The 57,671-nt window shown below is 66.8% G+C and carries 39 protein-coding genes and 2 tRNA genes (1 of these 41 running past the window's edge); 19 read left to right on the top strand and 22 right to left on the bottom strand.

The window, feature by feature from the left end:
- From DOM67_RS15055 to DOM67_RS15015, 9 genes are all read left to right on the top strand, one after another.
- A protein-coding gene (locus DOM67_RS15055; protein WP_110677385.1) for a tetratricopeptide repeat protein crosses the window boundary here: on the top strand, positions 1-1,230 show its 3' portion. It extends 534 nt beyond the left edge of the window; 1,230 of the gene's 1,764 nt are visible here — the last part of the coding sequence; the start codon falls outside the window, past its left edge; the stop codon is at positions 1,228-1,230.
- Entirely contained in the window at positions 1,205-1,897 is a 693-nt protein-coding gene (lolB, locus tag DOM67_RS15050) for a lipoprotein insertase outer membrane protein LolB (RefSeq protein ID WP_110677383.1), read from the top strand. The genes DOM67_RS15055 and lolB overlap by 26 nt, the downstream gene beginning before the upstream one ends.
- A complete protein-coding gene (ispE, locus tag DOM67_RS15045) occupies positions 1,894-2,757 on the top strand; it encodes a 4-(cytidine 5'-diphospho)-2-C-methyl-D-erythritol kinase (RefSeq protein WP_110677382.1) in 864 nt (287 codons plus the stop codon). The genes lolB and ispE overlap by 4 nt, the downstream gene beginning before the upstream one ends.
- A 123-nt stretch (positions 2,758-2,880) precedes the next feature.
- A tRNA-Gln gene (locus DOM67_RS15040) sits at positions 2,881-2,955 on the top strand.
- A gap of 273 nt (positions 2,956-3,228) precedes the next feature.
- Positions 3,229-4,170, top strand: coding sequence for a ribose-phosphate pyrophosphokinase (locus DOM67_RS15035; RefSeq protein WP_188115131.1), 942 nt, complete (start codon positions 3,229-3,231; stop codon positions 4,168-4,170).
- A 133-nt stretch (positions 4,171-4,303) separates the two neighbouring features.
- A complete protein-coding gene (locus tag DOM67_RS15030; protein ID WP_110677375.1) occupies positions 4,304-4,951 on the top strand; it encodes a 50S ribosomal protein L25/general stress protein Ctc in 648 nt (215 codons plus the stop codon).
- Between the two features lie 31 nt (positions 4,952-4,982).
- Positions 4,983-5,567 (top strand): aminoacyl-tRNA hydrolase, encoded by a 585-nt coding sequence (gene pth / locus DOM67_RS15025; RefSeq protein ID WP_110677373.1) that lies wholly within the window; start codon positions 4,983-4,985, stop codon positions 5,565-5,567.
- A 112-nt stretch (positions 5,568-5,679) separates the two neighbouring features.
- A complete protein-coding gene (ychF, locus tag DOM67_RS15020; protein ID WP_110677371.1) occupies positions 5,680-6,771 on the top strand; it encodes a redox-regulated ATPase YchF in 1,092 nt (363 codons plus the stop codon).
- A 134-nt stretch (positions 6,772-6,905) separates the two neighbouring features.
- Positions 6,906-6,982: transfer RNA gene (locus DOM67_RS15015), tRNA-Met, on the top strand.
- Between the two features lie 96 nt (positions 6,983-7,078).
- Here DOM67_RS15015 and dgcA read toward each other — a convergent pair.
- Positions 7,079-8,059, bottom strand: coding sequence for an N-acetyl-D-Glu racemase DgcA (dgcA, locus tag DOM67_RS15010; RefSeq protein WP_110677369.1), 981 nt, complete (start codon positions 8,057-8,059; stop codon positions 7,079-7,081).
- Positions 8,060-8,269: 210 nt separating this feature from the next.
- Positions 8,270-9,610, bottom strand: a complete 1,341-nt coding sequence (locus tag DOM67_RS15005; RefSeq protein ID WP_110677367.1) for a M18 family aminopeptidase — start codon at positions 9,608-9,610, stop codon at positions 8,270-8,272.
- A 186-nt stretch (positions 9,611-9,796) separates the two neighbouring features.
- Here DOM67_RS15005 and DOM67_RS15000 point away from each other — a divergent pair, with 186 nt between their 5' ends.
- Both DOM67_RS15000 and DOM67_RS14995 read left to right on the top strand, forming a co-directional pair.
- A complete protein-coding gene (locus tag DOM67_RS15000) occupies positions 9,797-11,884 on the top strand; it encodes a carboxy terminal-processing peptidase (protein ID WP_110677365.1) in 2,088 nt (695 codons plus the stop codon).
- Positions 11,885-12,225: 341 nt separating this feature from the next.
- Positions 12,226-13,440 (top strand): hypothetical protein, encoded by a 1,215-nt coding sequence (locus DOM67_RS14995; protein WP_110677363.1) that lies wholly within the window; start codon positions 12,226-12,228, stop codon positions 13,438-13,440.
- A 178-nt stretch (positions 13,441-13,618) separates the two neighbouring features.
- On the opposite strand, the gene DOM67_RS14990 is transcribed toward DOM67_RS14995, so the two are convergent.
- The 18 genes from DOM67_RS14990 to cysD form a co-directional block, all read right to left on the bottom strand.
- Entirely contained in the window at positions 13,619-14,644 is a 1,026-nt protein-coding gene (locus DOM67_RS14990; RefSeq protein WP_110677361.1) for a glycosyltransferase, read from the bottom strand.
- A 73-nt stretch (positions 14,645-14,717) separates the two neighbouring features.
- Positions 14,718-15,668 (bottom strand): glycosyltransferase family 2 protein, encoded by a 951-nt coding sequence (locus DOM67_RS14985; RefSeq protein WP_110677359.1) that lies wholly within the window; start codon positions 15,666-15,668, stop codon positions 14,718-14,720.
- Between the two features lie 119 nt (positions 15,669-15,787).
- Positions 15,788-18,091 (bottom strand): glycosyltransferase family 2 protein, encoded by a 2,304-nt coding sequence (locus DOM67_RS14980; protein WP_198651838.1) that lies wholly within the window; start codon positions 18,089-18,091, stop codon positions 15,788-15,790.
- The gene (locus DOM67_RS14975) at positions 18,091-19,932 is read right to left on the bottom strand and encodes a glycosyltransferase family 2 protein (RefSeq protein WP_198651837.1); all 1,842 of its coding nucleotides are present in this window, start codon (positions 19,930-19,932) and stop codon (positions 18,091-18,093) included. The genes DOM67_RS14980 and DOM67_RS14975 overlap by 1 nt, the downstream gene beginning before the upstream one ends.
- A 54-nt stretch (positions 19,933-19,986) precedes the next feature.
- Positions 19,987-22,161, bottom strand: a complete 2,175-nt coding sequence (locus tag DOM67_RS14970) for a rhamnan synthesis F family protein (protein ID WP_110677353.1) — start codon at positions 22,159-22,161, stop codon at positions 19,987-19,989.
- A 20-nt stretch (positions 22,162-22,181) separates the two neighbouring features.
- Positions 22,182-23,228: an HAD family hydrolase gene (locus DOM67_RS14965; RefSeq protein WP_110677351.1), complete on the bottom strand. Its 1,047-nt coding sequence runs from the start codon at positions 23,226-23,228 to the stop codon at positions 22,182-22,184.
- A 1,080-nt stretch (positions 23,229-24,308) separates the two neighbouring features.
- On the bottom strand, positions 24,309-25,655 hold the full coding sequence (locus DOM67_RS14960; protein WP_110677349.1) for a UDP-glucose/GDP-mannose dehydrogenase family protein: 1,347 nt from the start codon (positions 25,653-25,655) through the stop codon (positions 24,309-24,311).
- Between the two features lie 266 nt (positions 25,656-25,921).
- Positions 25,922-26,467: a dTDP-4-dehydrorhamnose 3,5-epimerase gene (gene rfbC, locus DOM67_RS14955; RefSeq protein ID WP_110677347.1), complete on the bottom strand. Its 546-nt coding sequence runs from the start codon at positions 26,465-26,467 to the stop codon at positions 25,922-25,924.
- A gap of 141 nt (positions 26,468-26,608) precedes the next feature.
- Entirely contained in the window at positions 26,609-27,502 is an 894-nt protein-coding gene (rfbA, locus tag DOM67_RS14950) for a glucose-1-phosphate thymidylyltransferase RfbA (RefSeq protein ID WP_110677345.1), read from the bottom strand.
- 115 nt (positions 27,503-27,617) lie between these two features.
- A complete protein-coding gene (gene rfbD, locus DOM67_RS14945) occupies positions 27,618-28,502 on the bottom strand; it encodes a dTDP-4-dehydrorhamnose reductase (RefSeq protein WP_110677343.1) in 885 nt (294 codons plus the stop codon).
- Complete coding sequence (rfbB, locus tag DOM67_RS14940; RefSeq protein ID WP_110677341.1) at positions 28,499-29,602, bottom strand: dTDP-glucose 4,6-dehydratase; 1,104 nt, start codon at positions 29,600-29,602, stop codon at positions 28,499-28,501. Before rfbB ends, rfbD begins: the two co-directional genes overlap by 4 nt.
- A 98-nt stretch (positions 29,603-29,700) precedes the next feature.
- Complete coding sequence (locus tag DOM67_RS14935; RefSeq protein WP_110677340.1) at positions 29,701-30,798, bottom strand: chain-length determining protein; 1,098 nt, start codon at positions 30,796-30,798, stop codon at positions 29,701-29,703.
- The gene (locus DOM67_RS14930; protein WP_110677338.1) at positions 30,795-31,769 is read right to left on the bottom strand and encodes an ABC transporter ATP-binding protein; all 975 of its coding nucleotides are present in this window, start codon (positions 31,767-31,769) and stop codon (positions 30,795-30,797) included. Before DOM67_RS14930 ends, DOM67_RS14935 begins: the two co-directional genes overlap by 4 nt.
- Positions 31,770-31,785: 16 nt before the next feature.
- The gene (locus DOM67_RS14925; RefSeq protein ID WP_188115133.1) at positions 31,786-32,601 is read right to left on the bottom strand and encodes an ABC transporter permease; all 816 of its coding nucleotides are present in this window, start codon (positions 32,599-32,601) and stop codon (positions 31,786-31,788) included.
- Positions 32,602-32,628: 27 nt separating this feature from the next.
- On the bottom strand, positions 32,629-34,362 hold the full coding sequence (locus DOM67_RS14920; RefSeq protein WP_110677337.1) for a polysaccharide biosynthesis/export family protein: 1,734 nt from the start codon (positions 34,360-34,362) through the stop codon (positions 32,629-32,631).
- A gap of 128 nt (positions 34,363-34,490) precedes the next feature.
- The gene (locus tag DOM67_RS14915; RefSeq protein ID WP_110677335.1) at positions 34,491-34,928 is read right to left on the bottom strand and encodes a DVU3141 family protein; all 438 of its coding nucleotides are present in this window, start codon (positions 34,926-34,928) and stop codon (positions 34,491-34,493) included.
- A 72-nt stretch (positions 34,929-35,000) separates the two neighbouring features.
- Positions 35,001-36,911, bottom strand: a complete 1,911-nt coding sequence (cysN, locus tag DOM67_RS14910) for a sulfate adenylyltransferase subunit CysN (protein WP_110677334.1) — start codon at positions 36,909-36,911, stop codon at positions 35,001-35,003.
- Positions 36,912-37,014: 103 nt separating this feature from the next.
- Positions 37,015-37,932, bottom strand: coding sequence for a sulfate adenylyltransferase subunit CysD (gene cysD / locus DOM67_RS14905; protein ID WP_198651836.1), 918 nt, complete (start codon positions 37,930-37,932; stop codon positions 37,015-37,017).
- Between the two features lie 86 nt (positions 37,933-38,018).
- Between cysD and DOM67_RS19840 the strand changes: the two genes are divergently transcribed.
- From DOM67_RS19840 to DOM67_RS14865, 8 genes are all read left to right on the top strand, one after another.
- Entirely contained in the window at positions 38,019-38,369 is a 351-nt protein-coding gene (locus DOM67_RS19840) for a hypothetical protein (RefSeq protein WP_157958876.1), read from the top strand.
- 466 nt (positions 38,370-38,835) lie between these two features.
- The gene (locus tag DOM67_RS14900; RefSeq protein WP_348627308.1) at positions 38,836-40,854 is read left to right on the top strand and encodes a capsular polysaccharide biosynthesis protein; all 2,019 of its coding nucleotides are present in this window, start codon (positions 38,836-38,838) and stop codon (positions 40,852-40,854) included.
- Position 40,855: 1 nt separating this feature from the next.
- Positions 40,856-42,103 carry a capsular biosynthesis protein gene (locus DOM67_RS14895; protein WP_110677331.1) on the top strand — a complete coding sequence of 416 codons (1,248 nt, stop codon included), beginning with the start codon at positions 40,856-40,858 and terminating at the stop codon, positions 42,101-42,103.
- Positions 42,100-42,879, top strand: coding sequence for an SDR family NAD(P)-dependent oxidoreductase (locus tag DOM67_RS14890; RefSeq protein ID WP_110677330.1), 780 nt, complete (start codon positions 42,100-42,102; stop codon positions 42,877-42,879). The genes DOM67_RS14895 and DOM67_RS14890 overlap by 4 nt, the downstream gene beginning before the upstream one ends.
- Positions 42,876-44,405 carry an LTA synthase family protein gene (locus DOM67_RS14885; RefSeq protein ID WP_110677328.1) on the top strand — a complete coding sequence of 510 codons (1,530 nt, stop codon included), beginning with the start codon at positions 42,876-42,878 and terminating at the stop codon, positions 44,403-44,405. The genes DOM67_RS14890 and DOM67_RS14885 overlap by 4 nt, the downstream gene beginning before the upstream one ends.
- A gap of 229 nt (positions 44,406-44,634) precedes the next feature.
- Positions 44,635-52,140: a type I polyketide synthase gene (locus tag DOM67_RS20175; protein WP_232825276.1), complete on the top strand. Its 7,506-nt coding sequence runs from the start codon at positions 44,635-44,637 to the stop codon at positions 52,138-52,140.
- Entirely contained in the window at positions 52,137-53,459 is a 1,323-nt protein-coding gene (locus DOM67_RS14870) for an aminotransferase class I/II-fold pyridoxal phosphate-dependent enzyme (protein ID WP_110677326.1), read from the top strand. The genes DOM67_RS20175 and DOM67_RS14870 overlap by 4 nt, the downstream gene beginning before the upstream one ends.
- 283 nt (positions 53,460-53,742) lie before the next feature.
- Positions 53,743-55,251 (top strand): autotransporter outer membrane beta-barrel domain-containing protein, encoded by a 1,509-nt coding sequence (locus DOM67_RS14865; RefSeq protein WP_110677324.1) that lies wholly within the window; start codon positions 53,743-53,745, stop codon positions 55,249-55,251.
- Positions 55,252-55,315: 64 nt separating this feature from the next.
- On the opposite strand, the gene DOM67_RS14860 is transcribed toward DOM67_RS14865, so the two are convergent.
- Complete coding sequence (locus DOM67_RS14860; protein ID WP_110677323.1) at positions 55,316-56,737, bottom strand: PLP-dependent aminotransferase family protein; 1,422 nt, start codon at positions 56,735-56,737, stop codon at positions 55,316-55,318.
- The gene (locus tag DOM67_RS14855) at positions 56,737-57,309 is read right to left on the bottom strand and encodes a hypothetical protein (protein ID WP_110677321.1); all 573 of its coding nucleotides are present in this window, start codon (positions 57,307-57,309) and stop codon (positions 56,737-56,739) included. Before DOM67_RS14855 ends, DOM67_RS14860 begins: the two co-directional genes overlap by 1 nt.
- Positions 57,310-57,671: the final 362 nt, after the last annotated feature.

Genomic DNA, 57,671 nt, shown 5'->3' with positions numbered 1-57,671 from the left:
ACACAGCTCGACGCCCAGCTGGCCACCGCACGGCTGGAAGCCGCCAGCGGCGACGCCGATGTGGCCCAGCAACGTCTGGCCCGGCTGACCCGAACGCACGCCGCCGAACCGCTGCTGTGGCTGACCCGCGCCCAGATCGCCCTCGAAGCCGGCGACAATGCCCAGGCCGCGGATCTGGCCCGGCGCGGTCAGGCCCTGGCCCCGGACGACGCCCGCTTCGTGCTGGCCCTGGCCCAGGCCGAGATCGCCGCCGGCGATCTCGATGCCGCCGAGACTCAGGTGAACCGGCTGCTGGCCGAGCACGACGACGCCCCCAGCCTGCGTCTGGGGCTGGCTCAGCTCTATCTCGAGGCGGGCGCCCTCGACCCGGCGAAACGGCTACTGCTGCCGCTGCTCGACCGCGACGCCACGCCGCCGGCCGCCTATCTGCTGCTCGGCACCATCGCCGAATCCCAGGACGAGCCCGACAACGCCCTGCTCTACTATCGCCAGGTGCCGCCGGGGCCAGGCTTCGCCGAGTCCCGGGCGCTGGCGACACAGATGCTGGTCGCGGCCGGGCGCCTCGACGACGCCGAGGACTTCGTGCGCATCGAGAGCCTGCGCCATTCGCGCCAGCGTGCACTGCTGACCCAGATAGGCCTGCAGGCGCTGGACGCTGCCGGCGACGGCGAGCGCGCCGACGCCCTGCTCGCCGACAGTCTGAAACGCGATCCCGACAACAGTGACCTGCTCTACACTCGGGCGATGCGCGACTTCGCCCAGGGCGATGTGGATGCCATGATCGCTACCCTGCGCGGCATCATTGCCCGCGAGCCGGACAACGCCGCTGCGCTCAATGCCCTCGGCTATACGCTCGCCACCTCGAGCGATCGCTACGACGAGGCCTTCGGCCTGATCCAGCGTGCGCACCAGCTGGAACCGCAGAACCCGGCGATCCTCGACAGCCTCGGCTGGGTCCACTTCAAGCGCGGCGACACCGACAAGGCGCTGGGCTACCTGCGCCGCGCCTACGCCGGCCAGCCCGATCAGGAAGTCGCCGCACACCTGGCCGAGGTGCTCGCCGCCAAGGGGCGCGACGACGAGGCAAGAGCGCTCGTCGCGCGCACCATCGCCGCCAGCGACAGCCACCCGGATATCGACGCGCTGCTCAGCCGCTACCCCCGTTTGACCCCTTCACCCGCTTCGGATTCGACAGGACGTCCCGATGACACCAGCGTTCCCGGCCACTGACCGGCCCAGAGCTTCACGTGCGACCCCGTTCACTCTCTCGGCGTGCGCGCCACGCCACTGGCGGCTGCTGGGCGCTGCCGCCCTGAGCCTGTGGCTGGCGGGCTGTGCCGGCCAGACCACCGCGCCCAGCGCGCCGCGCCAGGCCGACGACTGGCAGCGCCAGCAGGCCCGGCTCGAAGCGCTCGACACCTGGACCCTGGCAGGCAAGGTGGGCCTGCGCACGCCACGTGACAACACCGGCGCCAACCTCGACTGGACCCAGACGCCGCAGCACTATCGCATGCTCATCAGCGGCCCCTTCGGCACCGGACGCAGTGTGCTCGAGGGCCGCGCCGGGGCGGTCAAGCTGACCACCGGCGATGGCTCCTTCCGCGCCAGCTCGCCGGAAGCGCTGATGCAGCAGCAGCTCGGCTGGTCGCTGCCGATCTCGGCGCTCGACTACTGGGTACGTGGCCTGCCGGCACCGGGCGCAGCCCACGACGAGACCCGCGATGACCTCGGCTTCCCGGCGCAGCTGCGTCAGGCCGGCTGGACCATCGCCTACCGCGACTGGACCTACGCCGGTGGGCTATGGCTGCCACGACGCCTGGTCATGACCTATGACGATATTCGCGCCCTGCTGGTAGTCAACGAATGGCAACCCGGGCAGGCGGACACCGCGCCATGACGCCCTGGGTCCTGCCGGCTCCGGCCAAGCTCAATCTGCTGCTGCGCATCACCGGACGGCGCGCCGACGGCTACCACGAGCTGCAGACGCTGTTCCAACTGCTCGACTACGGCGACACCCTCAGCTTCACCCCGCGCGACGACGGCGTCATCACCCTGGGCCCGGCGCTGACCGGGGTCGAGCTGGAGGAGAATCTGATCGTGCGCGCGGCGCGCCTGCTGCAGCGCGAGACCGGCTGCCGTGCCGGCGCCGACATCGTGCTCGACAAGCGCCTGCCGCTGGGCGGTGGGCTGGGTGGCGGCAGCTCCGATGCGGCCACCACCCTGGTTGCGCTGGATCGTCTGTGGCACCTGGATCTGGGGCACGAGCGCCTCGCCGCGCTGGGGCTCAGCCTGGGCGCCGACGTGCCGGTGTTCGTGCGCGGCGACAGCGCCTGGGCCGAGGGCGTGGGAGAACGCCTGGTGCCGGTGGCACTGGCCGAGCGCTGGTTCGTGGTGATCCATCCGGGGGTGGCGGTCTCCACCGCGGCGGTCTTTGGCCATCCCGGTTTGACACGTGACAGCGCCACCATTAGTATGCGCCTCGCACTCGACGGGGCCACCCCCGAGACGGTGTGGCGCAACGACTGCGAAAGCGTCGTCCGCGCGCTCTATCCCGAGGTCGATCGCGCCCTCGCCTGGCTTTCCGGCCATGCTGATGCGCTCCTCACCGGGACCGGCGCCTGCGTCTTCTGCTCCTTCGCGGATGAAGCCTCGGCCGATGCGGTCATCGCCGATGCACCCGAAGGGTGGCAGATCTTCAAGGCCCGCGGCGTGGCTCGCTCACCGCTGCATCACGCCCTGGAGATCGCGACGGCCTGACGATGAAAGTCACGCGCCACGGTGCAGGGTTCTCATGCCCCAAGCGCCCATGAGCGTGGTTTTTTGTCCACGGCTAGCCAACGGTCGGCGCTTTTACGCATAATATGCGCTGCCGACGATTGCTGGGGTATCGCCAAGTGGTAAGGCACCGGTTTCTGGTACCGGCATTCCCAGGTTCGAATCCTGGTACCCCAGCCACTTCCTTGACTTTTTGCAAGCCTGCATACGGAACCCGGGACGCGATGGCCACTCTGCCCACACGACTTCCCTACCGGCGTTGCTGCTGCTTTTCCTGTCGTCTCGTGATTGCCGCCCTGCGCCTCCCGCGTCTGGTATCGGTGCTCGTGGCGTCATGCCGCCGGTTTCTCGGCACGCCCTGTCAGACCCCGTCTTCCCCCTGCGGTCTTGCCCGTCTCTGCTCCAATCGAATGTCCCAACTGACCTTCAAACAGCTCTCAAAGGTGGCCGCGCGTGTCTAAATTGATGGTTTTCACCGGTAACGCCAACGCTGCGCTGGCGGCGAAAGTGGCCGAGTGCCTCGACAACCGGCTCGGCCACGCCACGGTCGGCCAGTTCAGCGACGGTGAGATCGCCGTCGAGATCAATGAGAACGTACGCGGCAAGGACGTCTTCATCCTGCAGTCGACCTGCGCACCGACCAACGACAACCTGATGGAGCTGATTCTGATGGTCGACGCGCTGCGCCGCGCCTCGGCAACCCGAATCACCGCCGTCGTGCCCTACTTCGGCTATGCGCGCCAGGATCGCCGCGTGCGCTCGGCGCGCGTGCCGATCTCGGCCAAGGTGGTCGCCGACATGATGGTCAAGGCCGGCGTCGACCGCGTCATGACCATGGACCTGCACGCCGATCAGATCCAGGGCTTCTTCGACGTGCCGGTGGACAACGTCTACGGCTCGCCGATCCTGCTCGACGACATCGAGCGCCAGAACTACGACGACCTGGTGGTGGTCTCCCCCGACGTCGGCGGCGTGGTGCGCGCACGCGCCATCGCCAAGCAGCTCAACGTCGACCTGGCGATCATCGACAAGCGCCGCCCGCAGGCCAACCAGGCCCAGGTGATGCACATCATCGGTGATATCCAGGACCGCACCTGCGTGGTGGTCGACGACATGGTCGACACCGCCGGCACCCTGTGCAAGGCCGCCGAGGCGCTCAAGGGCCACGGTGCCCGTCGGGTGGTCGCCTATGCCACGCACCCGATCCTCTCCGGTCCCGCGGTCGACAATATTAGTGGCTCGGTGCTTGACGAACTCGTGGTTGCCGATACCATACCGCTCTCCGAACCTGCACGTCGCAGTGGCAAGATCCGTCAGCTGACGGTCGCCGGCCTGATCGCCGAAGCCATTCGCCGTGTCAGCAACGAGGAATCCGTCAGCGCGATGTTCCACTGAACCGGGTCATCCCGGGCGGGAACGCGCGCCGACACACAGGCGACTGCCGTGATGGCAGTCGCGCCAATGGAGACGGCACGGCCTGGTCGCGGGCGGTGCCGTACTCCTTTTCTATCGATAGAGGTGACAACTCATGTCCCATTACACCCTGACAGCCAATGTTCGTACGGAGCTGGGGAAAGGTGCGAGCCGCCGCCTGCGCCGCAAGAACGAACAGGTCGCCGCGATCATCTACGGTGGCGAAGCCGCCCCGCAGCCGATCACCATCGACAAGCCGGCCTTCTACAAGGCGATCGAAGACGAAGCCTTCTTCTCCTCGATCATCGATATCCAGATCGACGGCAAGAGCGAGCAGGTCGTCATCCGTGATCTCCAGCGCCACCCGTACAAGGCCCTGGTGACCCACGCTGACTTCATGCGCGTCGATGCGACCCACGAGCTGACCCTGAACGTCCCGCTGCACTTCCTCAACGAAGAGAACTGCAAGGGCGTCAAGGACGAAGGCGGCGTGATCCACGTGCTCAACAACGACGTCCAGATCAGCTGCCTGCCGTCCAAGCTGCCGGAATACCTCGAAGTCGACATCGCCAACCTGGGCCTCGGCGAGACCATCCACCTTTCCGACCTCAAGCTGCCGGAAGGTGTGACCCTGGTCGAGCTGAGCCACGGCGAAGAGCACGACTCCGGTGTGGTCAGCGTGACCCACCCGACCGTGGCGCGTGACGACGAAGTGGCCGGTGAAGGCGTCGACGAAGACGGCGAACCGAAAGACGAAGCGTAAGCTTCACCGCAAGATCGGAGCAGGCGACGGCATGGGCGACGTGAAAGCGATCATCGGTCTCGGCAACCCCGGATCGGAGTACGAAGACACCCGCCACAATGCCGGCGCCTGGCTGGTCGAGCGCCTCGCACGGGACGCAGCACAGACGCTGCGTCCCGAGCGCAAGTTTCTGGGTCTCTATACCAAGATCCATCTGGGCAGGCACGATCTGCACCTGCTCAACCCCACCACCTTCATGAACCGCAGCGGTGCCTCCGTGGCCGCGCTGTGCCAGTTCTTCAAGATTGCCCCGGACGAGGTGATCGTGGCTCACGACGAGCTCGACATCGCCCCGGGTACGGCGCGCTACAAGACCGGCGGCGGTCATGGCGGCCACAATGGTCTACGCGACATCATCAGTGCATTCGGTAACCACAACGGCTTTCATCGACTGCGGGTCGGCATCGGCCACCCGGGCAGCGCCAAGCTGGTGACCAACTATGTGCTCGGCCGCCCCGGCAAGGCGGAGCGCGACGCCATCGACGCAGCGCTCGACGAAATCGTCGTCACCCTGCCCGACGCCCTCGACGGCAACTGGGCCAGGGCGATGAATCGCCTGCACGCCTTTTCCGCCTGACCCCGGCCCCTGCCAGCCCGCACCGCGCCACGCGCGTGTTATCGCCGGCGCCAAGGGTCGAGTAGAATAGCGATCTTTCACGCGTCACGAACTCTCTTTCCAGGAAGCGCTCATGGGATTCAACTGCGGCATCGTCGGTCTGCCCAACGTCGGCAAGTCGACGCTCTTCAACGCCTTGACACGCTCCGGCATCGACGCCGAGAACTTCCCCTTCTGCACCATCGAGCCGAACACCGGCATCGTGCCGATGCCCGACCCGCGGCTCGACAAGCTGGCCGAGATCGTCAAGCCGGAGAGGGTCGTACCCACGACCATGGAGTTCGTCGATATCGCCGGCCTGGTCGAGGGCGCCTCCAAGGGCGAGGGCCTGGGCAACCAGTTCCTGGCCAACATCCGCGAGACCGATGCGATCGCCCACGTGGTACGCTGTTTCGACGATGACAACGTCATCCACGTCGCCAACCAGGTCGACCCCACCGCCGATATCGAGACCATCAATCTCGAGCTCGCGCTGGCCGATCTCGACGCGGTGGAGCGTTCGATCCAGCGCCTGACCCGGGTGGTCAAGGGCGGCGACAAGGAAGCGATCGCCACCAAGGCGATTCTCGATCGCATCCAGCCCCATCTCGCCGAGGGTCAGCCGCTGCGCAGCTTCGGCCTGGACGAGGATGAACAGCGTCAGCTGCGCAGTTTCGGATTCCTGACCCTCAAGCCGACGATGTACATCGCCAACGTCAACGAGGACGGTTTCGAGAACAACCCCCATCTCGATACGGTGCGCCAGATCGCCGCCGGCGAAAATGCCGTCGTGGTGCCGGTGTGCAACAAGCTGGAAGCGGAAATCGCCGAACTCGAGGACGAGGAACGGGCCATGTTCCTCGAAGAGATGGGCATGCAGGAGCCCGGACTCGATCGCGTCATTCGTGCCGGCTATGGCCTGCTGGGCCTGCAGACCTACTTCACCGCGGGCGTGAAGGAAGTGCGGGCGTGGACGGTCAAGGTCGGCGCCACCGCACCGCAGGCGGCAGGTGTGATCCACACCGATTTCGAGAAGGGGTTCATCCGCGCCGAAGTGGTCAGCTATGACGATTTCGTCTCCCTGGGCGGCGAGAACGGCGCCAAGGAAGCGGGCAAGTGGCGCCTGGAAGGCAAGGCCTACGTGGTCCAGGACGGCGACGTCATGCACTTCCGCTTCAACGTCTGAGCAAGACATCCAGCGGGGCGCCAGCAGCGCCCCGGCACCGCCCGACGGCCGGATTCGTGCAAAAAAAGCGTTGACGTTTCATCGGGTTATGCTAGTATTCGCCTCCGTTGTCACTCACCAAGCGTGACCGCGACGGCTACGTAGCTCAGCTGGTTAGAGCACATCACTCATAATGATGGGGTCCCCTGTTCGAATCAGGGCGTAGCCACCAGACAAGACGCCAAAGCCCANNTGGGCTTTGGCGTCTCTGTGTGCGCCGTTTTCGTATGCGCCGCGGTGTTGTCTATAGCGACACGGATAGACCGACTCAACCCCAGAGGGCCGGCGCCGCGGGATGCACCCCTGCGGCGTCGTAGCGCAGCCCCGGGTCGCGATCCCGGGCCAGCAGCAGAGGCCCGTCGAGATCGACGATCTCGGCGCCCTGGGCAACCAGCAGCGCCGGCGCCATCGCCAGCGAGCTGGCCACCATGCAGCCGACCATGATCCGCAGCCCCGCAGCGCTCGCCAGCTCACGCAAGGCCAGCGCCTCGGTCAAGCCGCCGCTCTTGTCGAGCTTGATGTTGATCATGTCGTAGCGCCCCTGTAGTGACGCCAGCGAACCGCGATCATGGCACGCCTCGTCGGCGCACACCGGCAGCGGCCGGGGAATCTCTGCCAAGGCCGCGTCATCGTAGGCAGGGAGCGGCTGCTCGACCATCTCGATGCCGAGCTCGCCCAGCATCGGCCCAAGCTGCCGATAGGTGGACAGATCCCAGCCTTCGTTGGCATCGACGATGATCCGCACCTGCGGCGCGCCCTGGCGCACCGCGCGCAGCCGCTCGAGATCCCCCTCCCCGCCCAGCTTGACCTTGAGCAGCGGGCGCTCGGCGTGGCGTGCGGCTTTCTCGCGCATCGCCGCCGGCGTATCCAGCGACAGCGTATAGGCGCACATCTGCGCCTGCGGCGGGGCCAGGCCGGCCAGCGCCCAGACCGGCATGCCGCGCTGCTTGGCTTCAAGGTCCCACAGTGCGCAGTCCAGCGCGTTGCGCGCCGCCCCAGCCGGCAGTCGCGTCTGCAGCGCATGGCGGTCGAGCCCAGCGGCCAGAGCCGTACGCAGAGACTCGATCTGGGCGATGACACTGGCGACCGACTCACCATAGCGAGCATAAGGCACGCACTCGCCACGGCCGACGTGGGCGCCATCGCTCAGACTCACCGTCACCACCCGCGCCTCGCAGCGCGCACCGCGCGAGATGGCGAAGCGCTCCGCCAGCGCGAAACGCACCTCCTGCACTGTGAGGATCGGCATCTGTCAGACTCTCCTTCGCTGCCACGCCCGCATCCCTGTCAGCCGGCGCGGCCGTTATCGGACAAGACCCAGGCTTTATCTGAAAAGTCGACGCGCGATGGCCTGGCCAGAACGCGTCGCCACGGCAAAAATCGGCGACCACGGGCCGAGCTGGCGCTCCCGCCGATTGCCAACGCCCCAGGGGCGAACACAGTCAGTGTCAGACACCGCCTAGTCGTCGTGCGCCAGGTCGAGCACCGCCCGATTGTAGAACGCGGTCAGCGCCCGGATCAGGTAGCCGGGGTCGCGGGTACCGGCGGTCTCGCGGATCGAGTGCATGCCCCACTGCGGCACGCCGACATCGATCGTGGGCACACCCAGCTCGGTGGCGGTGATCGGTCCGATGGTGCTGCCGCAGCCCATGTCGGCACGGGTCACGAACTGCTGCACCGGCACGTCGGCCTCGCGACAGAGATCGTGGAACAGCGCCGCCGTGGCGCTGTTGGTGGCGTAGCGCTGGCTGGCGTTGACCTTGATCACCGGCCCCCCGTTGATCGCCGGACCATGATGCGGGTCGTGCTTGTCGGCGAAATTGGGGTGCAGCGCATGGGCGTTGTCGCAGGAGATCATCAGCGAGCGCTGGATCAGGCGCACGAAGCCCTCGTCGCCGGCCTCGCCCAGCGCCGCGTTGACCCGTCGCAGCACGTCGGCCAGAAACGGCCCCTGGGCGCCGCAGGCGCTGGCGCTGCCGACCTCCTCATGGTCGTTGGCGACGAACACCGCGCCCTGGCTGCCATCGCAACCGATCAGCGCCTCCAGGCCGATGAAGCAGGAGAGCAGATTGTCGAGCCGGGCGCTGGCCAGCAGTTCGCCCTCGATCCCGACCCGCGCCGGCGGCTGCACGTCGTGGAACCCCAGTTCGAAGTCGACGATCTCGGCGTCATTGATGCCGTGTTCGGCGGCGATCCACTGCTGCAGTAGACGCGTCACGTCCTCCGCCTGGCCCCCCTGCAGAAACACCGGCGCCATCTGTGTCTGGGCGTTCATGGCGCGGCCGCTGTTGGCCTCGCGGTCGAGATGGATCGCCAGACTGGGGATGATCGCCACGGGTTGGGAAACATTGATCAATAACCCTTGCAGTCGGCCGTCGGCTCGACGAACATGCACCCGGCCAGAGAGTCCGAGATCACGGTCGAACCAAGGCGCCAGCAGCGCCCCGCCGTAGACCTGCACGCCCAGTTGCAGCCAGCCCTTGTTGACCACCGCCGGCTGCGGCTTGAGCCTGAGCGCCGGACTGTCGGTGTGCGCGCCGACCATGCGCAGCGCCCGTAGTGGCGCGGTGGGCAGCTGCAGTGCGATCAGCGAGCTGTCGTTGCGCGTGACATAGACCTTGTCGCCCGGCACCAGCTGCCAGCTGTCGGTCTCGCGTAGCCGGCGGTAACCGGCGGCCTCCAGCTGGCTCGCGAGATTGGCCGTGGCATGCCAAGGCGAGGGCGAGCGGGCGAGGAAGTCGATCAGACGATCGATGACGGCGCTGTCGGAAATGGCATCGGCGGCGGCGGGGTCGGACATGAGGTTCCTCGAATGGCGGTCGGTAGGCAGTCGATACGACTGCTACAATGGATTTTGGACCTGAAAAAGATTCATGGATCCGGTGGTCTTAAAGGGAACAGCCGGTAGTCTTAAAGGGAACAGAGTGTACAGGAAACCGGGAGTGCTTCATTGATAACCCTGACTGTCGCCGCTCGGCACGCGGCCATGTGTTTGCTACTGCTGGCATGGAGCGTCGTGGCGCTGGCCGGTCCCACCCCAACCGATGCACAGCGCCAGGCGGCGACGGAAGTGGCGGAGGCGATCCAGTATGGCTCGTACGCCGAAGTCACCCTCGATGATGCCTGGTCGAAGCGCGCCTTCAAGCGCCTGCTCGACGTGCTCGACGACCAGCGCGCCTACCTGCTGCAGAGAGACGTCGACGATTTCAGCGATCTCGATACCACGCTCGACGACGCCGTCGAGGATGGCGATCTGGACCGCGTGTATGCCTTCTATTCACGTTACCAGGAGCGTGTCGAAGCACGCCTGCAGTGGCTGGTGTCACGCGTCGATCAGGGCATCGACTACACCTACACCGGTAACGAGCGCCTGGCGCTCGACCGCAAGGATTCGCCCTGGGCAGGCAGCGAGGAGGCCCTCGACGCGCTCTGGAGCAAGCGCCTCGAGAACGCCGCGCTGACCCTCTCGCTCAACGACCAGACGCCGAAGCAGATTCAGAAGACGCTGCACGACCGCTACACCAACCAGCTCAACCGGGTGCGCCAGACCAACGCCGAGGACGTGCTGGTGCTGCTGATGGCTGCGGTCACCGGCACCGTCGACCCGCATACCGAGTATCTCTCGCCGCAGCAGGGCGAGTCGTTCGACATCCAGATGCGGCTCTCGCTCGAAGGGATCGGCGCACTGCTGCAGAACGACGGCGAGTACGTCAAGGTCTCCAGCCTGGTGCCCGGCGGGCCGGCGGACAAGAGCGGCGTGCTGCAGCCGGCGGACCGTATCGTCGCAGTCGGCCAGGGCAACGACGGCGACATGGTCAACGTGGTCGGCATGCGTCTGGATCAGGTGGTCGAACTGATTCGCGGGCCCAAGGGCTCCACCGTGCGCCTCGACATCATTCCGGCCAAGGCGGTCGACGTCACCCGCACCCAGCAGGTCCAGATCACCCGCGACACGGTCAAGCTCGAGGATCAGGCCGCCCACAGCAAGGTCGAGGAGGTCCAGCGTGACGGTGAAACCCACAAGATCGGGATCATCACCGTCCCTGCCTTCTACGTCGACTTCGATGCCTGGCAGGCGGGCGAGACCGACTACCGCAGCACCACCCGCGACGTGGCCAAGGAGATCGCCAAGCTCAAGGCGCAGAACGTCGAGGGTATCGTGCTCGATCTGCGCAATGACGGCGGCGGCGCCCTGCAGGAAGCCAACTCGATGATCGGGCTGTTCATCGACCGCGGCCCCACGGTGCAGGTGCGCGATGCGCGTGGCCGCATCAACCTGTATGGCGATACCGATGCCGGCGTCGCCTATGACGGCCCGCTGGCGGTCCTGGTCAATCGCCTCTCCGCTTCGGCCTCGGAGATCTTCGCCGGCGCGATCCAGGATTACGGCCGCGGTCTGGTGATCGGCAGCCGCACCTTCGGCAAGGGGACGGTGCAGACCCTGAGCGACCTGAGCCACGGCCAGATCAAGCTCACCCGCGCCAAGTTCTACCGCATCTCCGGCGAGAGCACCCAGAACCGCGGCGTCGAGCCCGACATCCTCTTCCCCAGCCTGATCGACCCCGACGAGATCGGCGAGAGTGCGCTCGACAACGCCCTGCCCTGGGACCGCGTGCGTCCGGTGCAGTATCGGCTCTACGGCCAGCCCTGGCGCTACCTGGAGACACTGCAGGACCGCCATGACAAGCGCGTCGCCAATGATCCGGACTTCGTCTATCTGGAGAAGCAGGCGCAGTTGATCAAGCGTCTACGCGAGCAGCAGACCAGTATCAGCCTCAACGCCGAACAGCGTAAACGCGAGATGGACGCCCAGGAGACCGAGCAGCTGGCGCTGGAGAATCAGCGTCGCCGCGCGCTGGGTCTCGAGCCGCTGAAGAGCTGGGTCGATGCCCGTGACCGCTCCGCGAATAGCGACGCCGAAGCCGATACCAGTGACAAGGGCGACAAAGGCGGCAAGGAAGATAAAGGCGACAAGGCCGACGACGTCGAGCCGATCGATCGCGCCGAACTGCAGGAGACCTCACAGATCCTGCTCGACTACGCTCAGCTGATGCGCAAGCCTCCGGCGAGCTGAGCAACCCGGCACCCGCTCTCCGGTCAGGATCGCCGTTCGGGTGAGCAGCGATGAACACCAGGCGCCCCATCACTGTATGGGGCGCCTGGCGTTTCGGCCCCCTTTGCGCCCTCTCCTCCCGCCACGCCTCGTCGCATGCCATTCAGGACTGAGATCTCTCGGCCCGGGGGCGGCGAAAACGCTGACATAAGCCAGCGTCAGATTCATGCGATCGGGTCATGCCCCGGGGCAACGCCGCCGCTAGAGTCAGAAGACCCCGCCGGCATCGCGTTCCCGCACGCTCATTACGGGCATCATCACGGGCATGCGCACACCGGCCCTGACACGCCGGATACGCCGCCATGTTCTTTCCCCAACGCACTTATCTGTTCCTGGAAGGCCCCGCCTCCCCTTTCTTCAGCCAGCTGGCGCAGCGCCTGCTGGATGATGGGCACCGCGTGGTCAAGCTGCACTTCCATCTCGGTGAGCGCCTCTACTGGCACCATCCCGACGCGCTGACCTTCCGTCATCCCATGGCGATGCTGCCCCACGTGCTCGGCGAGCTGTGGCGCCAGCACCACGTGACCGACCAGGTGCTGTTCCAGGCGCACTCGCCCGCACATGATCTGGCGGTCCCGCTCGCTCGGCGCTACGGCATCCGCAATCATCTTTTCGATCACGGCTATCTGGGGCCGGGGCGGGTCACGCTGGAGCGCGAAGGCAGCGGCGCGCGTTCGCTGCTGCCGCGGGACCCGTGGTGGTTCCACGCCGCCGCCGAGCGGCTCGACGAGCCGCCCGCACCGGGTGCCTGGCCGGCTCCCGGTGCCCTGGCGCCGCTGCTGCCGGCGCTCTACCGGCTGGGCGCGCAGCTGACCCCACGGCGTCCCCCCGCCAGTGTGGCGGCCAGCGCCGACTACCGCCTACCGCTCTGGCCCGCCATAACGCCGCAGGGGACGCGCGCCGCACGGGGTGCTGCCGACAGCCAGGCACCCTTCTTCATTCTCTCTACCGGCGGCCAGTTGGGCCGTGACGACAACGCCCCTCAGCGCCGCCATCTCGAGCGCGTGATCGCCGGCTTCGTGCGGATCGCCCCGGCTCGCTGCCGTCTGCTGCTGCTGCCGACCGCTGCCGATCGCCATCGGCGCCCGCCGCGCCGCTGGGCGTCACGCCTGGCACGGCAGCTGGCTCTGGGAGAACGTCTCGGCTTTCTCTCCCCCACCCAGCTCGAGCGACTGCTTCCCCACGCCAGTGGCTGGGTCAGCCAAGGCGAACCCGAAGCCCACCTGGCCCTGGCCGAGGGCTGTCCGCTGTTCGCCCTCAGCGATGCCCACTACTGCCTGCCGGGGCTGGCGGTGAGCGACGATCTGGAGCTGTTCTGGCGCTATCCGCACGCGCCGGATGCCGATCTCTATCGCGCCTTCCGCCGGGTGCTGATCCACGCCACGCAGATCGAGGGCGACTTCCACGCCAGCGCCGGCCGTGATCGTGCGGTAATGGAGGCCACCGAACGGCTCACCGCGAACATCTCACCGATCGAGCGCCTGCTCCACGCCTCCCACGCCCGGGTTGCCTCCTGAACCGCCCCGGCGGCCTTGCGCACCGCTGCCTCCGAGCTGCCGCCCGGCCCTGGCATCCGCTCTGACACTCAACCCTGACACTCAGCGACACTCAGCCCTGAAACGCCAACCGCCCGCCCGGATCTCCCCGGGCGGGCGGTCTCTTGTCGATGCCCCACTCAGCGCCAGCCGTGGCGTGTCAGCGCCGTGCCCACCAGAACGCCCGCGCATGTGCCGGGTCGCCCAGTTCACGCGCCTTGCGCGCGGCGCGGCGGGCCATCGCCCGCGCCTCGCCGGGCTGCTGTACCAGTCGCTGCACCGCCTCGCACCAGGCCACCTCGTCGTTCTCCACCAGCAATCCGTCGACACCATCCTCGACCACGTCGCGATAGGGCGAGCAGCGGCTGTAGATACCTACACTCCCCATCAGCGCGTTATCGAGAAACTTGATGTGCGACTTGCCGGCATTGAACGGCGTATCGACCATCGGCGTCAGTCCGATATCGGCGCTGTGCTGCCCGCGGTAGCGCTGGAAGGCGCGCCAGTTCAACGCCCGCGGCGTCTGTACCCGGGCCAGCCCCTGCAGTGCCCGCGGCGTGTGCTCGCCGAGCATGATCTCGAAGGAGAGATCGCGATGCCGCTGGTGCAGCGCCACCAGCGCCGGGGTGATCGCCTCGAGATCGCCCAGATGCGCGCGCGAGCCGTAGAAGCCGATCCGCGTCAGCGCCGGCGGCGGCGTGAACGCCACCGGCTCGCCGATCAATGGCGGTGTCAGCACCGCCACCGTGCGATGGTGGCGGCGTAGCTGCTGGCCCAGCGCGGCGCTGCTGGCGATCACCTCGTCGGCCAGCGCGAAAAGTCGCGGCTGCAGATGCGTGGCGACATGGCGCATGCGCCGACGGTAGCTCGCCGGCAGACGAGCATCTTCGGCCGCCGCCGGGATGTCGTCGTCGACCAGGTAGCGGATCGTCGCCAGCCGCCCCCGGTTGGCCTCCAGCCAGGAGAGCCAGTAAGTGTTGAGCGAACGGCAGACCAGGACATGGGCGTGGCGCATCTCGCCCACCAGCCACGGCATGCACATGATCGGCAGACGCCAGTAGCTGGTGTCGATACGCCTGACCTCGACGCCCCGAGCCTGCAGCCAGGGTGCCGCCGACCCCAGGAAATAGATGTCCTCGGTCGGGCAACTGCCGTCGCTCAGTACCACCCAGCGTGGATAGCGCATGATCGGGTCCCCTCTCGGATTGGCGGTGACGCTGCGAGTCCGGCAGCGGCCGCATGGCCGCGCCGGTCGCGGTTCAGGCCGGCGGTGTGAGTAGCGCGCGGCCAATGTCCAGGCGCGGCTTGACCATCAACTTGGTGAAGGCCATCAGCACCATCTCGTCGATCCCCGCGCCCAGGTGGCGCTTGAGTTCGTCGTAATCCTTGAAGCTCGGCTCCGGCGCCACGCACATCTCGAAGAAGTGCTGGCGATTGACGTGCGGGTTGTCGAGGAAGAAGCGGCTCAGCCGGTTGTGCTTCTCCTGCTTGGCGGCGCTGGCGACGTAGTTGCCGATACGCGCGAAGAACTGCTCGACGTTGCGCAGCGGCAGGTGGTAGACGCACGCCTCCCACTCGCGGGCGAAGGCGGTCGCCTCGGCATCCGGCTCGAGCACGCTCTGATCGCTCTTGGCCATCAGCCAGTGGTAGCCCATGTGCAGGCGATGGGACTGGCGGTAGAGACACAGCGCCTTGGTATCTGATGCCTGCTCGCCCAGCGACCAGTACTCGGCATCCAGCAGTCGCCCGTGGAGGTCGGGCTGGGGCGGGATCGGGGTCTTGCAGATCACGTTGATCCAGGGCACGCGGAAGTAGAACCGCTTGAGATTCTCCTCGCCGGAGAAGCGCTGGCAGAAGGCATCGAAGAACGCCTTCACCCCACGCCCGTGGTTGAAGGTCAGGAACTCGTCGGCGTCGAAGCCGTAGACCACGTTGTGGCAGTCGCGCTTGAGATAGATCTCCAGCGCCCCCTGGATATAGTCGGCCTTGCGCTTGGAGAAGCCCTGCTCGTCCTCGATCTCGATGAAGCCGATCTCGCGGTCGGGGAACTGTGCCCGCAGCCGCGCCACGCATTCGCGCAGGAAGGTGTGCTCGACATGGCTGAGCACGACCAGACGGTCGAACCCCAGGCGCAGGTGGTGCAGGCAGGCGGCATAGACCACATCCTCCTCGCCTCTGACCATGGTGATGGCGGTGAACTCGGTATGCATGTTCGGCTTCCTGTCGTCAGGGTGGAAAGATCAGCGGTGACGACACCCGGGTCGACGTCGTCTCGGCGTGAAGAAGACACGGCATTCGCTCGCCTTCTCGGCCACGCCCGTGGCCGGTTTCAGCGCAGCGAAAAATCCTCATGGGTCAGGGTCAGGTGCGGGTGGTAAGCCGGGTCCGTGAACAGACTCGCCCCCCAGCGGCGACGCATGTACTGGGCTTCGCTGGCCGCCCGCGCGCGCTTGGCCTGGGTGTCGTCGCTGCCGCGCGAGATCGACTCGTGGTGGTAGAGCTCGGCAAACGGCGTCCATAGATTGCGGTAACCGGCGTCGCGCACCCGCAGGCAGAAATCGACATCGTTGAACGCCACCGCCAGGTGGGCCGCGTCGAGACCGCCGACGGCAGTGAATATCTCGCGGCGCACCACCAGGCAGGCGGCGGTCACCGCGGAGTAGTTCTGGGCCAGGTGCAGGCGCGAGAAGTAGCCCGGCTGATGCCCACTGAAATACTTGTGCGCGTGCCCCGCCACACCGCCCACGCCGAGTACCACACCGGCGTGCTGGATGGTGCCGTTGGGGTAGTAGAGCTTGGCGCCGACGCAACCGATCTCGGGGCGACAGGCGTGGGTGACCATCTCCGTGAGCCACTCCGGATGCATCGGCTCGATGTCGTTGTTGACCAGAGCCAGCAGCGCCCCGCGGGCCTGCGCCGCACCGACATTGTTGAGCGCCGAGTAGTTGAACGGCCCCGGACAGCGCAGTACCCGCACCCGCGGGTCGGCGGCGATCGCGGTGAAGAAGTCGAGGGTGGCGGGATCGCGTGAATCGTTGTCGAGGATCAGCAGCTCGAGGTTGGGATAGTCAGTGCGCTCCAGCAGTGCCCTCACACAGGGTTCGAGAATCTCGACCCGGTCGCGGGTCGGCACCAGCAGGCTGACCAGCGGTGCCGGCTGCGGCAGCGGCCAGTGCACCCGATAGGTATTGGGGAAGCGTCCCGCCTCGATCCGCACCGCCGGGGTCTCGAGGGCCAGATGCTCGCGCACCGCGCGCAGCCCGGCGGCCCCGGTATAGGTCTTGGCCGCGGCCGCACCGGCGGTCGAGGTGCCGACAGCGCGCCAGTGATAGAGCACCTGGGGCACGTGGACGATGCGTCCAGCGCTAAGCCCCCGAGTGCAGCGCAGTGCCAGGTCGTGGTCCTGGCTGCCCTCCAGGCCGAGGCGGAAACCGCCCAGCGCCCGCACCCGAGCGGTGCGGAACACGCTCAGATGCGACAAATAGTTCTGGCCCAGCAGCAGATCCGGGTTCCACGCCGGCTTGAAGTGGGGATCGAAGCGCTCGCCGCGCTCGTCGATCTTGTCCTCGTCGCTGTAGAGCACGTCGGCGTCGGGCTGGCGCTGCAGTGCTTCGGCGATATGGAAGAGCGCATCCCGGGCCAGCTCGTCGTCGTGGTCGAGCAGCGCCACGAACTCGCCCTGGGCCAGCGCCAGGGCGCTGTTGCTGGCGGCACAGATATGCCCGTTGTGCTCCCGCTGTACCAGCGCGATGCGCGCCTCCGCGGCGGCGTAGCGCGACAGCGTCTGGATCACCTGCGGATCGCGCGAGGCGTCGTCGGCGATGCACAGCTGCCAGTGGGGGTAGCTCTGCGCGAGCACCGAGTCGAGACAGCGCTTCAGGTACGCGGGCTCGGTGTCATGCGTCGGCAGCAGCACCGAGATCGTCGGCGTCCAGGTGAAGGCAGCCAGACGCGCGGCGATCTCCGCCGCCGCCGGCGTGGGGTGGCGATCGAGCCAGGCCCGGTAGCTGGCGCTGGGGCAGGTCCGGGCGAAGGTCGCCTCGTACTGCGCCAGCGCCAGCTCGCGCCATGCCACCCCACGCTCGCTCGCACGCTGCTTGAGTGCCCCGATCAGCTGCTGCCGAGGGGTCTGCAGCCAGTCCGGGTGCAGGTTGGTCAACCGCTGGGCGAGCCGCTCATGGGCAAACCCCGGGGTCAGCCAGACCAGACGCAGATGCTCGACGCTGAACTCCCCGGCGCTTTCCAGCGGGTCGAAACGGATCGCACGCAGGGTCGGCGGGATATAGCACAGCCGCTTGGAGACGCGCCCGGCGCGCAGCGCCAGATAGAGGCTGTGCGCCTCGTCGAAGCCGTCGCCGGTATCGAAATAGAGCTTGACCGCGGCGCTGGCGCCATCGTGATCCAGGCGTACTTCGAGCATGTGCCAGCCGGGCAGCGGCAGTTGGCGCCGCCACAGGAACTGGGGGTCATCGTCGAGCGCCCGCCAGGCGTGGCGCGACGCCGGTGCCAGTGCCTCGAGCCCGGACAGCGGCAGCAGCCGCGGCTGGCAGACCAGGCGAGTGGTGCGCTTGAGCCAGCCCCAGGAGGCCGGTACCGGCGCCAGCGGCGCGGGCGAGCTCAGCGGGCGCAGCATCACGGCGCCAGCGCCTGCGACAGGCATTCGTCGACCGCGATCTGACAGCACCCCAGCGACTGCCCGGTCAGCAGTACACGACACTCCACCCGGTCACCGGGGGCCGCCTTGAGCGGCAGATGAAAGCCGACCTGGGCGGCGCGCGGCGCGCCCCAGCGCAGGAAGCCCGGCCGCAGCCCGCTGGCCACGCAGCAGCCGACGCGCTTGTCGTTGACGCGCACCTCCACCTCGACCGGATAGTCATCGATCGCCCACCAGGCCCACCCCACCACCCGGTCCGGCTGACACTGCTGCACGCCGCCATGGGCGTAGGGCCGACCCTCGCGCCACAGCGCCAGACGCGTCTCGAACAGCGCCAGGGCCTGCTCGTAGAGACTGAAGTCGCTCGCGTTGAGCTCGCGTAGCGCGGCTTCGTCGGCGGGGTCGATGGGATAGACGTGGCTCACCGACGCGTGGCCCAGATTCTCCGCCAGACCCGGTATCTGCCAGCCGTAGCGGTCGTTGATCAGCGCCAGCGAGTCGGCGTAGCGCTCAGTGATGCCGACCATGCCCAGCGCTTCGAGCCGGGTCGACTCGAGAAAACGCGCCTGCCGGTTGATCATGTCCTGCCGCCGGTAGAAGGTCTGGAAGCTGTCGCGGTACTGGTGGTGGCGCACGAAATGGTGATACTCCGAGGCGATACGCTGCAGCGGCTCGCGCACGAAGGTGAAACTGTCACGCAGGCCAGCCAGATGGCCGTACTTGTCCATGCCCACGTGGCCTGCCAGCAGGCGCACCTGGCGCTCGCGCAGACACTGCCACAGCTGCCAGTTGTCACGCCGCTGATGCGCCCACAGCACCACCTCCGGGGCGGTCTCGCGCTGCTTCTCGCCGTAGTCGTGCCAGACGCCCTCGCTACCCAGCTGGTGGCGGGCACCGAGACGAAAGCTGGTGCCGGCGGTCTTGGGGATATGAACGAAGAAGCGCGGCGGCGGCGGCGGGGTCACCACCGGCAGCAGCAGGCGGGTCTCTTCGCGCAGGCGCGCCAGCAGCTCCGACGAGAAGCCCAGGGTCTCCTGGTTGAGGTCGTGGTTGCGGAAATATTGCATGTCGCGGGTGTTGCCGGCGGGCATGTTGGCACGCCCGCGGCTGAGCTTGGTGTCGATGAACTCCTGGCGCGACTTGATGTTGTAGTGATAGATCTTCAGCGGAGACGCGATCACCTCCCGGGTCCGCCCCGAGCGCGGCTGATCGTCGAGGAACGCCACCGGATCGCCGCCGGCGCCGACGTAGCGATAGCCCGGCTCCAGGGTCGCCGCATGCGCGGTCATCGCCTTGACTCGCTGCGGCCTGACGATCGACTTGAAGTGGCAGTTGACGGCATGCGCCTCGTGGCTGGCCTGGGTGAAGCGCTCCAGCACGCCACCGGGCTGGCGTCGCTGCATGTGCGAAGAGCCGAAGATGCGCCAGTTGATCGCCACCGCCCCCACGTCCGCCGGCGCCAGCACCGTGGCGAGCCACTCCAGCGGCCGATCGCAGTGCGGATGGACCAGGAACTCGTCGGCGTCGAGAAACGCCATGAACTCCGCCTCGCGCCCCCAGGTTTCCAGGACGTGCGCGTACCAGCTGGTCTGCGCCTTGTCCTCCGGCGTCCAGCGGCAGGTGGTCACCAGGCCCAGTCGCTGCCAGCTCGCCAGCAGCAGATCGGTGCCGTCATCGCTGCCGTTGTCGGCGATATAGAAGTGCTCGAAGCCGATCATGCGGTGGTAAGCGACCCACTCGGGCAGGTACTCGCGCTCGTTCTTGACGATCGCCACCATCGCATGGCGGTAACTCACCGCCGGGTCTCTGCGTGCCATCATCTCAACCATGAACCTCCGTCCAGCGTCGCGCCGGGTCTCCCCGGCCCGCGGTCGTCATTCGCCGATGAAAGGGTTGCGACCGACTTCACTGATCAGCCGGCCCCACTTGAGGATCTCGCCCTCGTCCAGTGCCTCGTCACCGACCAGCACCTCGGGGAAGCCGAGTGCGCGCCACTTGTCGCGGGGGTGCAGGATATGGAAGGTCGTCAGGCCCAGGTCGCCCGGCATCTGAGCGTCCGCGACCACGTTGTCGCCGATGTGCAGATGGCGCTGGACACCCTCGGCGGCCAGGTCCTGCTTGACCTTGTGCCATAGACTGCCGTTGTCCTTGCGCGCCTGCTCCGCGCTCGACACCATCAGCCGGTAGGCTGCGGAAACGCCGGCCTTGCGCAGCATCAGGCCGACCTGATCGCGGGTGTAGTAGGTATCCGAAATCACCCACAGCACGTGCCCGGAGGCCGCCAGATGGTTGAACAGCTCGACCATCTCGTCCTTGGGCCGGATCATCTCCAGGTCGAGTTCGAACTCCTGACGCATCCACGCCTGGGCCTGGGCCGGCGAGACCTCCAGGCGCTCGGCGATTTCGTCGTAGATCGCCACGATGTCGACGTCGCCCTGGAAATTGGCGCGCTGGCGCAGGCTCGCCTCGGCCTCGTTGCGCAGCTTGACGAAGGCGCGTGCCGAGACGACCCGGCCCTGCTCGGCGAGCTGCTTGCCGAGCTTGAGCTTGGCGTAGTCGGCGACCATGTATTCGCGCCGCACCAGGGTGTCGAAGACATCGAAGCTGATGTAGGAGTGAGCCTGGATGCTTGCCAGGTGGTTACTCAGCCGCCCGTGATAGCTGGCGGTGATGTAGCCCGAATCGGTGGTGAACTGCCCGGTCGGGGGATAGAAGAAGAGCTGACGATAGCCCCGGTGCTCGACCAGCGGGCCGAGTACCCGCTCCAGCGCGTGCAGCATCGAGTTGTCGTTGGGCAGCGGCTCCGGCGGAAAATCGTCGTAGGCCCAGCCGCGATCGATCACGCCACGCAGGGCCTGGGGGCGTGCCCAGAACATCCCGCCGGCGGGATAGCTGAGAAAATCGGGGATCGGCCCCAGCCCCAGCTCGCGCTGCCACGTCTGCATGAAACCCTTGTTCATGGTCTGGTGATTGACCCAGGCCGGCATCATCCAGAAGGTCGTCGGGTAGTAGAGCCCCAGACTCTCGTCTTCGGCGAAGGCGTTGAGCAGGCGCGTGATCACCGAGACATCGCGCAGCAGATACTCGATCAGATACTCCGCCCACTGGGTCTGCTCCTTGCCGGAGTAGAGCGACTTCTTCGAGTGCAGATGGCACAGCAGGTCGTACTCCCCCAACTGGGGTCCGAACTCCACCAGCATCGGGCCGAAGTTGCGCCCACGATTGGGCACCACTCGGGTGTGCAGCGCCCGCACCCGCGGATGCTCGGCGAACGCCGCCTGGGCCTTCTCCTCGTGCTCCGCCGCCGCCAGCGTCAGGAACACGTCCACTTCGATCGGGAAACGCGCGATCGCCTCGGCGAAGCGATCGAGGAAGTCGGCATAGAAGACATGCAGACACAGCGCCACCTTGAGCGTCGATGCCGCCTCTCCCAGCACCACGCTGGACGTCACGATCTGGCGCGGGTGCCAGCGCACCGTGGCCGGCGCGTGCTGCCGCCCCTCGCTGCGTCCATGCAGCAGATAGTGCTGCAGCGGGCTCTGCTGGGCGTGGAACACGTCCATGTACATGCGGTGGTAGGTTTCGCTGTCGAAGCGTGGCGACGGGTTCACCGGGGCGAAGCGCGACTTGCGCAGATAGTCGTCGAAGGCTTCGCGCTGGGTGGCGAAGCGCAGGCCATAGGTGGCCTGATACCACTTGGGATCGAACAGCCCGGTGCTCAGCGCATCGATGAAGGCCTGACTGATCAGCGCAGCGTGGCCATCGCCGCCGCCCGCCTGGCCCAGCGGCAACTCCTCGTTGGCCGGCTGGCGCTCGCTCAGCGCTTCGGCATCCTCGGCGCTGGTGGCGGTCACCGCATCCACCGGGACCACATCGCCACTGACCATCGACGCGGCCATGTCGACCAGCGCCGGATCAGGCTCGAGCGCCGGCGCGTCGACCACCAGCTCCGGATCCTCGAGAGCAGGCCGCCGCCGGCGCGCGCGCCCCAGCAGATGCGCCTGGAACAGCCATGGCAACAGCGCCGTCACTTTTCCCTCTGGTTTCATGAGATGCCCCTTGCCCTGGTTCAGATCGCGAACATTTGCATCGGATTGATGATGCCGTTGCCGGTAATGTCGTCATCGACGCTGAACAGGTGCCAGACGTCGTGCGGGATGCAGTTGGGTCGCGTGGCGAAGACCTCGTAGAGGTCCTGCACGTCGCGCCGGGTGTAGCTCACCCCATGGCGGCGGCAGTCGATGACATGATCGATCGCGCCATCGAAGACCATCTTGAGATCCTGGAAGTGGCGCTGGGTGGCGGCCTCGCGGCCGTAGAAGTACTCGAAACCGCCGTCGTGCTTCTGGCGGATATCGACCATCTGGCCGTGCGGCGCGGTCAGCAGTGACTCGAACAGCAGCGAGCGGTCGAGCATCACGCAACCGTTGCGCCAGCCCACGCCCTCGTGGAAGACCCCCTTCAGATGGGCGTGGTGCGTCCCCACCGCGGCGTCGCCCGGCTTGGTGGCGATGAAGTAGAGCCCCGAGGTATCGCGCCCCAGGACATGCGTGAGCACCTTCTGAATCGTCCCCGAGTAGCCCAGGTCGAGCATCAGCGGACGCATGTCGGGGTCGTCGAGACCGCACTGCCTCAGGTAGGCGCGCAGCGCCTCGCGGGTCGGTTCCACCAGACGGGCCAACGCCGCCATGTGCGGTGCCAGCCACTGCTGCACCAGCGCCTGGTCCCGCGGCAGCTCACAGGTGAAACGCAGCAGCTCGATCGGCAACGTGGAGAAGATCTCGTGCAGCTGCAGGCCGAAGCGCTTGCGCATCAGGTCGAGTACGCTGCCACTGAAATCGTTGCCCAGCGCCATCGGCATGATCGCCGGATCGCCGAGCATGGCGCGGAACAGCAGCGTGCGAGAGACGCGCAGATAGATCGGCGCATGGGGCAGCGAGATCAGCGAGGCCCGCTCGAGGCGCTGCAGCAGCCGATAGAAGCACCAGCCCTCCCGCGCCAGACAGACCGGCAGGTGCCCCTCTGCCTCGGCCTCGATGGACTCCGCGTAGCAATGGAGTGCCGGACCGAGAAAGGTCGATCCGAAGTCGTGGAGTGCCCGACTCTTGGCTTGCATGAACTATCCCCTTGGCGTCGCCCGAATGGTGCGTCGTCGTTCGATCCCTGCCGGATCACTGGCCACAGCGTCACGGCGATGAGCTTCATCAAACTCTTGCTACTGGCTTTATTGATACTTTCAAGCGTTAAAACAGACAGCCTCTCTGCGCTAATAAAGACGGCTTTTCTGCACTGGAAGAGATAACCTGCCGCCACCCAGAAAGCCGAACTATCGGCGCCACGGCAGACGCCCAGCTTGCGATCAATCAGTCTCTTCAATCTTTCGACACAAACTCTCGACAATGACGTTACCGATATCGACACCCGCACGATCGAGGCGCACCGCCACCCCGAAAAACATTGCCTTCGCGATGGAAAATGATCCAGGTCATTGTCATACGACATCTACGCAAAACAGCCGCAACAGATATCGAAGACTGGCATTGTCGCTGACCGTATTACCGAAATTTCACTAATGATGAACGGCGCAATGGCCATGCTGTCACGGTGGTATCAGGCGCCCTCACTCGCTCACATCCACGCTGCAGGCCGTCACCACAAACTCAAAAAGATATTATTATTCAACAACTTAAAAACAAAACCCAAACGGCAGGCAAGCGCCTGGCCACAACACACTGAGGGTGCCGTCATCGCTTCGTATCCAGACTGTCATGCGGTGCTCACGCGCTTGCCGCCAGTTATCCCTGATAATCTTCAGCGGCTTTTCCAGAAACCTTCTAGATACCATTACCGAACATATGCTGGCCGCTAGCGCTGCAACACATCGGCCACTTCAGCAGAGAGCCACAACACCTTTCCGCTATCATGCCTCCCTACAACAACCATTCATGGCATGCTATGGGCTCAGGTAACACGCGATAATATCTAGTGCCAGCCATTCACCCAAGGTGGCATTTTCGCCATCAAGAAGAGGTGCTATTTCATGGCCTCCAGAATAATCTCGCCCCCGTTCGAGTAGAAGATGGTTTTACTCATCGATATGAGCGGAATGCGGATCAAGCGAACTCACACTCGTTAGATGAGAAGGCGCCGTTCGAACGGCGCTTTCCGATCTGGGGCCCGCCAGCGCGGGCCCCGCTCATGCCGTCACCTCGGCGAGGGTCTTGCCGCGCCCGACTGCGTAGTAGTCGATACCCGCAGAACGCATGACCTCGGGTTCGTAGAGGTTGCGGCCATCGACCACCACCGGATGGCGCAGCTGGTCGCGAATCCAGGCCGCATCCAGGGTGCGGAACTCCTTCCACTCGGTGCAGATCACCAGCGCATCGGCCTTTCTGACCGCCTGCACCCGATCGGCGACCAGGATAAGGTCATCGCGCTCGCCATAGATCCGCCGGCACTCGCGCATCGCCTCCGGGTCGTAGGCCTGTACCACCGCTCCGGACGACCACAGCGATTCCATCAGCGTGCGACTGGGCGCGTCGCGCATATCATCGGTCTCCGGCTTGAAGGCGAGCCCCCACAGGGCAATGGTCTTGCCCTGCAGATCGCCGCCGAACGCCACGGAGAGCTTGTCGAACAGAGTCGTCTTCTGGCGTCGGTTGACCGCCTCCACCGCCTCCAGCAGCTCGGCGTTGTAGCCGACCTTGGCCGCGGTGCGCGACAGCGCCTGCACGTCCTTGGGGAAGCAGGAGCCCCCATAGCCGCAGCCGGGATAGATGAAGTGGTAGCCGATGCGCGGGTCGGAGCCGATGCCGCGGCGCACGTCCTCGATATCCGCCCCCAGGCGCTCGGCCAGATTGGCGATCTCGTTCATGAAGCTGATCTTGGTCGCCAGCATGGCGTTGGCGGCGTACTTGGTCAGCTCCGCCGCGCGCACGCTCATGAACATCATCTTCTCGTGGTTGCGGTTATAGGGGGCGTAGCACTCGCGCATCAGCTCGTCGACTCGCGCCGCCGCCGACCCGACCACGATCCGCGCGCCGCGGGTGAAGTCCTCCAGCGCCGAGCCCTCTTTCAGGAACTCCGGATTGGAGCAGACGTCGAACGCCAGCTCGACGCCGCGCTCGGCGAGCACGCCGCTGATGCGCTCCTGTACGCGGTCGGCGGTACCCACCGGTACGGTCGACTTGTCAACCACCACCTTGTACTCCTCCATGTGGTGGCCAATGGTCGCAGCCACCGCCAGCACGTACTGCAGGTCGGCGCTGCCATCCTCATCCGGCGGCGTGCCCACGGCGATGAACTGCAGTACCCCGTGGCGCACCGCCTGGGCGGCATCGGTGGTGAAGGCGAGCCGCTCGGCTTCGACATTGCGCAGCACCATCGACTCCAGTCCGGGCTCGTAGATAGGGATCTCGCCGCGGCGCAGGCGCGCGATCTTGTCTTCGTCGATATCCACACAGACCACGCTGTGGCCCACGTCGGCGAGACAGGCGCCGGTCACCAGGCCAACGTAGCCGGTGCCGAATACGGTAATTTTCATCGACATGCATCCTCTTGGAAAAGTGCGCAAGGCGCGGGTAAGACGGTCAGCAGAGACTTTCAGGAAAGGCGTCCAGGAAAGGCGTTCAGGAAAGACGTTCAGCAAAGATGTTCAGCAAAGATGTTCAGCAAAGATGTACAGACCAGGCGGTCGTGCAGGAGCCTCGGGAAAACGCCTCCCTGCCAACAGGCCCACCAACCGCACCGGAGCGGTCCGCGTGATGGGCGGCGTGGTGAGGGCATCGAGGAGACGAGAGCCCCGCCGGATCAGGCGAAGGTGGGCGCCTCGGCGAGCGAGCTGGCCTCGGCATCCTTGGCCGAGAGCACCGGCGCGGCCTCCACCAGCGGCCAGTCGATGGCCAGCGCCGGATCGTTCCAGGCCAGGCCATACTCGTCGCCGGGGGCGTAGTAGTCGGTACACTTGTACTGGAACTCCGCCACCTCGGTGGTGACGTAGAAGCCGTGGGCGAAGCCCGGCGGCACCCATAGCTGCTGCTTGTTGTCGGCGCTCAGCAGCGCCCCGACCCAGCGCCCGAAGGTGGGCGAGCTGCGGCGTAGATCCACCGCGACATCGAACACCTCGCCGCGGGTGACGCGGACCAGCTTGCCCTGCGGGTGCTCGAGCTGATAGTGCAGGCCGCGCAGGATGCCGCGGCCCGAGCAGCTGTGGTTGTCCTGCACGAAGCGGTAGTCGCCACATTGGGTCACGAATTCGCTATGGCGGAAGGACTCGAGAAAGAAGCCGCGTGAGTCGCCGAATACCTGCGGCGTCATCAGCACGACATCGGGAATCGCCAGGCGCTCGTAGATCATGGTGCGCACTCCCCTCTTCTATATAGATGGCCATCGATGGATAGTGATCGGTGAACGACGCTCCGGCGCAGGCCCCGCGATCGGCTCTCGGGTCCTGGGGCGCCGAACTCGGCTTTCGGTTGTCGGGAGCGGACCTGGCAACTAAGCCACCGAACCCGGCTGCGCGTCCTGTAGCCGCTGCATCAGATACTGGCCATAGCCGGTCTTCTTCAGCGCCTCGGCGCGCGCCGCCAGCTGGCGCTCGTCGATCCAGCCCTGGTTCCAGGCGATCTCCTCGAGACAGGCCACCTTCAGCCCCTGACGGTGTTCGATGGTCTGCACGTACTGCCCCGCTTCGAGCAGGCTGTCGTGGGTGCCGGTGTCGAGCCAGGCGAAGCCGCGGCCGAGGCGCTCGACCTGCAGGTCTCCGCGCTCGAGATAGGCGTTGTTGACGCAGGTGATCTCGAGTTCGCCGCGGGCCGAGGGTTTGACGTTCTTGGCGATCTCGACGATGTCGTTGTCGTAGAAGTAGAGACCGGTCACCGCGTAGGGCGAGCGCGGCCGGATCGGCTTCTCCTCGATCGACAGCGCCCGCCCGTCGGGGTCGAACTCGACCACGCCGAAGCGCTCCGGGTCCTTGACCAGATAGCCGAATACGGTGGCGCCGCGCTCCCGCGCCGAGGCGCGCTTCAACTGATCCGAGAAGTGCTGACCGTGGAACAGGTTGTCGCCGAGCACCAGACACACCGGGTCGTTGCCGAGAAAGGTCTCGCCGATCAGGAACGCCTGCGCCAGGCCGTCCGGCGAGGGCTGCACGGCGTAGTCGAAGCGCACCCCGAACTGCTCGCCGTCCCCCAGTAGATTACGGTACTGGGGCAGGTCGTCCGGGGTCGAGATGATCAGGATGTCGCGGATGCCGGCCAGCATCAGCACCGAGATCGGGTAGTAGATCATCGGCTTGTCGTAGACCGGCAACAGCTGCTTGGAGATGCCCTGCGTGATCGGGTGCAGCCGTGTGCCGGAACCGCCGGCGAGAATGATGCCCTTGCGTGCCATGGTAGAACTCCCTGTCGGTATGGCCGACGAATCGTTGGATCGCACCGTGACGCCGGTGCCAGCGTGACGCCGGGGTCAGCGGCATCGAAAAGAGCGGAAGGAAACGCGCGTCGCCTCAGCCCAGGCGCTCGTCGAGCGTCAGCGCCAGCTGCGTACGCCAGTCCGGCAGGCGCACGTCGAGGGCGCGCTCCAGCTTGTCGAGCGCCAGGCGAGAATTGAGCGGACGCGCCGCCGGGGTCGGATAGTCGGCGGTGGCGATGGCAGCCACCGCCTGGTCGTCGGCCAGCGCCAGGGGCACGCCGCGGGCGCGGGCCAGGGCGAAGATCTCGCGGGCGAAACCGTGCCAGCTGGTCTCGCCGCGGGTCGCCAGGTGGTAGACCCCGCCCGCCAGACGCCCTGCCCGGCGCGCCCGCAGCGCCAGCAGCGACAGCGTGGCGATCAGCCGCGCCGGCGTCGGCGCCCCGATCTGGTCGGCGACCACGCCGAGCCGCTCGCGCTCGGCGCCCAGGCGCAGCATGGTGTCGAGGAAGTTGCGCCCGCGTGCGGCGTAGACCCAACTGGTGCGCAGGATCAGCGCCTCCGGTGCGGTGGTCAGCAGCGCCTCGTCACCGGCCAGCTTGGTCGCGCCGTAGTGTCCGAGCGGGCCGGTGGCACTGCTCTCCTGCCAGGGGGCCTCGCCGCTGCCGGGATAGACGTAGTCGGAGCTGTAGTGCAGCAGTTCGCAGCCACCGCCGGCGGCGAAGTCCGCCAGCTGCGCCGGCAGCTCGGCATTGAGCCGCTGCGCCGCGTCGCGCTCTTTTTCGGCGGCGTCGACCGCGGTCCAGGCGGCGGCATTGACGATCACCGTCGGCCGCAGGGTATCGAGGGCCGCAGCCACCTTGGCCGCGCTCATCAGGTCGAGCTCGGCCCGGCTAGGGGCGACGATCTCGCCCAGCGGGGCCAGCTGCCGACGCAGCTCGAAACCGACCTGGCCACTGCCCCCCAGGATCAGCAGTGTCATGCGGTCTCCCCCAGGCGTTCGCCCTGATAGCTGCCGTTCTGGACCCGCCGCCACCAGATTTCGTTGTCGAGGAACCAGCGCACCGTCTTGCGCAGCCCGCTGTCGAAGGTCTCGCGGGGCTGCCAACCCAGCTCGCGCTGGATCTTGCTGGCATCGATGGCGTAGCGCTGGTCGTGGCCGGGGCGATCGCTGACGAAGGTGATCAGATCCGCGTAGTGCGCCACCCCCGCCGGTTTGGTCGGTGCCAGCTCCTCGAGCAGCGCACAGATCGTGCGCACCACCTCGATGTTGGTCTTCTCGTTGTGCCCGCCGATGTTGTAGGTCTCGCCCACCACCCCTTCGGTCGCGACCTGGATCAGCGCCCGCGCGTGGTCCTCGACGTAGAGCCAGTCGCGCACCTGCAGGCCATCGCCATAGACCGGCAGCGGCCGTCCAGCGAGGGCGTTGAGAATGGTCAGTGGGATCAGCTTCTCGGGGAAGTGATAGGGCCCGTAGTTGTTGGAGCAGTTGGTGACCAGCGTGGGCAGGTCGAAGGTGCGCTGCCACGCCCGCACCAGGTGGTCGGAGCTCGCCTTGCTGGCCGAGTAGGGCGAGCTCGGCGCATAGGGGGTGCACTCGGTGAACAGGTCGTCGACGCCGTGGAGATCGCCGTAGACCTCATCGGTGGAGATATGGTGGAAGCGGAATGCCGCCGCCTTGTCCGGGTCACGCCCCTTGAGCTCCTTCCAGTACTGGCGCGCCGTCTCCAGCAGCGTGTAGGTGCCCACCACGTTGGTCTCGATGAACGCCGCCGGGCCATCGATGGAGCGGTCGACATGGCTCTCCGCGGCCAGATGCATGACCACGTCCGGGGCCAGCTCGCGGAACAGCCGCGCCATCACCTTGGCATCGCAGATATCGCCGAGCCGAAACTCGTAGCGCTCGCTGTCATCGATCGGCGCCAGCGACTCCGGGTTGCCGGCGTAGGTCAGCTTGTCGACGTTGACCACGCGGTGCGGCGTTGCGCGGATCAGCTCACGGATCACCGCGGAGCCGATGAAGCCCGCGCCGCCGGTGACCAGGAATGTCTTGGCGGAGGTGGTATCGGTGGATTCGTTCATGGTCGTGTTCTCGTTCTCATGGGCGCGCCGGGGCGCCGTTTAGGTGCCTGGGGATGCGTGACGCCCGCCGGCGGAACCCGCCGGGAGCGCACACGGCATCAGTCGCGATGGTCTTTCACGATCAGAATCAGCATGTTGAGAATCAAAGTGAGGAACAGGGCGATCACCGCGAACACCACCGAGTTGTAGAGCCGCTCGGGCTGTTCGGGGTACTCCGGCAGGGTCGGCTCCTGCAGCACCGAGACCTGCTTGAGCTTGCGTGCCGCTTCGATGCGAGTGTTCTCCAGCGCCGCCAGCGCACCCGAGTAGCTGTCCTGGGCGAACTGCGCCTTGAGCAGCAGGGTCTGGTACTCAGAGGAGATACGGTTGAGGGCATTGCCGGACTGACGCGCCAGGCGTTCACGCTCCTGCACGATCTGGTTGTCGAGCGCAGAGATCTCGCTCTCGATGCGCACCATCTCCGGCGAACGGGTGCTCTGATAGCTGGCCAGCGCCCGCTTGCGCGCCTTGGCGATGGCCAGCTGCCCCTCCAGCCCCGAGACCACCGATTCCAGGCTCTCTACGGTGCCGGTGGGCGACACCAGGCCATTGGCGTTCTGGTAGTCGAGCAGGTCATTACGGGTTTGCTGGAACTGCTTCTCGAGCACGGTCACCTGCTTCTCCAGGAACTTGACCTGCTCCTGGGCCAGCCGCTGCCCCATCTCGTTCATGTGACGCTCACCATCTTTCAGCAGCAGCTCGGCGATACGGTGCGCCTCCTGCGGGGTGAACGCCTCGACGTCGATGCGCAGGACCCCGGCATAGTCGTCGAGCTCCACCGAGACCCGCTTGAGGTAGTAGTCATGGAGCGCCTCCAGCGGCGCGTTCTCGTCGTCCAGGGCGCTGAAGTAGTCGGCGCCGGCGTTGGCGTAGTGCTGGCGAAAGTCGGCCTGGGTGATCAGCAGCTTGAGCATGTCCACCGAGCGCAGGTAGTCACGCAGCAGCAGCATGTCGGCGGTGTTGCCGGCGCTGCTGCCGCTGAGCAGCGAGCTGAAGCTGAGCGTGGGGGCGGCTATCTGCGGGCTCTCGAGCACCACGTTGGCGTGGGAGACATAGCGGTCGCTGGCCCATAGCGCCCAGTAGGCGGAGACCACGGCGATCGCCACGAAGCACAGGATCCAGTGCAGGTATTTGCGTACAGAGAGCGGCTTCTTCATGACCGTTTCGCCTTTGCTGAGGTCTTGTCGTGGGAGGTGTTCTTCGGCGGCCTGTCCGGGCCCCGAGCTGCACGCTTGCGCCCTTTGCGGGCGGTGAACTGCTGCACCTGGCGACGCGCCTCATGGACGCGTTCGCGGGCATCGTCGAGCCGCCAGCGCAGGGTCTCCTCGGGGGGTTCCGCCGTCCCCGCGGCGCTGTCGCCGGCGGCATCGAGGGCTTCCCGGGCGGCGTCGAAGCGCGCATTGGCCTCGGCCAGCGCCTGCTTGGCCTCCTCCAGATTGCGGGGTGTGGCCAACCGCGGCGGGACGTAGCCGTCACCGGCGCTGTGGTAGGCCTCGATCGCGTCCTCTATCTCGTCGAACCAGAACGCGCGGCCGCGGTCGAGCAGAATCCCGGCCTGGCAGAACTCACGCAGCACGCCCTCGCCGTGAGAAACCATGATCAGGCTGGCCCGGCCGATGCGCGCCTTGAACGCCTCGCTCGCCTTCTGCTTGAAGTGGCGGTCGCCCACCGCCGTGGCCTCGTCGGAGAGATAGACATCGAAGTCGAAGGCCAGCGACAGCCCGAAGGCGAGCCGCGAGCGCATCCCCGATGAGTAGGTCTTGATCGGCTCGTCGAAGGCGCGGCCGATGTCGGCGAAGCTCTCCACCGCCGCGATGATCTCCTCGATCTCGTCATCGGCACCGTGGATCCGGGCGACGAACTTGACGTTCTGGCGCCCGGTCATCGAGCCCTGGAAGCCGCCGGCCAGACCGATCGGCCAGGAGACCCGGCTGGCGCGCACGATCTCGCCGCGATCCGGGGTGTCCATGCCGCCGATCAGCCGCAGCAGGGTCGACTTGCCGGCACCGTTGCGCCCCAGCAGGCCGACGCTGACCCCGGCGGGAATGCTCAGGTTGATGTCCTCGAGCACCCACTGGCTGCCATGGTGGTTGTGATAGCGCTTGTAGAGATGACGGATATCGATCATGGCTCGCTCCTCCGCGCTAGTGCGCTTTCAACTTGGCGGCGAAACGGATGTGCAGCAGCAGACCCAGCGCCAGCAGCGACAGCGCCCAGAACCAGAGGTAGGTCATGTCGATATCGTCGAGGGTGTGATAGCCGGGGAAGAACGCGACCCGCATGCTCTCCAGACCGTGGACCAGCGGATTCCACAGCAGGTAGTCGCGGTAGGGGTAAGGCACGTACATCACCGGCAGGATCACGCCCGAGAGCAGCAGCAGCGGCAGGTTGAGGATGCGCACCACGCGGCCGAACTCCGGCACCAGGTCGCCGAGCACCGAGACCGTCAGCCCCGCGCCCCACCCCAGCGCCCACAGCGACAGCCAGTCGAGCAGCACACCGAGGGGGTGGTCCGGCATCAGCTCGAACTGGAGCAGGTTGCCGATCAGCATGAACATCAGGAACAGGAAGGACTTGAGCATGCCCTCCAGGAAGCAGCGCACCAGCACGGTATCGACTGGCTTGACCTGGCGGTAGGCGAACAACCCCTTGTTGGCGTCGATCGCCCCCAGCGCACGCATCATGTTCTCGCGGAACAGTCCGAAGCCCATCAACCCGACGATCATCCACGGCACGTGGTCGGCGCCGGAGATCTCGCTGCCCGACATGAACAGTCCGCGGATCGAGACCATCACGCCGATGATCGCCAGCGGTTCGAAGATCATCCAGAACCAGCCCATGCGGTCGGCCATGGTGCGCGAGATCGCCTCGCGCATGAACATCGCGAACCACACGCTGCGGGCCACCCGCCAGGCACCGCGACGGCGCGCTCCGGCGACCGGAAGTAGGGAGTCAGCCATGCGCCCGCCCTCCTCTCGCGGCGGCGCTCATAGATCGAGCGCCACTTTGGTCGCCACCGCGACCTGGTAGAGGATCTGGGTGATGCTCGCCGCCAGCTCGATGTTGCTGGTCGGCGCCGCGGGCAGCACGATGATCTCGTCGCCGGCGCGCATGCGGGTCTGGTCGGCGTGCATCACCGCACCGTTGCGATGCACCACCAGCACCTGGTCCTCGTCGGCGCGCGGGGTGAACCCACCGGCCAGGCGGATATAGTCGCCGGCACTCATCCCGGAGGTGAACACCAGCGCCTGCGGAATCACCACCTCACCGCTGAGCAGCACCGAATCGGTGCTCTCCGGGATGGTGACGATATCGCCATCCTGCAGGCGGATATCGGCGACCCCGCTGTCGCGCGCCACCACCAGCCGGCCGTTGGGCTTGACCTGCGCCGCCTTCTGCACGAAGCGCTCGATCAGCTCTGCCTGGCGCACCTGGATTTCGCCCTCCTTGGCGGTACGCGAGGGGTAACCGAGATAGGTGGTCTCGAGCCGGCGCAGGCTCTCCTTGAGTGACGCCGCCTGCTGGCGGGCGACGCTGATCCGCCGGATCGAGACATCGCGATAGCTGGTCATGTCCCGCGGCACGCTGATCGCGTTGAGCAGCTCGCCCAGCTTGGCATTGCGCGGCAGCGCATAGCGCGAGGGGCCGTAGTAACTGCCTTCGACCTGCACCACGATGGTCTCGTCGCGCTGATCGGCGCTGAACAGCACCTCGTCACCACGCCGAACCTGGGCGGCGCGGAAGGCGGCCAGCGGCAGGTAGCGCGATAACGGCCCCTCGGGGCGGCTCCCGCGCAGCAGCACATGCGAGACGCCGGCCTTGAGCCGCGCCAAGTCGAGCACGTCCTGCCCGGTCAGGCTGTCGCCCACCAGCTCGTAGCGATAGTTCTTCTGCACGTCCCCGACCACACTGATCGCCGGACCCCGCGCCTCCACCACCAGGGTGTCGCCATCGCGGAACTGGGGCCGTGCGATCTCGCCGTTGAGCAGGAAGTCATACAGATCGACCACGTCGATCACCCGGCTGCCGCGCTTGATCAGCACCCGGCGATAACTGCCCAGCGCCTGGTCGATGCCGCCGGCCTGATCGAGGAAGTAGAGTACCGAGTCGTTGGGCGTCCCGGCGTAGCGGCCCGGGCTGTTGACATAGCCGGTCACGAACACGCCCACCGGCTGCACGCCCTGCAGATTGGTATAGACGCTGACGTTCTCGGGATAGACCGACTTGACCGCGCCGCGCACCTTGGCGTTGAGCTGGGCATTGGAGATGCCCTGGACCTGCAGCGGCCCGATCCGCGGCAGGAAGATGTTGCCCTGGGCGTCCACCACCAGCACCCGGTCGAGTTCCACCCCACCCCATACCCGAATGGTGATCTGGTCACCCGGCTTGATCAGGTAGGCCGGGTTGAGGCCATCGGCCATGGTGCCGCGGAAGCCACCGGTGAACAGGTTGGCGCCGAACGGCGGCAGCGACTCCGGGTCGACCGGCGCCTGGGTGCGCGGATCGATCGGCCCATAGGTGCCACTGTCCCAGTCGGCCCGCGGAATCTCTTCGCCGCTGGCCGCGCCCGAATCGGACGCGGTCAGCGGCTGCGCCTCGGCATCACTGCCGAGCAGCGAACTGCTGTCGACGCCGATCGACTGCGCGTGTGCCGCGCCGGCGTTCAGCCACGCTACCGCCACCAGGCACATTGCCCGGGAAATCCATGCTGCGCGCTTCATGTTGTGTTCCTGCCCTAGACTCGTTGTCGGCCGGCGCGGGGGCTCAAGGCGCCCGGCTGCGGCTCGGTTATTGGCCGCGCAGCGTGACCGCGGCCCGTAGCGGCGGCTCGCTGCGGCGGCGGCGCTGGCTAGCGCACCACCTCGGTCACCAGCCGCTGGGTGTACCAGCCGCGGGCGGCGACCCGGCAGGCCACCTCGCCGCTGCCCAGCGCCGCAGGTACCGCCCCACGACTCACATCGAGCCGCAGGCACTCATGGCCGCTGGCGGCGAAGTAGCGCTCACGCGCGTAGACGGTGACGTTGCCGCCCCAGGGCGACGCCGCCAGCGTGGTCACGGCGCCATCCGGCGCGCGCTCGAGAAAGGCGCTCAGGGCCGGCCCTGCCGGCGTGGCATCCGCCATCGCCAGGGTGTCGGTGGCGCCGGAACGGCCGCCCGGCGCAGCACAGCCGGCCAGGCCGGTGGCCAGCACCAGGGCGGCGGCCAGCCACACCGGTGGTTGTCTGCGGCCTCGCGTCTGGCTGCGGGCTCGCGTCTGGGGTCTGCGTACGCGCTTCGGGTGCTGCATGCGGGTTATCCTCCTGCTTGTCCTGCCTGGCCCGCCGGCCGCCCGGCCAGCGGGAACACATCGAACAACGGTTCAAATGACGCCCTCGCGCCGCAACGCGGCGATCAGCCCGGCGACCGTCAGCGCCAGGTCATCGTGCGAGGTATCGATCTCGAGCTCGGGGTGCTGGGGCGCTTCGTAGGGTGAGCTGATGCCGGTGAACTGGGCGATCTCCCCTGCCCGTGCGCGGCGATAGAGCCCCTTGGGGTCACGTCGCTCGCACACCTCGAGCGGGGTATTGACGAACACTTCGATGAACTCGCCCGGCGCCATCCGCTCGCGCACCCGCTGGCGCTCCTGGCGGAAGGGGGAGATCAGCGCGACCAGCACGATCATTCCGGCGTCGACCATCAGCCGAGCCACCTCGCCGACCCGGCGCATGTTTTCCAGGCGCTCGTGGTCGCCGAAGCCCAGATCGCTGCAGAGGCCATGGCGCAGGTTGTCGCCATCGAGCAGATAGGTGCTGTGGCCCATGCCGAAGAGCTGGCGCTCGAGCGCATCGGCGACACTCGACTTGCCGGCCCCGGAGAGTCCGGTGAACCACACCACGCAAGGCTTCTGACGGTGACGCTCGGCGCGGCGACGCTGGGTCACCGCCATGTCGTGCCACACCAGATTGGCCGCGCTAAGGGTGTCGACGACCATGCCGGCGGCGACGGTCAAGTGGTTGAAGCGATCGATCAGCACGAAGGCGCCGGTGCCCGGGGAGCGCTGATAGCTGTCCAGCACCAGCGGCTGATCCACCTCGATCTGGCAGCGCGCGATCCCGTTGAGCGCGAGCTGCTGCGTGGGCATGTGCGCCAGGGTGTCGACGTCGACCTGATGCTGCAGTCGCACCACCCGCGCGCAGACGCTACGGGTCGCCGCCTTGAGCTCGTACTCGTGGCCCAGCGCCAGCGGCGTCTCGTGCAGCCACACCAGATCCGCGCTGAAGGCGCTGCACGGCGTCAGCTCCGACGCTTCCGCCACCAGCATGTCACCGCGCGAGACGTCGACCTCAGCGTCGAGGGTCACGGTGATCGACTGGCCTGGATAGGCGATCTCGAGATCACCATCGGTGGTGACGAGGCGCGCCACCCTGGCGCGCCGCCGCGACGGCAGCACGCGCACCGCATCCCCCGGACGCAGGGTGCCGGCGGCCAGGGTGCCGCAGTAGCCACGGAAGTGAGGGTTGGGACGATTGACGTACTGCACCGGAAAGCGCAGCGCCTCGAACGGCGCCGGGGTGGTGATATCGATCTGCTCGAGCAGCGGCAGCAACGCCGGGCCGCGCTGGCCACCGAGCTGATACCACGGCATGCGCTCGCTGGGGTCGACGACGTTGTCACCCTCCAGCGCGGAGAGCGGCACGAAACGGATATCCGTGGCCGCCAGCCTAGTAGCGAAGTGGCGGTACGCCTCGACGATCTCCTCGAAACGTTCGCGGGAGTAGCCAACCAGGTCCATCTTGTTGACCGCCACCACCAGATGGCGGATGCCCAGCAGGTCGCACAGAAAGCTGTGCCGACGGGTCTGCGCCTGCACCCCAAGGCGGGCATCGATCAGGATCACCGCCAGGTCTGCGGTGGAAGCCCCGGTGACCATGTTGCGGGTGTACTGCTCGTGTCCCGGGGTGTCGGCGATGATGAACTTGCGCTTGTCGGTGGAGAAGAAACGGTAGGCGACATCGATGGTGATGCCCTGCTCGCGCTCCGCCTGCAGGCCGTCGACCAGCAGCGCCAGGTCCATGCGCTCACCGGTGGTGCCACAGCGCTTGGAGTCCCGCGCCACCGCCGCCAGTTGGTCCTCGAAAATCATCCTGGCGTCGTGCAGCAGGCGACCGATCAGGGTCGACTTGCCATCGTCGACGCTGCCGCAGGTGATGAAGCGCAGGAGCCCCTTGCGCTCGTGCACCCTCAGGTAGGCCTCGATGTTGTCGGTGATCATCGCTGATGCGTGTGACACAGTGTTCCCTCTCGGTGGCAGGTAGCGCCCGGGCGCCGGCCGGCACGGCTTGGTTGGCTCAAAGATGGTTGGTTCGAACATGGCCGGTTCAGACATGGCCGGTTCAGAAGTAGCCTTCGCGTTTTTTCTTCTCCATCGAGCCCGCCTGATCGTGGTCGATGGCGCGTCCGAAACGTTCGCTGGTGCGGGTCAGCAGCATCTCCTGGATGATCGCGGGCAGCGTCGCCGCGCGGGACGCCACCGCGCCGGTGAGCGGGTAGCAGCCGAGGGTGCGAAAACGCACCCAGCGCTCCTCGGGGACCTCGCCCGGGGCCAGCGGCAGCCGCGCGTCGTCGACCATGATCAGCCGGCCGTCGCGCGCCACCACCGGACGCGGCGCGGCGTAATAGAGCGGCACGATGGGAATCGACTCGAGGTGGATGTATTGCCAGATATCCAGCTCGGTCCAGTTGGAGAGCGGGAACACGCGGATCGACTCGCCCGAGCCGATCCTGCCGTTGTAGAGATTCCACAGTTCCGGGCGCTGGTTCTTGGGATCCCAGCGATGGTGCCTGTCGCGGAACGAGTAGACCCGCTCCTTGGCCCGCGAGGCCTCCTCGTCGCGCCGCGCTCCACCGAAGGCGGCATCGAAGCCGTACTTGTCCAGCGCCTGCTTGAGGGCCTGGGTCTTCATGATGTCGGTGTACTTGGCGCTGCCGTGGTCGAAAGGGTTGATGCCCGCGACTCGCCCCTCTTCATTGATGTGCTCGATCAGTGGCATGCCGACCTGGGCCACCATGCGATCGCGGAAGGCGATCATCTCCTTGAACTTCCAGGTGGTGTTGACGTGCATCAGCGGGAACGGCGGCGAGCCCGGATAGAACGCCTTACGCGCCAGATGAAGCATCACCGAGGAGTCCTTGCCGATGGAGTAGAGCATCACCGGGTGGCGGAACTCGGCCACGACCTCGCGGATGATGTGCATCGACTCCGCCTCGAGCTGCCTGAGGTGGGTCTGCCCCAACGTCGTCAGCACGCTCATCCGCGTGCCTCCGGCCGATACCAAGGTGGCGCAGCAGCACCGACGCCCGTGCTGACGCCTGCGGGGCTGCCTGGGGACTCAAAGTCATGTACACCGCTGATGCTGGCAGACGCAGACATGTCAATTCCTGTAATCACGGGCCACTCCGGCGCCAGCCGGATCGTGTTGACGTTTCGCTACACGGCAGCGAACGAGGCAGTCATCAGTGCTATCGCCGGCTCTCTTCAAGTGGCGACCTCGCGCTCTTTTTCGGTGAAACCCTTCGACGAGTCAAACTTCATAAAACGACTTTGTTTCTCTTTGTAATTGCGAAAAATCGATTAATGACACGACTCTCTCAAGTTCTCGACCAACAAATTAATCGCAAGAATGGAGATTTTCTAAAAAAATTCAAGTCTCTGTTTTTAAAGCATTTTTTAGGAAAAAACAAAAATTGAAGGGGCGTTTTTTAAGCACGAGACATGCACTTTCCCCGGTGGTGAATGGGCACCATCCTCTGCGATTCATGAGAAAGCCAGACATCGACGCCAGAACGGCCATGAAAGAAAACGGAGAGCAAGACACCTCAATACATGAAGGCTCTCATACTCGTGCGGTTCGCCTTTTCCATGAGAAAACCTTGATTACATTTACGCCTTCGATTAGCGCGTTAATCGATACACGTTGAAACGCCAGCCATCGCCTCCCTTGCCGCAGCGATCTAACGACTGAAAACGCCCCAAATCCAACCCTCGATGCGCTACACTGCGCGCACTCTGCCGCCAGTACACCGGCGATTGCCTAATGCAGGGAAGTTGCGTAGCGTAGCGATCCATTTCGATGACGGTCTGGCCTTTTTCTCGCAATATGAACAACGATCCGACAGTCTCGTCGTCTTCTTCAGCCGGGGCCGATGGGGGCCGCGTGGCCGGCTATCTCTCCCGTGGTCTGGCACGCTGGCGCATCGTGGGGTGTCTGCTGCCGGAGTATCCGAAGCTCAAGCATGTCGGACCGTACAGCCGGCGCCCGCTCGATGCGGTCGTCGGCTGGGGGCTCAAGCCCACCGCGGCCCGGGCACGGCACCTCGCCGCCCGACGTGACCTGCCCTACGTGGCGATCGAGGACGGTTTCCTGCGCTCGCTGGGACTGGGGGTCGACCACGCCCAGCCGCACAGCCTGGTGGTCGATTTCAGCGGCATCTATTACGACGCCACCCGGCCCTCCGATCTCGAGCGCTGGCTCAACCACGCCGAGTTCGACGCCGCCGAACTCGCCCGCGCGGCATGCGCCATGCAGCGTCTGCGCGAGCTGCGTCTGTCCAAGTACAACCACGCGCCGGACCGCCCCCTGCCTCCGGCCGAGTGCCCGCGCGTGCTGGTGGTGGACCAGACCCGTGACGACGCCTCGATTACCCACGGCATGGCCGACGCTGCCGCCTTCACGCGGATGCTCGAACAGGCGCTGGCCGACCACCCCGAGGCCGAGATACTGATCAAGACCCATCCCGATGTGATCGCCGGGCGCAAGCGCGGCTATCTCACCGAGGCGGCGGCGCGGCCGCGCTGCCGCCTGATGGGCGAAGACATCAACCCCTGGGCGCTGATGGATGCGGTGGAAGCGGTCTACGTGGTCACCAGTCAGCTCGGGTTCGAAGCGCTGATGGCGGGCAAGCCGGTGCACTGCTTCGGTGTCCCCTTCTACGCCGGCTGGGGCCTGACCCGGGACGCGCAGTCGTGCCCACGGCGGCAGCGACGGCGCACGCTGGAGGAGCTGTTCGCGGCGGCCTATCTGCGCTACTGCCGCTACGCCAACCCGTACACCGTGACGCCCTCGACCCTGGAGGAGACCCTCGACCTGCTCGCCGACCAGAAACGCCAGCGCGACCGTCTGGCAGGTCACTGGCTGGCATTGGGTTTCTCCAACTGGAAGCGCGGCTTCGTCAGAGATTTCCTGGGTCCGGCGGCGACGGTGCAGTTCAGCCACGAGAAGACGCCGCTGGCGGCGCAACTCGCAGCCTGCGACAGCCTGGTGGTGTGGGGGCAGAAGCTCACCCCGGAGATCAGGGCGCTGTGCCAAGCGCACGGCGTACGCCTGTGGCGCATGGAGGATGGCTTCGTGCGCTCGGTGGGCCTCGGGGTCGATCTGACCCGGCCACTCTCGCTCGCCTTCGATGCCCAGGGTCTCTATTACGACGCCAATCACACCAGCGATCTCGAGCAGCTGCTCGAACACACCACCTTCGATGCCGCCCTGCTGGCACGGGCGGCACGTCTGCGCGAGCGGCTGATCGAACTCAAGCTGTCGAAGTACAACGTCATTGGGCGTAGCCGCCCGGCGCTGCCGCGCGAAGCCATCGGCACCAGGCCGATCGTGCTGGTGCCGGGCCAGGTCGAGACCGACGCCTCGATCGCCCAAGGCTCGCCGGAGATCAAGACCAATCAGCAGCTGCTGACCGCCGTACGCGAACGCCGCCCGGATGCCTTCATCATCTACAAGCCGCATCCGGACGTGACCTCGGGGGCGCGGATCGGGCTGGTCGACCGTCAGGCCCAGGGTCTGTTCGACCTCGAGCTGGTCGACTGCGACATCATCGATCTCATCGACCTGGCCGACGAGATTCACACCATGTGTTCACTGACCGGCTTCGAGGGGCTGATGCGCGGAGTCGCGGTACACACCTACGGCTTGCCGTTCTACGCCGGCTGGGGGCTGACCCATGATCGTCTGCACAGTCCACGGCGCACGCGCCGCCTGGATCTCGACGAGCTGATCGCCGGGGCGCTGCTGCTCTACCCGACCTATGTCGATCCGCAGAGCGGCGACTACTGCAATGCCGACACCGCCATCGAATTGATGCGCCAGCAGCGCAGCACGCGCCGTGGGCTCTCCCTGCGCACCCGCGCCTATCGCCTCTACCGCAACCTGTTTTCCAAAAGGCAATGAGTTGACGACGTCCCGCAAGTGTTTTCTGCTGCTGCAAGGTGTCTGCTCGCCGTTCTTCGACCGGCTCGGCGAGCAGCTCCTTGCGGCAGGGCATCGCGTGATCAAGGTCAACTTCACCGTCGGCGACAGTCTCTACTGGCACCACGGCAACACCTACGCCTACCGCGGCCATGCCGAACGAATCCCTGACTACCTGGCCCGGATCTGGGAGCGTCACGCGGTGACCGACCAGGTGGTGTTCGGCGATCGCCGCCCGGTGCATCGCCGCGCGATTCTCGCCGCGCGTGAACGCGGCATCCGCAACCACGTATTCGAAGAGGGCTACTTCCGCCCCTACTGGGTCACCCTGGAACGCGAAGGCGTCAACGCCCACTCGCTGCTGCCGCGGGACCCGGAGTGGTATCGCGAGGCGGGCCGACGCCTGCCCAGCGCCGGCAAGCCCAAGCCGTTCCCCAACCAGTTCAGCACCCGCGCTCGCCACGACGTGCTCTACCACCTGGCCGGGGTGGCCAACCCGTTCTTGCATCCGCACTACCGCAACCACGCCCTGGTCACCGCGCCGGTGGAGTATGCCGGGTTTCTGCTGCGCAAGGCGCGCATGCCCTACCTCGCGCGACGCGACGACGAGCGCATGCACGCGCTGCTGACCGAGAATCGCCCCTTCTTTCTGTTGCCGCTGCAGCTCAAGAGTGATGCCCAGATTCGCTATCACTCCGACTTCAAGAACATGCAGGAGGTGATCGGCAAGGTGGTGGCCTCGTTCGCCTATCACGCACCCGCCGGCGCTCGCCTGGTGATCAAGAACCACCCGCTGGACATGGGCCTGGCCCACTACGCCCGGATGATCAAGGTGCTGATGAAGGAGTACGATCTGGCGGATCGCCTGGTCTATCTCGAGGGCGGCAATCTGGAGGCCCTGCTCAAGCGCGCCGACGGGCTGGTCACCGTCAACAGTACCGCCGGCAACGTCTCACTCGGCTTCGGCTGCCCCACCCACACCCTGGCCTCACCGATCTACGACATGCCCGGGCTCACCCATCAGGGCAAGCTGGACGATTTCTGGCAGAATAGGCCGCAGCCGGATGCGGCACTGTTTCGGGCCTATCGCCGAACCGTGGCGCAGACGGTCCAGATCAACGGCGGGTTCTACTGCCGCCCGGGTATCGAGCTGGCGGCCGGGCATGCCCTGCAGGTCATGGAACGTGACCGCTCGCCGCTGCAACAACTCAAGGACGAGATTGCTTCATGAGACGTATCGTCATCACCGGAGCCACCGGTGCCATTGGCGCCGCCCTGGCCAAGCACTACGCCGAAGCGCATGCCAAGGGCTGCCGGCTGGAACTACACGGGCGGCGCAGCGACGTGCTCGACGAAGTCGCCGACGCCTGCCGGCGACTGGGTGCCGAGGTCGAGACCAGCCGCGTCGACCTCAACGACGACGACGCCCTGTTCGCCTGGCTCGAATCGCTGTGCGCGCCGACACCGCCCGACCTGGTGATCGTCAACGCCGGCATGAACATCGATATCGGCACCGACAATCAGGGTGAAGCCTGGGACGACGCCAGCCGCCTGCTCGCGATCAACCTGCGCGTACCCATGGCGATGGGCAACTTCCTGGGCAAGCGCATGCGCGCCGCGGGGCGCGGCCAGTTGGTCTTCATGAGTTCGCTGGCCGCCTACCACGGGCTGCCGGTGACCCCCAGCTACAGCGCCAGCAAGGCCGGCGTGAAGGCCTACGGTGAGGCGCTGCGCGGTTGGCTGGCGCCCTATGGCGTCGGTGTCAGCGTGATCATGCCTGGCTACGTCAGCTCGCAGATGTGCCATGACATGCCCGGACCCAAGCCGTTCCTGTGGCAGCCTGAGCGGGCCGCCCGGCGCATCGCCACGGGCGTGGCGCGCAATCGCGCACGCGTGAGCTTTCCCTTCCCGCTCGACTTCGGCTGCTGGTGGCTGGCCGTGCTGCCGGCGGCGATCTCCCAGCGCCTGCTCAAGTGGCTCGACTACACCGAGGGCTCGAAGTCATGAGTGCCGGTATCGCTCACACCCTCGGCGCTGTGATGACCACGCTGCTGCTCACCTCGCTGTTCGAGCTGCTGCTCAAGCCGCGCCCGCGCCCGCTGTGGCAGCGTCCCGCGGCGGTGATCGGCGTGCACGCGGCCACTACGCTGCTGCACTTCACGCTGTGGCTGCTGATCGTGCAGCGGCCGTGGTTCGCGGTGGTGATCGCCGGTTCGCTGCAGATGGTGATCGTTCAGGTCAACAACACCAAGTCGGCGTCACTGCGCGAGCCCTTCCTGTGCCAGGACTTCGAGTACTTCATCGATGCGGTCAAGCATCCACGTCTCTATATCCCGTTCTTCGGTATCGGCTTGACCATTGCCGCCAGCAGCGCCGGCGCCCTGGCCATCGCCGCCGGCTTCTGGCTCGAACCCTCACTGTTCGCACGCCCCGATGCCCCCTGGAGCCTGTTCGCCACCCTGGCGCTGAGTGCCGCCAGCGCGATCGCCCTGTGGCTATGCCTGTCGCGCCTGCCGGCCTGCACGCTCGAGCCCAACCGCGATTTGGTCGAGCTGGGGCTCTACCCCTACCTGTGGGCCTATGGCAGGCTGCTGCGCCAGCCGCTGGCAGCGGGCGGCAACGCTGCGGCCTTCCCCGAACCGGCGACACCGCCCGCCAGCAACACCCTGCCGCACCTGGTACTGGTACAGAGCGAGTCGTTCTTCGATCCGCGCACTTGGTACCCCAGCGTACGTATGGAGATTCTGCGCGAGTATGATGCCCTGGGTGATGAAGCGCTGGCCACGGGTCGTCTCGAGGTCCCCGCCTGGGGTGCCAACACCGTGCGCACCGAGTGTGCGGTGCTCACCGGCCTGACCCCGGAAGCCCTTGGCGGCCACCGCTTCAATCCCTACCATCAGCTGGCGCGGATGCCGGTGCGCAACCTCGCCGGTGCACTCAAGGCACTGGGCTATCGTACGATCTGCGTACACCCCTATCCGGCCAGCTTCTATCTGCGCGATCGGGTCTATCCGCAGCTCGGGTTCGACGACTTCATCGATATCACCGCCTTCGACGAGGCCGACCGCGATGGTCAGTACACAGGCGACCTGGCCCTCGCCGAGAAGGTGCGCGAGCTGCTCGCCGCGGACGCGGGGCAGCCGCTGTTCGTGTTCGTGATCAGCATGGAGAACCATGGCCCGCTGCATCTGGAGACGCCCGACCCCAGGGAGGCCGCCGACTGGATCGAGGGCGAGCTGCCTGCCGGTTACGGTGATCTCGCGGTCTATCTGCGCCACCTCAACAACTGCGACAAGATGCTCGCGCGTCTCAGGGAGCTCCTGACGACAGCCGACAGGCCCGGCATGCTGGCGTTCTACGGCGATCACGTACCGATCATGCCGGGGGTCTATGCCGATCACGGCGAGCCGGATGGTTTGACGAACTATTTCATCTGGCAGACCGACGCCAGGCCAAGCGATAAGATGCGCATGACACTCTCAGCGGATAAGCTGGGCACCACCATTTACCAGACCATCATCGAGCGCACGTAAGCAGGCAATCGACGGGCAAGCATGGCGGCGAGACGCCTGAGCACGTGCACAGGCCGTGAACGTATCAGGCGATGTCGACGCCACGTGGGCGCAGCGCTGCGCCAAGGACCTGGATGCCCCAAGGGACGCTGTCTCCGCCTATCGCACACACGGCGATAGCGCAAACAGCGCCCCGGCGATGACGCAACAATAGCAAGGCGTAGCCCAGGCTACGGAGAAAGGAGTCCCAATGACCCAACGCGTTGCCATCATCGGCGCGGCTCATCGTTTCCCGAGCGCCCCGACTTCAGAACGTTTCTGGCAAGCGCTCAAGAGCGGCGAAGACCTGGTCACCACGGTCGCCGCGGACCGCTGGGACCATGAGGTCTATCGCCACCCCGACAAGCACCATCCCGGCACCAGCTATACTTTTGCCGCCGGCAGTCTGGGCGACATTTCCGGCTTCGATGCGGCTTTCTTCGGCATCTCCCCGCGCGAGGCGGCGCAAATGGACCCGCAGCAGCGCCTGCTGCTGGAGATGACCTGGGAAGCGATGGAGGATGCCGGCATCCCCCCGCAGCGCCTGCGTGGCAGTCAGTGCGGGGTATTCATGGGCGTCGCCAGTCTCGACTACTCCTATCGCATGGCCGACGACATGTCGGCGATCGATACCTCCACCGCCACCGGCAATACTTCGAGCATCGCCTCCAACCGCATCTCCTATCTGTTCGACCTCCACGGGCCGAGCATGTCGATGGATACCGCCTGCTCGTCGTCGCTGGTCGCTTTCCACCAGGCGTGCCAGTCGATCCGCAGCGGCGAAACCGAGATGGCCCTGGCCGGCGGGATCAGCCTGCACCTGCATCCGTTCGGCTTCATCATCTTCTCCAAGGCGAGCATGCTCTCGCCCACCGGGCGCTGCCAGGTGTTCGACGCCGACGGCGATGGCTACGTGCGCTCCGAGGGCGGCGGCGTCTTCCTGCTCAAGGATTATGACAAGGCGGTAGCCGACGGCGATCGCATCCTCGCCGTGGTCGCTGGCAGCGGGGTCAATACCGACGGCTACAAGAAAGGCCTGACCGTGCCCAATGCCGACGCCCAGGTGGCACTGATGCGTCAGACCCTGGCGCGCGCCGGCCTCACCCCGGACGATATCGACTACCTCGAAGCCCACGGCACCGGCACCGCGGTCGGCGACCCGCTGGAAACCCGCGCCATCGGTGCAGCGATCGGCCAGCAGCGACGCCAGCCGCTGCCCATCGGCTCGGTCAAGTCGAACCTCGGCCACCTGGAGACCGCCTCGGGGGTCGCCGGCCTGGCCAAGGCGATCTACGCCCTGCGCGAGCGCGAAGTTCCAGCGACCATCGGTATCCGCAAGGTCAACCCGCGCATCGATCTCGACGGCTGGAATCTGGAGATCGTCGACAAACCTCGCCGCCTCAAGGCCGAAGGCACGCTGACCATCGGCGTCAACTCGTTCGGCTTCGGCGGCGCCAATGCCCATGTGCTGCTGCAGTCGGCACCGGCGATGGCGCAGCCCGCGGCCGCTGATGCCGACCGCCAGCTACCGCTGTGCCTGAGTGCGCGCAGCCCGGAAGCACTGCGCGAATTCGCCAGCCGCCTGAGCGCCACCCTGGCCAACCACCCCGAAGCCTTCTACGACACCGCCTATAGCCTGGCTTTCCGCCGCGAGGCCCACCCCCACGCCGCGGTGCTGTTCAGCACCAGCGCGGGAGATGCGATCGCGCGCCTGGACGCCCTGGCCGCCGGCGAGAGCGTCCCCGGCAGCGCCAGCGCCGAGCGTGTCGCCGACGGCCACGGCCCGGTATTCGTGTATACCGGCAACGGCTGTCAATGGGAGCGCATGGGGCAGACCCTACTGGCGGAGTCGGCGGTATTCGCCGCCGCCATCGACGAAGTGGATGTGCTGTTCCAGCGCCATGCCGACTTCTCCCTGCGCGATGAGCTGAACGGCACCAATCAGGCCCGCGATGAGTCGGGAGAAGATCGCCTGGCGCGCACCGAAATCGCCCAGCCGGCGCTGTTCGCGCTGCAGGTGGGGTTGACCCGGCTGCTGGCCGCCGAGGGCGTGCGCCCGGCGGCGGTCACCGGGCATAGCGTGGGCGAGGTCGCCGCTGCCTGGGCCTGTGGTGCGCTGACGCTGGAGACCGCGGTCAGCGTGATCTTCCACCGTAGCGCCGGCCAGGGCCGCACCCGCGGCAGCGGCGAGATGAGCGCCGTGGGCCTGGGCGCAGAAGCCATGCAGGGCTGGCTCGACGCGCCCGAATACGCCGAGATCGTGATCGCCGGGGTCAACAGCGCCAAGGGCGTGACCCTGGCCGGCCCGGCCGAAGCGCTGACTCGTCTGGAGAGCGCGCTCACCGCCGAGCGTATCTTCGCCAAGCGACTGCCCCTCGACTACGCCTTCCACAGCCCGGCGATGGACCCGATTCGCGCCCCATTGATCGACGCCCTGGGCCCCCTTGCCCCGGGCGACGGCGAGCTGCCCTTCTACTCCACCGTCTCCGGCACACGCCTGCCCGGTCGCGAGCTGGGCGCCGACTACTGGTGGCGCAACATCCGCGAGCCGGTGCAGTTCGCCCCCGCTATCGACGCCCTGATCACGGCCGGCGCCCGCACCTTCGTCGAGATCGGCGCGCAGCCGATCCTGCGCCGCTATCTCAGCGACGCCCTCGCCGCCGACGCCCAGCCGAGCTGCGTGCTCGGCACCCTGGCCCGCGGCGACGATGGTCTCACTGCCGTCGAAACCACCCTCGCCGGCCTGCTCGCCAGCGGCAGCGTGTCACCGCGCCACTGGTTCCCGGTAGTCGGCCGCTTCGTCGACCTGCCCCACTACCCCTGGCAGCGCGAAAGCTACTGGGTCAGCCCCACCGGCGATACCCAGGGGCTGATGGCGCGCCACTACGAACATCCGCTGCTCGGCTACCGTCTCGCCCGCCAGGGCTGGGCCTGGGAGAGTCAGCTCGATAGCCGGCGCTTGCCGTGGCTGGCCGACCACCGCGTCGGCGATGCCACCGTGTTCCCGGGGGCCGGCTTCGCCGAGCTGGCGCTGGCCGCCGCCAGCGCCTGGAAGGCCAGCCCACTGCTCGATATCGAGGCACTCGAGATCCTGAGCCCGCTGCTGCTCGACGCCAGCCACGGCAAGAAGCTGCTGCTCGAGCTGCAGGAGGCCGATGGCAGCCTCACCATGCAGACCCGCGAGCCGGCCAGCGACGATGCCTGGACCCTCAACGCCCGCGCCCGCATCGCCGCCCAGACCCGCGGCCTGCTGTTGAGCAGGCGCAGCGCCGGCTTGCCCCAGCGCGCCCCTGACATCAGCCGCGAACGCCACCTGGCGATGGCGGCCCGCGTCGGGCTCGACTACGGTCCCGGCTTCCAGGCCATCGACGCCATCTGGGTCGAGGATGACCGCGCCCTGGGGCGCATCGACCTGCCGCCAGCGATCGCCGAGGGGCAGCGCGACTGTCTGCTCGCCCCGGGCATTCTCGACAGCGCCTTCCAACTGTTCATCCCGCTGCTGGCCGATGAGCTCGCCGCCGCCGGCGGGATGGCCTTCGTGCCGGTGCGTCTGGAGCGGCTGCAGCTGCGTCTCGACGCCGCACCGCCGGCGTGGATGGAGGTCCGCCTCACTAGCCGTGCGCCCCACTCGCTGTGCGCCGAGGTGGCGCTCTACGCCGCCGACGGCCAGGCCATCGCGGTGGTCGAGGGCGCCCGGTTCAAGGCTGCACGCCTGCGCCACGCCCCCCAGCACCGGCTGAGCTATCTCGACCACCGCCTGGTGCCGGCACCGCGCGAGGCCGCCAGCCTGCCGCTGGACGACGCCAGCGCCAAACTCGCCCTGAGCGAGCTGCAGACGCGCTACCGCGAAGTGACCGGCGGCCGCTATGCCGACGAGGTCGCGCCGCTGCTCGACACCTTGGTCGCGACCTTCCTCGATCAGGCGCTGCGCCCACATGCCGATGCCGACGGCCAACTGCCGCAGGCCCGCTTCGACAGCGGCGCGGCCGATCTGCGCCAGCGCCGACAGCGGGTGATCGAGCTTGCCATGGCCAGTGGCGTGGTCAGTCAGACCGATGCCGGCTGGCAGCTGCGCGAAGCGGAAGAGATCGACGCCGCCACAATCTGGAACCTGCTGATCCGCGACTACCCCGACTACGCCGCTCTGACCCACAGCGTCGGCCGACTCGGCCTGCACCTGGCCGAGTGGCTCGACGGCCAGCTCGATGCCGAGAGCCTGGGGCTGGACAGCGCGCGCATGACCCGGCTGATCCAGGCCAGCGTGGGTGAGCGCGGCTGGTTCGCGCTGGCCGACACCTGGCAGGCACAGTACCAGCTCTCGTTGCAGCTGCTGCCGCCGCAACAGCGGCTGATCCTGCTCGAGGCAGCGGCATCGCGGCCGCAGCTGGGTGAACGCCTGCTCCAAGGCATTCCCGGCGACCGCGCGGCGTTCCGCTTTCTCCCTCTACGCGATAGTGCACGCCAGGAAGCCGAGGCGCTGGCCGAGCAGGATTCGCGTGTCGAGCTGATCGCCACCGACGCGGCCGATGCGGATATCGGGGCGACGGTCGCGCTGATCACTCTCGACGGCACCCGCGAAGAGACCGCCGCGCTACTGCGCACGCTGCCGCAGCAACTCGACGAGGAGGCGCAGATCGCGCTGCTGGCCCAGGGCGACAGCGACTGGCGCACCTTCCTGTCGCTGGCCCTGGCGGACGACACCCTGCCCGCGGCGCTCAATGAGGTGCGCGAGCAGCTCGAGATGCTCGGCTACCGCGGGATCGCCGAGCATGCCCTGGAGAGCGACCATGGCGGGTTGGTGCTGCTGACAGCCCAGCCGCCGCTGGCCAGCGCCACGCCGGGCGATGATAACGACGAGCGTGCCGAGACCGCACCGGCACACTGGCTGATCCTGGCCGACGCCGCCTCTCAGCCCCTCGCAAACGCGCTGGAAGCGCGCCTGAACGCCCTCGAAGAGACGGTCTCGCGGCGCAACGATGGTGAACCGGCGGCACTGCTCACCGAGGTCGCCGCGACCCAGGTGGTCGACCTGCGCGGCCTCGGCAGCGACGCCGAAACACGCTGCGTGCTCGCCATGCAGTGGTTGCAGAGTCTCGAAGCCAGTGGCAGCGAGGCGTCACTGTGGCTGATTACCCAGGGCGTCGGGCCCACCTTGGGCACCATGGGCGATACGTCCGCTCGATTCATGCCGCCCGAAGACGCGGCCGATCGGTCCACGCCGCCCGAAGACGCGGCCTTGTGGGGCTTCGGCCGCTCCCTGCAGAACGAGGCCGGCAGCCGCCAGGTGCGGCTGCTCGATCTGCCGGCCAACGCAGCCACCAACGATGCGCTGCTGGACGCCCTGCTGTTCGAGCTGGAGATGCCGGATGCCGAGAGCGAGGTCGTGCTCGACGCCGAGGGCGCGCGCTGGGTGCCGCGTCTCGGGCTCGAGCCAGCGCCGGGCAGCGTCAACGAAGCCGAGCAGCGCGAGATCGGCGCCGGCCACGCGGTCAGCCTGGGCTTCGAGCTGCCCGGTCAGCTGCGCCATCTGCGTTGGCAGCCCCATACGCTGGCCGCGCCCCAGGCGGGGCAGGTCGAGGTGGCGGTCAAGGCCACCGGGCTCAACTTCCGCGACGTGATGTATGCCCTCGGCCTGCTCTCGGACGAGGCGATCGAGAACGGTTTCGCCGGCCCCACCCTGGGGCTGGAGTTCGCCGGTGAAGTGGTGCGGGTCGGCGATGCCGACAGCCCGCTCAAACCCGGCGATGCCGTGGTCGGTTTCGGCCCGGCGAGCTTCAGCGACCGCCTGATCGCCGATGCCAACGCCGTCGCCGCGATTCCGGCGGAGATCGGCTACGCCGCCGCGGCCACCATCCCCACGACCTTTTTCACCGTCTACTACTCGCTCAAGCATCTGGCCCGCCTGCGGCCGGGCGAGCGGCTGCTGATCCACGGTGCCGCCGGCGGCGTCGGCCTGGCCGCGATCCAGATCGGCCGCTGGCTGGGCGCCGAGATCTACGCCACGGTCGGCTCCGCGGAAAAACGCGACTTCCTGCGCCTGATGGGCGTGGAGCGGCTCTATGATTCACGCAGCCTGACCTTCGCCGAAGAGATTCTGCACGATCTCTCGGTGGACAACGGCGGTGACGGCCGCGGGGTCGACGTGGTGCTCAACTCGCTGGCCGGCGAGGCGATCAACCAGAACCTGCGTGTGCTCAATCCGTTCGGCCGCTTCATCGAACTGGGCAAACGCGACTTCTACGAGAACACCAAGGTCGGGCTACGTCCGTTCCGTAATAACCTGAGCTATTTCGGGGTCGACTCCGACCAGCTGATGCGCGAGCTGCCGCGCCTGACCGGCGAACTGTTCGGCGAGATGATGGCGCTGTTCGCCGACGGCACCCTGGCACCGCTACCCTACACCGCCTTCGGCAGCGATCGGGTGGTCGAGGCCTTCCGCTACATGCAGCAGGCACGCCAGATCGGCAAGGTGGTGGTCACCTACGAGCGTCCGCCGCAGATCGCACCGACGCCCAGTGACGATCTCACTCTCACCCTGGATGCCGCCGCGACCTACGTGGTTACCGGCGGGCTGGGCGGTTTCGGCCTCGCCACCGCCGAATGGCTGGCCGCCAAGGGTGCCCGCAAGCTGCTGCTGCTGGGACGCCGCGGCGCCACCACCGAAGAGGCCCGGGCCGGCGTGGCACGGCTGCAGGCCGCGGGTGTGAGCGTGCATGCCGAAGCCTGCGACGTGACCGATGCCGAGGCCCTGCGCGCGGTACTCGACACCGCCCGCGATGCCCTGGGTCCGCTCAAGGGCATCGTGCACGCCGCCACGGTGATCGACGATGGCCTGATCCGCAATCTCGACGCCGAGCGGGTGCGCCGCGCGATGGCGCCCAAGCTCGACGGTGCGCGCCATCTGGATGCGTTGACCGCGGACGACCCGCTCGACTTCTTCGTGGTCTACTCCTCCGCGACCACGCTCTTCGGCAACCCCGGCCAGGCCAGCTACGTGGCCGCCAACCACTGGCTGGAAGCCTTCGGTGCGCAGCGACGCGCCCAGGGTCGCCCCGCCACCGTGGTGCGCTGGGGGGCGATCGAGGATGTCGGTTTCCTCGCGCGGCATACCCAGACCCGCGACAGCCTGCAGGAGCGCCTGGGCGGCGAAGCACTGACCTCCCGCGATGCCCTCGAGGTGCTCGAGCGCATGCTGGTGGCCGATGTCGCCTCGCTCGGCGTGCTCGAGCTGGAGTGGCGCGCGCTGGCGCGCTTCCTGCCCACGGCGGAGACGCCGCGCTACCGAGAGATCGCCCGCAGCGCCAGCGACGACGGCAGCAGCGAAGGCGACGAGGACCTGCAGCAGCTGCTGGCAAGTCTGGAGCCGGAGGCGCTCTACGACACCCTGATCGGGGTCCTCAGCAAGGAACTCGCCAAGATTCTGCTGATCGATGAAGAGAAGATCGACATTCACAAGTCGGTCTACGACATGGGCTTCGATTCGCTGATGGGGGTCGAGCTGGTCACCGCGCTGGAGTCGCGCCTGGGTATCCAGGTCCCGGTGATGGTGCTCAGCGAGGCCGGCACCCTGGCCAAGCTGTGCGACTATCTGATGCACAAGCTGCGTGGCGATGGTGGCGACAGCGATAACGAAGACGAATCGATCAGCAGTCTCGCAGCCCGCCACGGGGTCAGCGAGCTGCAGGATGGGCAAGTCCCCGGAGAGAGCACACCGTGAGTCAGTCCGATACGCTCAAGCAGCGTCTGCTCGACCAGGCCCGCCAACGGCGCCAGCAGCGCCCGGCGGGCGATGCCCCCAGCCCGCGCCCCGCAGGCGCCGGCGTGGACGAACGCTTTACCCGTTTCGACCGCCACCCTGGCTATCAGCAGTTGAAGCTGATGCGCGAAGGTGGCCAACGGCTAGGTATCCCCGACCCCTTCTTCAAGGTCCACGAAGGCACCGCCGGGGCCACCACCACCATCGGTGGGCGCGAGTGCATCAACTTCGCCAGCTACAACTATCTCGGGCTGGCTCACCACCCCAAGGTGATCCAGGCCGGCATCGAGGCGCTAAAGCGCTACGGCAGCTCGGTCTCGGCGAGCCGACCGGTCTCCGGCGAGCGCCCCATCCACCACGAGCTGGAGCGCGCCATCGCCGAGACCTACGAGGTCGAGGACGCGGTGGTGTTCGTCAGCGGCCACGCCACCAACGTCTCGACCCTGGGCTACCTGCTCGGGCCCAAGGATCTGGTGCTGCACGACGAGTACATCCACAACAGCACCCTGGTGGGGGCCCAGCTCTCCGGCGCGCGGCGGATGAGCTTCGCCCACAACGACCCCGCGGCACTCGAGGCCCTACTGGCGCGCCACCGTGGGCAGTTCGAACGCGTGCTGGTGGTGATCGAGGGGCTCTACAGCATGGATGGGGACGCCCCCGATCTGAAGCGCTTCGTCGAGATCAAGCAGCGCCACCAGGCGTGGCTGATGGTCGATGAGGCGCACTCCTTCGCGGTGATGGGCGACACCGGCCTGGGGCTGCGCGAGCACTGTCAGGTGGCGGCCACCGACGTCGATATCTGGATGGGTACGCTCTCCAAGACGATGTCCGGCTGCGGTGGCTATATCGCCGGCTGCCGCGAACTGGTCGAGATGCTGCGCTACTTTGCGCCGGGCTTTCTCTACAGCGTGGGCATGCCGGCCCAGGTCGCCGCCCCGTCACTCGCCGCGCTCGCGGTGATGAAAGAGGAACCGCAGCGCCTGCGCGACCTGCACACCATCTCGAGCTACTTCCTCGAACAGGCCAAGGCGCGCGGCTTCGACATCGGCGACAGCATCGGCGTTGCGGTGGTACCGATCATCGTCGGCAGCTCGGTGCTCGCCGCCGGCCTCTCGGACGCCCTGCTCCAGCACGACATCAACGTACAACCGATCCTGCACCCCGCGGTGCCGGAAAAGAGCGCCCGTCTACGCTTCTTCCTCAACTGCGAGCACACCCGCGAGCAGATCGACCGCACCCTGGACGTCCTTCAGGTCGAGTGGCAGGCCCGCATCCAGTAAGCAGGCCAATCGCTCCCGCGACCGCGGCGCCACGCCGCGGTCTTCCCTCAGCGCGTATCCCCCCTCGTAGGTGGGGCCAACGCTAGACGCGAACTTTACCCGCAAAGAACAAACCGGCAGCCTTGCCTTTACCGCCTCAATCTCCGAGCAAGCCCCCTCTCCTCGCGTCGAGTCGCCTCACTACATTAGAGCCACCTTGTATTTTATTTCTCGTCCGTCATGCTGAACTCTGCCCCTTATTTGCCGATGACAAAACTCATATAACCGACAGGGAACAGCAGCGATGCGGATCGACATCAAGGCGGCCGTACTCGGCTTGAGTACGCTTACCGCTTGCCCCACCGTGGCCGCCGCCGGTTTCGGTCTGGCAGAGCTGATTCAAATTGGCCAGGCACTGCCCGATGTGCAGAACCAGGATGCCCTCTCGATAGACGCTACTCAGGCCAGCCTGAGACTGAACAACGGCCGTGAATTCACCATCAGCTCGCCCGACGGCCAGACCTCGCTGGCCAACCTGGTCAAGGGAGACAGCGTGGCGCTGGATGTGAACGGCAATCGGGTCAACGTCACGACCACGGCCGCAAGCCTCGAAGCGGGTTACGACAAGGGCGATCAAGCGGCGGTCTACTCGATCTCCAGCGTGGTCGACACCCGGCCGCTGACCCTGAGCTGGGAGGGTGCACCTGATTCGATCGCCAGCGCCAATCGCCTCTCCGCCACCCTCAACGGCCAGCCCGTCACGCTGGTTCTCCCCGAGGGCAAAACGCTGGCCGACTTCAAGGGATCGACTCCGATCACCCTGCTGGACGCCAGCGGCAATCCGCTGGTCGAGGAGCGGTCACTCAACGCGCTCTCGCCGAGCCGCCTGCTGCAACTGGCCGCTCGTCTGGGCATGCTCGATACCGACATGGCCCTGCGCGGCGCCCAGAAGCAGGCGATGGCGCAGAACTTCGGAATTCTCTCCAGTCAGATCGACAGCGCCATGCAGCCCGGGCGGGCACGCTCGAATGCCCCGCGCCAGGGCCAGCGCTTTGCCGCGGGTCGTGGCTTCAACGTCTGGGTGGCCAGCGAAGCGAGCGATCTGGAGGGGCGTGCCAACACCACCGCCTATGACGGCGACGGCAAGGCAGCGTTCGTCGGCATCGACTGGAAGCGCAACGACTGGCTGCTGGGAATCGCCACCGGGCACAGCTCAGTCGATATCACCACCACCAACCGGGTCGCGCGTGTCGATCTCGGCGGTGACGTGATCGCCCCCTACGCCGCCGTGGCCGTCGACGATGGCCGCTGGGTGTTCGATGCGGTTGGACTCTATCAGTCGCTGGATGGCCGCAGTCACAACCGCTATCTGGACGGCGATGTGGATCTCGATGGCGAGCGCTGGGGCGCGCGCGGCTCGACGACTTACTATCTTCCGCGCCTGGACCAGTGGCAGGTCGGGGTGACCGCCGGCGGCGCCTATCTCAATGACAAGCTGCAGGGGCGCTATCTCGGCACCCAGAGCGATTACGGGGTCGAGCTCGGTGAGCTCTTCGGCGGGCTCAAGCTGGGCTACGATCTGCCCCACGGGCAGTTCTACGCCAGCGTGCTGCACTATCACAACATCACCGCCAACGTGGACAGTCGGGTCAATCTCATCGAGGAGGATGACCCCAGCCGGGAGCAGTTGGGCGTTGGACTGTCACATCAGTTGGGGCAGCGCTGGAATGTCGACTTTGCCGGTGTCGCCGTCGTCGGCAGCAGCGACACCCGCTATCGCAAGCTGCAGGCGACCCTGGCCTACCGTCTCTAGGTACCCTTGCCTAGCGTTTCTAGGGACGCTGCTGAAAAAGGCATGCGCTCGCCGAGAGCGGGGATCAGATCACGCCGATATGCTGATCCGGGCGGCTCTGCAGGGTCTGGGCGATATCGCCCAGGGCCACCGCCAGCGACTGGCGGCTGATGGCGCCACCCAGACAGACGCGCACGGCCTCCGGCGGCTGTCCGGAGACGGTGAAGGCGTCGCTGGGTACGACACTGATGTCGAAGTTGCCCAGACGATGGGCAAAGGCCGCCCGGCTCCAGTGGGATGCCAGGGGTATCCAGATATGGAAGGCGTCCGGCTGCCCGCGGAAACTGCCCTGGGGCAGCCACTCGCCGACCAGCGCGTAGCGGGCGCGGGTCTCGCTGCGTATCGCTTCCAGCCAGCGCGCCGCGATGCCACTCTCGATCCACTCGGTGGCCAGTGCGGCATTCAACGGCGATGCCATCACCGTGGTCGCGCGCATGGCACCGGCCAGACGCCGCGCCTCGGCCTGCCCTGGCGCCACCACATAGGCGAGCCGCAGTCCCGCGCCCAGACACTTGGCCAGCCCGGCAATATAGTAGGTCGATTCCGGCGCATAGCTCGCCAACGGTGCCACCGGCTGACGCGGCAGCGCGGCGTAGGCATCGTCTTCGATGATCGGCAAGCCGTAGCGCCGCGCCACCTCGGCGATCGCCTCGCGCCGGGCGGGCGTCATCGTCCCCGCGGTGGGATTGTGCAGGGTCGGATTGCAGTAGAGCGCGCGCGGCGAGTAGCGGGCGCAGGCGGCGGCGAAAGCTTCGGGATCTATGCCCGCCTCGTCGATCGGCAAGCCGACCAGTCGGATACCCAGCTGCCCGGCCACGGCGCGTAGACCGGGATAGGTGAGCGCGGCACAGCACACCACGGCATCCGGCTCGGTCGCTTTCAGCAGGGTCAAGATAGAGAGCAGCGCACTCTGCGCGCCGGGGCAGACAAGTAACCTCGCCGCCGGCACGTCAGGCCAGTGCCGCGATAGCCAGCCCGCGCCGGCCTCGCGGTCGCGCGTGGAACCCCCGAACTCCTGATAGCGCAGCAGCTCCGGCAGCCGCGGCTGCAGGGCGGCCAGGCCGGCCTGCATCTGCGCCGCCAGCTCGGTGTCGGCCGGCTCCGGCGGCAGGTTCATGCTCATGTCCGCGCCGCGCCGAACCTCCGGCGGCGGCAGCGGCGTAGCCACCTTGGCGGGCCGCGCCTCGCCAAGCACGTAGCTGCCACTACCGACCCGCCCCTCGATCAGACCACGCTCCCGCGCCTCGTTGTAGGCTCGAGTCACGGTGGTGAAGTTGATCCCGAGATGCTCGGCGAGCTGACGCTGGGTCGGCAACTGCTGATTCGGCGCAAGGCGGCCGCTGGCGATATCCTCGGCGATCGCATCGGCAATGGCGCGATAGAGCGGACGCGTCGCCAGCGAGAGTCGCGGCACCCACGGCATGACATCTTCGGCCCAGACCGGCATCAGGCGAGATACCGATTGAGGCGGCCGATGCGATAGAGATCGTGCAGGTAGAGATCCAGCTTGGCCACCGCGTGGGTCAACAGGATCACCAGCACCAGCAGCACCAGGATCACCACCGGGTCGTTCATCCAGGCAAAGGTCGCGCCGGGCACTTCGTAAGCAACGGTATAAAGGCTCAGGCCGCCCAGAAACATGGCGATCAGGCAGTCGACAAGCACCACGATCAGCAGGGCCTTGCGCCAGTCGTGCGCTACCGGACGGCCGGTCCACAGCGACAGATAGCGAATTTTCACCCCCTGCTCCAGCACGATGCTCTTGCGCCGGCGCAGCAGCGGCTCGGGGTTACGCGACAGCGTCTCGTCACGCTGTGCCGCGCTCACTAACCGCTCGGGAAAGACCCCGCGCAGCGCCGCAAACGCACTCTCTGCCGCGGAAGCGCGGCTCGCCCCTTCACGCATCGCCAGCGCTTCGTCGTCGCCGACGTTCTGCGCATAGTAGATGTCGTAAACCTGATAGACGGCGAATGCCACCCCCATAAAGATCACCGCCAGCACCAGTATTGTCTGGATCATAGCCCGCCCCCCATGATTTCCATCGCACCATCGCTCTTCCCGAGGGCATCGGCGCTACACGCCGCCCCGGGTTCCCGTAGACGCAAGAATATTAGCAGCCATACAAAAACCATTCAATACAGGTACAGATACATGCATTAAGCATTGTATGCATTCCTGTTTATTGCCTGCACCTGGCCTCGCGCCTGCGCCCCTTCTGCTGACGTGGGCATCGCGAACGAAGAGGCGCTCCCATCACGACCCTCTCAATGCCGGCAACTGGACCCACGAATTCGTGAGCAGAGATCACTCCGACAACAGACAGACCGGCAGCCGTTAGGGGCGTAGCGACCACGCCCCCAATGCCGAAAAAAAAGGTTCAT

The sequence above is a fragment of the Salinicola sp. RZ23 genome (genome assembly GCF_003206675.1).
GTDB lineage: Bacteria > Pseudomonadota > Gammaproteobacteria > Pseudomonadales > Halomonadaceae > Salinicola > Salinicola endophyticus.
The sequence above is the reverse complement of the archived record's forward strand: the minus strand, read 5'-3'. Positions and strand labels throughout refer to the sequence as shown.

Excerpts from the sequence above, each read along its gene's own strand:
- DOM67_RS14920 (WP_110677337.1), bottom strand. The coding sequence starts at position 34,362 with ATGAAGCGCGCAGCATGGATTTCCCGGGCAATGTGCCTGGTGGCGGTA.
- DOM67_RS19840 (WP_157958876.1), top strand. The coding sequence starts at position 38,019 with ATGTACACCGCTGATGCTGGCAGACGCAGACATGTCAATTCCTGTAAT.
- DOM67_RS15030 (WP_110677375.1), top strand. The coding sequence starts at position 4,304 with ATGTCCCATTACACCCTGACAGCCAATGTTCGTACGGAGCTGGGGAAA.
- DOM67_RS14925 (WP_188115133.1), bottom strand. The coding sequence starts at position 32,601 with ATGGCTGACTCCCTACTTCCGGTCGCCGGAGCGCGCCGTCGCGGTGCC.
- DOM67_RS20175 (WP_232825276.1), top strand. The coding sequence starts at position 44,635 with ATGACCCAACGCGTTGCCATCATCGGCGCGGCTCATCGTTTCCCGAGC.
- pth (WP_110677373.1), top strand. The coding sequence starts at position 4,983 with ATGGGCGACGTGAAAGCGATCATCGGTCTCGGCAACCCCGGATCGGAG.
- DOM67_RS14990 (WP_110677361.1), bottom strand. The coding sequence starts at position 14,644 with ATGCGCTATCCACGCTGGGTGGTACTGAGCGACGGCAGTTGCCCGACC.
- ychF (WP_110677371.1), top strand. The coding sequence starts at position 5,680 with ATGGGATTCAACTGCGGCATCGTCGGTCTGCCCAACGTCGGCAAGTCG.
- DOM67_RS14865 (WP_110677324.1), top strand. The coding sequence starts at position 53,743 with ATGCGGATCGACATCAAGGCGGCCGTACTCGGCTTGAGTACGCTTACC.
- DOM67_RS15005 (WP_110677367.1), bottom strand. The coding sequence starts at position 9,610 with ATGTCCGACCCCGCCGCCGCCGATGCCATTTCCGACAGCGCCGTCATC.
- DOM67_RS14980 (WP_198651838.1), bottom strand. The coding sequence starts at position 18,091 with ATGCTGCGCCCGCTGAGCTCGCCCGCGCCGCTGGCGCCGGTACCGGCC.
- DOM67_RS14965 (WP_110677351.1), bottom strand. The coding sequence starts at position 23,228 with ATGCAAGCCAAGAGTCGGGCACTCCACGACTTCGGATCGACCTTTCTC.
- rfbC (WP_110677347.1), bottom strand. The coding sequence starts at position 26,467 with ATGATCTACGAGCGCCTGGCGATTCCCGATGTCGTGCTGATGACGCCG.
- DOM67_RS14855 (WP_110677321.1), bottom strand. The coding sequence starts at position 57,309 with ATGATCCAGACAATACTGGTGCTGGCGGTGATCTTTATGGGGGTGGCA.
- DOM67_RS14885 (WP_110677328.1), top strand. The coding sequence starts at position 42,876 with ATGAGTGCCGGTATCGCTCACACCCTCGGCGCTGTGATGACCACGCTG.
- DOM67_RS14935 (WP_110677340.1), bottom strand. The coding sequence starts at position 30,798 with ATGAAGAAGCCGCTCTCTGTACGCAAATACCTGCACTGGATCCTGTGC.
- DOM67_RS14960 (WP_110677349.1), bottom strand. The coding sequence starts at position 25,655 with ATGAAAATTACCGTATTCGGCACCGGCTACGTTGGCCTGGTGACCGGC.
- dgcA (WP_110677369.1), bottom strand. The coding sequence starts at position 8,059 with ATGCCGATCCTCACAGTGCAGGAGGTGCGTTTCGCGCTGGCGGAGCGC.
- DOM67_RS14985 (WP_110677359.1), bottom strand. The coding sequence starts at position 15,668 with ATGCATACCGAGTTCACCGCCATCACCATGGTCAGAGGCGAGGAGGAT.
- rfbA (WP_110677345.1), bottom strand. The coding sequence starts at position 27,502 with ATGGCACGCAAGGGCATCATTCTCGCCGGCGGTTCCGGCACACGGCTG.
- DOM67_RS14930 (WP_110677338.1), bottom strand. The coding sequence starts at position 31,769 with ATGATCGATATCCGTCATCTCTACAAGCGCTATCACAACCACCATGGC.
- lolB (WP_110677383.1), top strand. The coding sequence starts at position 1,205 with ATGACACCAGCGTTCCCGGCCACTGACCGGCCCAGAGCTTCACGTGCG.
- DOM67_RS14995 (WP_110677363.1), top strand. The coding sequence starts at position 12,226 with ATGTTCTTTCCCCAACGCACTTATCTGTTCCTGGAAGGCCCCGCCTCC.
- cysD (WP_198651836.1), bottom strand. The coding sequence starts at position 37,932 with ATGAGCGTGCTGACGACGTTGGGGCAGACCCACCTCAGGCAGCTCGAG.
- rfbD (WP_110677343.1), bottom strand. The coding sequence starts at position 28,502 with ATGACACTGCTGATCCTGGGGGGCAGTGGCCAGGTCGGTTTCGAGCTG.
- DOM67_RS14975 (WP_198651837.1), bottom strand. The coding sequence starts at position 19,932 with ATGATGGCACGCAGAGACCCGGCGGTGAGTTACCGCCATGCGATGGTG.
- DOM67_RS14890 (WP_110677330.1), top strand. The coding sequence starts at position 42,100 with ATGAGACGTATCGTCATCACCGGAGCCACCGGTGCCATTGGCGCCGCC.
- DOM67_RS14915 (WP_110677335.1), bottom strand. The coding sequence starts at position 34,928 with ATGCAGCACCCGAAGCGCGTACGCAGACCCCAGACGCGAGCCCGCAGC.
- rfbB (WP_110677341.1), bottom strand. The coding sequence starts at position 29,602 with ATGAACGAATCCACCGATACCACCTCCGCCAAGACATTCCTGGTCACC.
- DOM67_RS14860 (WP_110677323.1), bottom strand. The coding sequence starts at position 56,737 with ATGCCGGTCTGGGCCGAAGATGTCATGCCGTGGGTGCCGCGACTCTCG.
- DOM67_RS15000 (WP_110677365.1), top strand. The coding sequence starts at position 9,797 with ATGTGTTTGCTACTGCTGGCATGGAGCGTCGTGGCGCTGGCCGGTCCC.
- ispE (WP_110677382.1), top strand. The coding sequence starts at position 1,894 with ATGACGCCCTGGGTCCTGCCGGCTCCGGCCAAGCTCAATCTGCTGCTG.
- DOM67_RS14970 (WP_110677353.1), bottom strand. The coding sequence starts at position 22,161 with ATGAAACCAGAGGGAAAAGTGACGGCGCTGTTGCCATGGCTGTTCCAG.